At 33.7% G+C, this 57,671-nt stretch carries 48 protein-coding genes, 7 tRNA genes and 1 pseudogene (1 of these 56 running past the window's edge); 49 read left to right on the top strand and 7 right to left on the bottom strand.

What is annotated here, in order from left to right:
* Positions 1–229 carry the 3' portion of an ABC transporter ATP-binding protein gene (locus Q5N69_RS15640; protein ID WP_304370019.1) on the top strand. The gene continues 1,688 nt to the left of window position 1, outside the view, so only the last 229 of its 1,917 coding nucleotides appear in the window; its start codon lies off the left edge, out of view; its stop codon occupies positions 227–229.
* A 24-nt stretch (positions 230–253) separates the two neighbouring features.
* Positions 254–2,053 carry a DUF3466 family protein gene (locus Q5N69_RS15635; protein ID WP_304370018.1) on the top strand — a complete coding sequence of 600 codons (1,800 nt, stop codon included), beginning with the start codon at positions 254–256 and terminating at the stop codon, positions 2,051–2,053.
* Positions 2,054–2,168: 115 nt separating this feature from the next.
* Here Q5N69_RS15635 and fabA read toward each other — a convergent pair whose 3' ends face one another.
* The gene (gene fabA / locus Q5N69_RS15630; RefSeq protein WP_304370017.1) at positions 2,169–2,684 is read right to left on the bottom strand and encodes a bifunctional 3-hydroxydecanoyl-ACP dehydratase/trans-2-decenoyl-ACP isomerase; all 516 of its coding nucleotides are present in this window, start codon (positions 2,682–2,684) and stop codon (positions 2,169–2,171) included.
* Between the two features lie 171 nt (positions 2,685–2,855).
* Here fabA and Q5N69_RS15625 point away from each other — a divergent pair, with 171 nt between their 5' ends.
* From Q5N69_RS15625 to Q5N69_RS15570, 12 genes are all read left to right on the top strand, one after another.
* Positions 2,856–3,113: a hypothetical protein gene (locus tag Q5N69_RS15625; RefSeq protein ID WP_304370016.1), complete on the top strand. Its 258-nt coding sequence runs from the start codon at positions 2,856–2,858 to the stop codon at positions 3,111–3,113.
* Between the two features lie 159 nt (positions 3,114–3,272).
* Complete coding sequence (uvrY, locus tag Q5N69_RS15620) at positions 3,273–3,917, top strand: UvrY/SirA/GacA family response regulator transcription factor (RefSeq protein WP_304370015.1); 645 nt, start codon at positions 3,273–3,275, stop codon at positions 3,915–3,917.
* A 26-nt stretch (positions 3,918–3,943) separates the two neighbouring features.
* On the top strand, positions 3,944–5,767 hold the full coding sequence (gene uvrC / locus Q5N69_RS15615) for an excinuclease ABC subunit UvrC (RefSeq protein WP_304370025.1): 1,824 nt from the start codon (positions 3,944–3,946) through the stop codon (positions 5,765–5,767).
* 54 nt (positions 5,768–5,821) lie between these two features.
* Positions 5,822–6,403 (top strand): CDP-diacylglycerol--glycerol-3-phosphate 3-phosphatidyltransferase, encoded by a 582-nt coding sequence (gene pgsA / locus Q5N69_RS15610; RefSeq protein WP_304370014.1) that lies wholly within the window; start codon positions 5,822–5,824, stop codon positions 6,401–6,403.
* 145 nt (positions 6,404–6,548) lie between these two features.
* Positions 6,549–6,624 (top strand) — tRNA-Gly (locus Q5N69_RS15605).
* 55 nt (positions 6,625–6,679) lie between these two features.
* A tRNA-Cys gene (locus Q5N69_RS15600) sits at positions 6,680–6,753 on the top strand.
* Between the two features lie 4 nt (positions 6,754–6,757).
* Positions 6,758–6,842: transfer RNA gene (locus tag Q5N69_RS15595), tRNA-Leu, on the top strand.
* 79 nt (positions 6,843–6,921) lie between these two features.
* Positions 6,922–6,997, top strand: a tRNA-Gly gene (locus Q5N69_RS15590).
* A 38-nt stretch (positions 6,998–7,035) separates the two neighbouring features.
* Positions 7,036–7,111: transfer RNA gene (locus Q5N69_RS15585), tRNA-Gly, on the top strand.
* A gap of 70 nt (positions 7,112–7,181) precedes the next feature.
* Positions 7,182–7,266, top strand: a tRNA-Leu gene (locus Q5N69_RS15580).
* Positions 7,267–7,386: 120 nt separating this feature from the next.
* Positions 7,387–7,471, top strand: a tRNA-Leu gene (locus Q5N69_RS15575).
* Between the two features lie 196 nt (positions 7,472–7,667).
* On the top strand, positions 7,668–8,903 hold the full coding sequence (locus Q5N69_RS15570; protein ID WP_304370013.1) for a hypothetical protein: 1,236 nt from the start codon (positions 7,668–7,670) through the stop codon (positions 8,901–8,903).
* A gap of 114 nt (positions 8,904–9,017) precedes the next feature.
* Here Q5N69_RS15570 and Q5N69_RS15565 read toward each other — a convergent pair whose 3' ends face one another.
* The gene (locus tag Q5N69_RS15565) at positions 9,018–10,667 is read right to left on the bottom strand and encodes a YdiU family protein (RefSeq protein WP_304370012.1); all 1,650 of its coding nucleotides are present in this window, start codon (positions 10,665–10,667) and stop codon (positions 9,018–9,020) included.
* 157 nt (positions 10,668–10,824) lie between these two features.
* Here Q5N69_RS15565 and Q5N69_RS15560 point away from each other — a divergent pair, with 157 nt between their 5' ends.
* The 19 genes from Q5N69_RS15560 (at position 10,825) to Q5N69_RS15470 (ending at position 32,904) form a co-directional block, all read left to right on the top strand.
* Positions 10,825–11,286, top strand: a complete 462-nt coding sequence (locus Q5N69_RS15560; protein ID WP_304370011.1) for a hypothetical protein — start codon at positions 10,825–10,827, stop codon at positions 11,284–11,286.
* 219 nt (positions 11,287–11,505) lie between these two features.
* Entirely contained in the window at positions 11,506–12,873 is a 1,368-nt protein-coding gene (locus Q5N69_RS15555) for an MFS transporter (RefSeq protein ID WP_304370010.1), read from the top strand.
* Complete coding sequence (locus tag Q5N69_RS15550; protein WP_304370009.1) at positions 12,873–15,263, top strand: NdvB protein; 2,391 nt, start codon at positions 12,873–12,875, stop codon at positions 15,261–15,263. Before Q5N69_RS15555 ends, Q5N69_RS15550 begins: the two co-directional genes overlap by 1 nt.
* 563 nt (positions 15,264–15,826) lie before the next feature.
* Positions 15,827–17,017, top strand: a complete 1,191-nt coding sequence (locus tag Q5N69_RS15545; protein ID WP_304370008.1) for a lipopolysaccharide assembly protein LapB — start codon at positions 15,827–15,829, stop codon at positions 17,015–17,017.
* Between the two features lie 100 nt (positions 17,018–17,117).
* Positions 17,118–17,675, top strand: coding sequence for a phosphoribosyltransferase (locus Q5N69_RS15540; RefSeq protein WP_304370007.1), 558 nt, complete (start codon positions 17,118–17,120; stop codon positions 17,673–17,675).
* Positions 17,676–17,857: 182 nt separating this feature from the next.
* A complete protein-coding gene (locus Q5N69_RS15535; protein ID WP_304370006.1) occupies positions 17,858–19,126 on the top strand; it encodes an ectonucleotide pyrophosphatase/phosphodiesterase in 1,269 nt (422 codons plus the stop codon).
* Between the two features lie 247 nt (positions 19,127–19,373).
* The gene (locus Q5N69_RS15530) at positions 19,374–20,588 is read left to right on the top strand and encodes an EAL and HDOD domain-containing protein (protein ID WP_304370005.1); all 1,215 of its coding nucleotides are present in this window, start codon (positions 19,374–19,376) and stop codon (positions 20,586–20,588) included.
* Positions 20,589–21,006: 418 nt separating this feature from the next.
* Positions 21,007–22,398, top strand: a complete 1,392-nt coding sequence (locus tag Q5N69_RS15525; RefSeq protein WP_304370004.1) for a hypothetical protein — start codon at positions 21,007–21,009, stop codon at positions 22,396–22,398.
* Between the two features lie 198 nt (positions 22,399–22,596).
* Positions 22,597–23,247: a DUF2959 domain-containing protein gene (locus Q5N69_RS15520; protein WP_304370003.1), complete on the top strand. Its 651-nt coding sequence runs from the start codon at positions 22,597–22,599 to the stop codon at positions 23,245–23,247.
* Positions 23,248–23,505: 258 nt separating this feature from the next.
* Positions 23,506–24,186 (top strand): DUF3334 family protein, encoded by a 681-nt coding sequence (locus Q5N69_RS15515; protein ID WP_304370002.1) that lies wholly within the window; start codon positions 23,506–23,508, stop codon positions 24,184–24,186.
* Between the two features lie 72 nt (positions 24,187–24,258).
* A complete protein-coding gene (locus tag Q5N69_RS15510; protein ID WP_304370001.1) occupies positions 24,259–25,080 on the top strand; it encodes an ABC transporter permease subunit in 822 nt (273 codons plus the stop codon).
* Positions 25,077–25,976, top strand: coding sequence for an ABC transporter ATP-binding protein (locus tag Q5N69_RS15505; RefSeq protein WP_304370000.1), 900 nt, complete (start codon positions 25,077–25,079; stop codon positions 25,974–25,976). Before Q5N69_RS15510 ends, Q5N69_RS15505 begins: the two co-directional genes overlap by 4 nt.
* Positions 25,977–26,018: 42 nt before the next feature.
* Complete coding sequence (locus tag Q5N69_RS15500; RefSeq protein WP_304369999.1) at positions 26,019–26,345, top strand: hypothetical protein; 327 nt, start codon at positions 26,019–26,021, stop codon at positions 26,343–26,345.
* 355 nt (positions 26,346–26,700) lie between these two features.
* Complete coding sequence (locus tag Q5N69_RS15495; protein ID WP_304369998.1) at positions 26,701–27,453, top strand: ANTAR domain-containing response regulator; 753 nt, start codon at positions 26,701–26,703, stop codon at positions 27,451–27,453.
* 465 nt (positions 27,454–27,918) lie between these two features.
* Positions 27,919–29,229 (top strand): CmpA/NrtA family ABC transporter substrate-binding protein, encoded by a 1,311-nt coding sequence (locus Q5N69_RS15490; RefSeq protein ID WP_304370024.1) that lies wholly within the window; start codon positions 27,919–27,921, stop codon positions 29,227–29,229.
* Between the two features lie 142 nt (positions 29,230–29,371).
* Entirely contained in the window at positions 29,372–30,319 is a 948-nt protein-coding gene (locus tag Q5N69_RS15485; RefSeq protein ID WP_304370023.1) for an ABC transporter permease, read from the top strand.
* Between the two features lie 84 nt (positions 30,320–30,403).
* Positions 30,404–31,240, top strand: coding sequence for an ABC transporter ATP-binding protein (locus tag Q5N69_RS15480; protein ID WP_304369997.1), 837 nt, complete (start codon positions 30,404–30,406; stop codon positions 31,238–31,240).
* Between the two features lie 80 nt (positions 31,241–31,320).
* Positions 31,321–32,478 carry an alginate export family protein gene (locus Q5N69_RS15475; RefSeq protein WP_304369996.1) on the top strand — a complete coding sequence of 386 codons (1,158 nt, stop codon included), beginning with the start codon at positions 31,321–31,323 and terminating at the stop codon, positions 32,476–32,478.
* Between the two features lie 195 nt (positions 32,479–32,673).
* Positions 32,674–32,904: a hypothetical protein gene (locus tag Q5N69_RS15470; protein WP_304369995.1), complete on the top strand. Its 231-nt coding sequence runs from the start codon at positions 32,674–32,676 to the stop codon at positions 32,902–32,904.
* Positions 32,905–32,917: 13 nt separating this feature from the next.
* Here the strand turns inward: Q5N69_RS15470 and Q5N69_RS15465 are convergent, their stop codons facing one another.
* Positions 32,918–33,145 carry a glutaredoxin family protein gene (locus Q5N69_RS15465; protein ID WP_304369994.1) on the bottom strand — a complete coding sequence of 76 codons (228 nt, stop codon included), beginning with the start codon at positions 33,143–33,145 and terminating at the stop codon, positions 32,918–32,920.
* A 225-nt stretch (positions 33,146–33,370) separates the two neighbouring features.
* Between Q5N69_RS15465 and Q5N69_RS15460 the strand changes: the two genes are divergently transcribed.
* The 3 genes from Q5N69_RS15460 to Q5N69_RS15450 are packed head-to-tail and all read left to right on the top strand — an operon-like array spanning position 33,371 to position 34,895.
* Positions 33,371–33,820: a hypothetical protein gene (locus Q5N69_RS15460; protein WP_304369993.1), complete on the top strand. Its 450-nt coding sequence runs from the start codon at positions 33,371–33,373 to the stop codon at positions 33,818–33,820.
* Positions 33,821–33,824: 4 nt separating this feature from the next.
* On the top strand, positions 33,825–34,349 hold the full coding sequence (locus Q5N69_RS15455; protein ID WP_304369992.1) for a hypothetical protein: 525 nt from the start codon (positions 33,825–33,827) through the stop codon (positions 34,347–34,349).
* A gap of 9 nt (positions 34,350–34,358) precedes the next feature.
* The gene (locus tag Q5N69_RS15450) at positions 34,359–34,895 is read left to right on the top strand and encodes a hypothetical protein (RefSeq protein WP_304369991.1); all 537 of its coding nucleotides are present in this window, start codon (positions 34,359–34,361) and stop codon (positions 34,893–34,895) included.
* Between the two features lie 2 nt (positions 34,896–34,897).
* On the opposite strand, the pseudogene Q5N69_RS15445 reads toward Q5N69_RS15450, so the two are convergent.
* Positions 34,898–35,062, bottom strand: a pseudogene (locus tag Q5N69_RS15445) (tyrosine-type recombinase/integrase); the annotation flags it as partial.
* A gap of 83 nt (positions 35,063–35,145) precedes the next feature.
* Between Q5N69_RS15445 and Q5N69_RS15440 the strand changes: the two are divergent.
* From Q5N69_RS15440 to Q5N69_RS15405, 8 genes are all read left to right on the top strand, one after another.
* Complete coding sequence (locus tag Q5N69_RS15440) at positions 35,146–36,330, top strand: tyrosine-type recombinase/integrase (RefSeq protein ID WP_304369990.1); 1,185 nt, start codon at positions 35,146–35,148, stop codon at positions 36,328–36,330.
* 3 nt (positions 36,331–36,333) lie between these two features.
* The gene (locus tag Q5N69_RS15435; protein ID WP_304369989.1) at positions 36,334–38,001 is read left to right on the top strand and encodes a hypothetical protein; all 1,668 of its coding nucleotides are present in this window, start codon (positions 36,334–36,336) and stop codon (positions 37,999–38,001) included.
* Positions 37,998–39,944, top strand: a complete 1,947-nt coding sequence (locus tag Q5N69_RS15430) for a hypothetical protein (RefSeq protein ID WP_304369988.1) — start codon at positions 37,998–38,000, stop codon at positions 39,942–39,944. Before Q5N69_RS15435 ends, Q5N69_RS15430 begins: the two co-directional genes overlap by 4 nt.
* Positions 39,941–40,381 (top strand): GIY-YIG nuclease family protein, encoded by a 441-nt coding sequence (locus Q5N69_RS15425; RefSeq protein WP_304369987.1) that lies wholly within the window; start codon positions 39,941–39,943, stop codon positions 40,379–40,381. Before Q5N69_RS15430 ends, Q5N69_RS15425 begins: the two co-directional genes overlap by 4 nt.
* A 161-nt stretch (positions 40,382–40,542) precedes the next feature.
* On the top strand, positions 40,543–44,832 hold the full coding sequence (locus tag Q5N69_RS15420; RefSeq protein ID WP_304369986.1) for a hypothetical protein: 4,290 nt from the start codon (positions 40,543–40,545) through the stop codon (positions 44,830–44,832).
* Between the two features lie 586 nt (positions 44,833–45,418).
* On the top strand, positions 45,419–47,149 hold the full coding sequence (locus Q5N69_RS15415; RefSeq protein WP_304369985.1) for a hypothetical protein: 1,731 nt from the start codon (positions 45,419–45,421) through the stop codon (positions 47,147–47,149).
* A gap of 484 nt (positions 47,150–47,633) precedes the next feature.
* Entirely contained in the window at positions 47,634–49,331 is a 1,698-nt protein-coding gene (locus Q5N69_RS15410) for a hypothetical protein (RefSeq protein ID WP_304369984.1), read from the top strand.
* 25 nt (positions 49,332–49,356) lie between these two features.
* Positions 49,357–50,373 (top strand): Mbeg1-like protein, encoded by a 1,017-nt coding sequence (locus tag Q5N69_RS15405; protein ID WP_304369983.1) that lies wholly within the window; start codon positions 49,357–49,359, stop codon positions 50,371–50,373.
* Between the two features lie 30 nt (positions 50,374–50,403).
* Here the strand turns inward: Q5N69_RS15405 and Q5N69_RS15400 are convergent, their stop codons facing one another.
* Both Q5N69_RS15400 and Q5N69_RS15395 read right to left on the bottom strand, forming a co-directional pair.
* Positions 50,404–51,834, bottom strand: a complete 1,431-nt coding sequence (locus tag Q5N69_RS15400; protein ID WP_304369982.1) for a DEAD/DEAH box helicase — start codon at positions 51,832–51,834, stop codon at positions 50,404–50,406.
* 7 nt (positions 51,835–51,841) lie between these two features.
* Positions 51,842–52,354 (bottom strand): hypothetical protein, encoded by a 513-nt coding sequence (locus Q5N69_RS15395; protein WP_304369981.1) that lies wholly within the window; start codon positions 52,352–52,354, stop codon positions 51,842–51,844.
* 101 nt (positions 52,355–52,455) lie between these two features.
* On the opposite strand from Q5N69_RS15395, the gene Q5N69_RS15390 reads away from it, so the two are divergent.
* The 4 genes from Q5N69_RS15390 (at position 52,456) to Q5N69_RS15375 (ending at position 55,969) form a co-directional block, all read left to right on the top strand.
* A complete protein-coding gene (locus Q5N69_RS15390) occupies positions 52,456–52,692 on the top strand; it encodes a helix-turn-helix domain-containing protein (protein ID WP_304369980.1) in 237 nt (78 codons plus the stop codon).
* 61 nt (positions 52,693–52,753) lie between these two features.
* Entirely contained in the window at positions 52,754–54,409 is a 1,656-nt protein-coding gene (locus Q5N69_RS15385; protein ID WP_304369979.1) for an ATP-dependent endonuclease, read from the top strand.
* On the top strand, positions 54,402–55,544 hold the full coding sequence (locus Q5N69_RS15380) for a UvrD-helicase domain-containing protein (protein ID WP_304369978.1): 1,143 nt from the start codon (positions 54,402–54,404) through the stop codon (positions 55,542–55,544). The genes Q5N69_RS15385 and Q5N69_RS15380 overlap by 8 nt, the downstream gene beginning before the upstream one ends.
* A gap of 23 nt (positions 55,545–55,567) precedes the next feature.
* Positions 55,568–55,969 (top strand): hypothetical protein, encoded by a 402-nt coding sequence (locus tag Q5N69_RS15375; RefSeq protein WP_304369977.1) that lies wholly within the window; start codon positions 55,568–55,570, stop codon positions 55,967–55,969.
* On the opposite strand, the gene Q5N69_RS15370 is transcribed toward Q5N69_RS15375, so the two are convergent.
* Complete coding sequence (locus tag Q5N69_RS15370) at positions 55,956–56,861, bottom strand: integron integrase (RefSeq protein ID WP_304369976.1); 906 nt, start codon at positions 56,859–56,861, stop codon at positions 55,956–55,958. The two genes, Q5N69_RS15375 and Q5N69_RS15370, sit on opposite strands and share 14 nt — an antisense overlap.
* Before the next feature lie 250 nt (positions 56,862–57,111).
* Between Q5N69_RS15370 and Q5N69_RS15365 the strand changes: the two genes are divergently transcribed.
* Positions 57,112–57,588, top strand: a complete 477-nt coding sequence (locus tag Q5N69_RS15365) for a hypothetical protein (protein ID WP_304369975.1) — start codon at positions 57,112–57,114, stop codon at positions 57,586–57,588.
* The last annotated feature ends 83 nt before the right edge of the window (positions 57,589–57,671 follow it).

Below are 57,671 nucleotides of genomic sequence, written 5' to 3'. Positions count from 1 at the left end.
TGAGAAGAAAAAGCTATCTTTTAAAGAAGCTAAAGAGCTTGAAGCGCTGCCTTTAGAAATTGAAGAATTAGAAAATTTAATTGAAACATTACAAGAACAAGTTAACCAATCTGACTTCTTTACCAGTAATGATGAAGTACACACCAAAAAAATATTGAACCAGCTTGAAGAAACAGAGTCCAAGCTCGAAGTAACTTATGCTAGATGGCAACAGTTAGACGAATTGTAATACAAAATTGAGAGTTAGTTATTGATGAAAAAATTTGCAAAAAGAATACTCGCATTAAGTGTTTGTAGTGCGTTAGTTGGCACAACCGTTCACGCTGCTTCTTACGAAGTAATCGATAAAGGTGCCGCAGACACTCACAAATACACTTTTGCTATACAAGAAAATAACTCAGGCGAAATGGTGATCTCGGGCACTCAGGCCTACAACTTTTCTGTTCAATATGAGTTCTTAGATGAAGACGACTTTGACAGTATTGTTTCACTTGCAAGTTTAAGCCACGAATTCACGTTGGTTTATGATGACATTGAAGATGAAGAAGCTTTAAGAGCGGGTACGCCTACTGAAAATGATTCTTTTTGGGCATTAAGTTACATCATTAGCTTAAGTTCAAACCTTGCTTATCAAAAATATGGTGACGTTGCTGCGTTGCTTAATACAGGTGATGCTTCTGAAGAATTTAGTATTTTTGATACTGGTTTTGATGGTGAGCCTACTACGGTTAGCAGTGAACTAACACGTTCAACAGTCGATTTTGTTAATGGTATTACTAACAACAGTTGGATTTATGGTAGTGCAAGCGCCCCTTATCTACCTGTTGAAATTGTTAACGACCAAGACACCGAAGACACTAGTGATGATACAAGTGTAAACTACTGGTTAAGAGAGTTCAGTACTCGTGGTTTCTATTCACTTGACCGTGGTAATACGATTATCCCATTAATCGCACCTGAGTCTACTTACGGTGGCGTTTCTGTTGTATCAGACATTAATGAAAGTGGTGTTGCTATTGGTTACGCAAGTACTAGTATTTCTGAGGATGCTGTTGAATTTATTGAAGAAAACTGTTCAACAGAAGAGCAGTTAGAAGAACTACCATTTGACGTGTGTTTAGATCTTGTTTTAACGAATAACGGTTTAACTTTAGATAACCTGTATTCTACTGAAGCATTTAAATGGACCATTAATAGCAGTGGTGAGATTGAAAACTCAGAAACATTGGGTTACTTAGTAACTCCTCATGAAGATGATACCCGTGAATTACAAAGTGTTGCTCAAGCAATAAACGACTCAGGTGTTGTTGTAGGCTATTCTCATGGTTGGTTCGACAATGATGTACAAACACCTGATGAGTTTGAAACAAGATCAACGTATGCTGTAGTTTTTAACAACAATAGAGTTGTTGATATCAATACAGATCATGAAACTTATTTTAGTTCACGTGCAACTGATATAAACAATAATGATATTGCTGTTGGTTATTTAAGTAAAACTATTAGTGGTTCTACTCGTAGCGTTTTCTATTATGCTGATGTAAGTAACTTAGATAATATTGAAGCTGTATTACCTGATGTGTTTTTTACAGGTAGTTCTACTATTCCAAGATCAATTAACGAAGATGGTTTTGTTGTTGGTTCTGCTGAAGTAGAAACTGATATTACTACAGATGGTAGTTCACGTCGTACCCATGGTTTTATTTACGATATTGGTTCTGATAACTTTATTGATTTAAATAGCTATTTACCATGTGATTCTGAATATACGATTATTGATGCACAGAGTATCAACGACAATAACGAAATTTCAGCAACAGCGTTAATTAGAATTAATGCTCGTGATTACTTTGGTAATGAGTTAATTGACGAAACAGATGGTTCTCCTATTACTGAAGAAGTGGTGAGAGCAGTAAGACTTCAACCAATTCCTAACGGCATAGTTGAAGACTGCTCTGCAGATGAAGAAGTGACAGAACGACAAGGTGCAAGCTTTGGTTTATTCACTCCGTTAGTATTATTGCTTATCGGTTTCAGAAGAAGATTTAAATAAGCGTTTTTTCTAGAGAGTTACTTTAGCTTTATATACTGAAGTAACTTTTTTAGTAAAATTTAAAGCAAAAAAAAACACCTTAATTGGTGTTTTTTTGTATTTGTTTTTAGATTTTTTAGAAAGATGAAGTATCTGTGAATAAGCCTACTTTTAAATCTTTAGCTGTGTAAATTACTTTACCGTCTACAGCAACTGTACCGTCAGCAATACCCATAAATAATTTACGCTTGATAACGCGCTTGAAGGTAATTGTGTAAGTTACTTTTTTAGCTGTAGGTAATACTTGACCCGTAAATTTAACTTCTCCTACACCTAAAGCTCTGCCTCTACCTGGTCCACCAGACCATGCAAGGTAAAAACCAACTAATTGCCACATAGCATCTAAGCCTAAACAACCAGGCATTACTGGGTCGCCTTTAAAATGACAATCAAAAAACCATAAGTCAGGATTGATATCTAATTCAGCAACAATTTCACCTTTACCGTGCTCGCCGCCATCTTCATTTATTTTTAAAATGCGATCCATCATTAACATGTTGTCAGATGGTAATTGGCTGTTACCTTCGCCAAACATTTCACCTGTACCAGCTTTGACTAAATCTTCTTTGCTATAAGCGTTTTTTTGTTCCATGATTTTTGGATCCCAACTTTTGATTACATTATTAAATTTAAAGGCGATACTTTAGCGAACAGTTGTACACTAAACAACTCTGAACAGTTAAATAATACATTTTTATTGCGTTTTTTTTAGTTATGCGTAACCATAATGCGAAGTTATCGTAATTGTTAAGGCTAAAATAATATGGAAGTGACTAAAAAAAAGGCAATGACCAACGCGGAAAAGCAAAAGAAATACCGTGAACGACAAAAAGAGAAAGGTATGCGTGAAATGCGTGGTTATCTATCGCAAGAAGCACTAGAGTGTTACCAACTCATTGCAGAGCAGACACAATGGTCTGACAGTACTATTATGAGTAATGCGGTGCGTTTAACTTATGCCGCATATAAGAACGGCCAAATAGGCTTATTAAATAGCTGGCTCACAAAAAACAAACTTTAAGTTTTGCATGTGAATTACACAGATAACATTTGTGTGATTAAATAATATTAAAATACATAACCTTTTTTATAAGTAATATGTATAGTGTTTTCAATTTTCCTTATTTATATTTTTATTAATAGGGCGTTTATAACCTAATTTAGGTTGAGGTGTATTGCGTTGATTAATGTTTTATTGGTTGATGATCATGAGTTGGTAAGAACGGGTATCCGTAAAATTCTCGATGAAGTGAAAGGCATAAAAGTTATTGGCGAAGCTGCAACAGGCGAAGAAGCCATAAAGTTTTGTCGTAAAACTGAGCCTGATGTTATTTTGATGGATATGCAAATGCCAGGTATGGGCGGCTTAGAAGCGACCAAGAAACTTATTCGATATGCTCCAGATATTAAAATAATCGTTTTAACGGTATACACCGAAGCGACTATTCCAACAAAAGTTATGCAAATTGGTGCGTCAGGTTATTTAACTAAAAGTACGTGTCCGAATGAGATGGTTATCGCAATACGTGCTGTAAATAGTGGCCAGCGTTATATCTCATTAGATATCGCTCAGCAAATGGCGTTAAACCAATCTAAGTCTCCAGATGAAAATCCTTTTAATTTATTATCTGAGAGAGAGTTACAAATCATGTTAATGATAACGCGCGGCGAAAAGGTGCCAGATATATCTGAACGACTTATGCTGAGCAGTAAAACTATTAACAGCTATAGATACCGCATGTTCGAAAAACTTAATGTGAGTAATGATGTAGAGCTTACGCATTTAGCGATAAGACACGGAATGCTACAAACCGAAAAGTTATAAAATTGTCAGATACAAATCCACCTCAAATCTCTAGTTTTGATCATAAGTCCTTTTTGTCTAATGTTAGCGAACAAGCTGGCGTTTATAGGATGTATGATCAAGACCAAACAATTATTTATGTTGGTAAAGCGAAAAATCTTAAAAAAAGATTGTCGAGTTACTTTCGTAAAGATGTTGGTAGCAATAAAACCAAAGCCTTAGTGAGTCGTATCAGTGTTATTGATGTAACGGTTACTCATACTGAAGGCGAAGCGTTAATTCTTGAAAATAACTATATTAAGAAATACCAACCAAAATATAACATTCTATTAAGAGACGATAAGTCTTACCCTTATTTGCTGATAACCGATCACAAGCATCCTAAGTTAGGTTTGCATCGCGGCGGTAGAAAAGTAAAAGGTGAGTATTTTGGCCCTTACCCAACGGTTGGTGCTGTTTGGGAAAGCTTAAGATTAATGCAGAAGCTTTTTCCTTTACGCCAATGTGAAGATAGTTATTATCGTGCACGCACAAGGCCTTGTTTACAACATCAACTAGGACGTTGTTCAGCTCCTTGTGTAGATAAAATATCGAAAGATGATTATTCAGATCAAGTAAAGTTGGCTAAATTGTTTTTAAGAGGCAAGAACTCTGATGTAATCAAAGAGCTTGTCACTAAAATGGAAACAATGAGCCAACAATTAGAGTTTGAAAAGGCGGCTAAATACCGAGATCAAATTTCTACATTAAGAAAAGTACAACAGCAACAGTACGTCAGTGGGTTAGCGGCTGAGTTGGATGTTGTTGGTTTGCATCGAATTAGAAGTTTAGCTTGTGTTCATATTTTATTTATTCGTGATCAAAAAATCTTAGGTAGTAAAAGCTATTTTCCTACGGTTCCTGCAGATACAGATGATAGCGAGATTATTGAAGCATTTATCAGTCAACATTATTTGGGTGATGATCTTAAAGCCGCGCGTATCCCAAAAGAAATTGTTATTCCTACGGCTATTGAATCTGTGAAAGAGCTTAAGCATTTGTTAAGCAAGCAGGCAGAGAGCGATGTTAAAATTTCACATAACGTGAGATCTGAACGTACCCAATATTTAAAGTTGGCGCAAACCAATGCACAGAATGCTTTATTAACTAAAAATAGCGAAAAAGAATCTATTCAAGCGCGTTTTTCTGCATTGAACGAAGTATTTGAGTTAACAGGTGGTATAAACCGCATGGAGTGCTTTGATATTAGCCATACAATGGGACAACAGACTGTCGCTTCTAATGTTGTGTTCGATCAAAATGGACCGCTCAAAAGCGATTACAGAAGATATAACGTCCATGGTATTACACCCGGTGATGATTATGCCGCTATGGCTTTCGCTCTAAATAAACGTTATACCAATGCAAGTTTAGAAAAAATGCCTGATATTGTTTTTATTGATGGTGGTAAAGGGCAGTTAGCTAAAGCAGAAGAATATTTCGCTGAATTAAAGTTAGAAAAAACGCCCTTACTTGTGGGCGTGGCAAAAGGGGAGTCGCGTAAACCTGGTTTAGAAACGTTAATTCTTGCTGGTAGCCATCAGCTAATTTCGTTACCTGCTACTTCTCCTGCTTTACATTTGGTTCAGCATATTCGTGATGAGTCTCATCGATTCGCTATAGCGGGTCATAGAGCTAAACGTCAAAAGGTAAGTAAAAAGTCAGCCCTGGAATCAATTGAAGGCATAGGCGCTAAAAAACGCCAAGCTTTATTAAAGTATTTAGGCGGTATGCAAGAGGTTCTTGCAGCCGATGTTAAAACTTTAACTAAAGTTCCTGGGATTAGTGATGTACTAGCGCAAAATATTTATGATGCGTTACATGACAATTAATCATTAATCTGTGTAAAATAACTATTAATCAAGCGCTGTAAAATTAAGTAGATTATGTGGACTATCCCGAATCAAGTTACCCTTTTTAGAATTGTTTTAATTCCTGTCTTTGTTTTAGTTTTTTATCTTCCAATATCATGGAATCACTTTGGTGCTTTTGTTGTTTTTTGGTTTGCTGCTGTAAGTGATGCAGTAGATGGATATTTAGCACGTAAGTTAAATCAATCATCGGCTTTTGGAGCATTTATTGATCCAGTGGCAGATAAACTCATGGTGGTTTGTGCATTAGCCATGTTAATTGAAAATTATGGCGTGTGGTATATCACTATACCTGCCGCATTAATGATTTCTCGTGAAATATTTATAAGTGCCTTGCGTGAATTTATGTCTTCAAGAGGAAAAAGAGAAGAAGTTGCAGTTTCTAATTCGGGCAAATATAAAACTGCTGCTCAAATGTTAGGCATTATGGGACTTATTTGGCAACCGACTTATGATATACCATTTATTTTCTTTAATATTCCGCAAGAATTTTTTATGTTTCTTACTTATTCTTTCTATTTTATTGCGACAATTTTAACTTTTACCTCAATGTGGACTTATTTTAAAGCTGCTTGGCCAGAGCTAAAAGCTAAATAATAACCAAGTATTGCAGGTAATTAGCTAAAAAAACACCATATAAGCTGCTTTTTAAGCACTTGAAATAAAATTGAAATTAAAGTGTTGACTCACAATAATATCAATGTAAAATGCGTTTCCAGTTGACAGGGAGTCAGCAGATGAAGCGGCTGTAGCTCAGTTGGTAGAGCATCACGTTGCCAACGTGAATGTCACGAGTTCGAGTCTCGTTAGCCGCTCCAATTTCTCTTTATTGAGGATTCTAGGGAATACTACTCAACTCGTAGTGAATGATTTGGCGGGTTGGCAGAATGGCTATGCAGCGGATTGCAAATCCGTGGACCTCGGTTCGACTCCGGGACCCGCCTCCATAATGCCCGGGTGGTGGAATTGGTAGACACAAGGGATTTAAAATCCCTCGCCGAAAAGCGTGCCGGTTCAAGTCCGGCTCCGGGTACCATTTCATTATTGCAGGTTGGGTTTTAGAAAAGTGACTACATATTAGCGTATGTAGGTGGTATAAAGTAAAAGATAGATGCGCGGCTGTAGCTCAGTTGGTAGAGCATCACGTTGCCAACGTGAATGTCACGAGTTCGAGTCTCGTTAGCCGCTCCAATCTTTTATTAAAATAGTAAGTTTACTTACGAAATGAAGCGGCTGTAGCTCAGTTGGTAGAGCATCACGTTGCCAACGTGAATGTCACGAGTTCGAGTCTCGTTAGCCGCTCCAATTTTTCAAAGAATAATTTTGATGTTTAAGTAGGTAACCAATATCTACTATAAAAAATACTTATCTCGATGCCCGGGTGGTGGAATTGGTAGACACAAGGGATTTAAAATCCCTCGCCGAAAAGCGTGCCGGTTCAAGTCCGGCTCCGGGTACCATTAAGTTTTACTAAATATTATCTTCATTCCAAATTACAATTTTATTATTTTGAATTTATCTTTATTTTCGAAATAATTAAGTAGGGAACCAATCTCTACTATAAAAAATAATCTCTCGATGCCCGGGTGGTGGAATTGGTAGACACAAGGGATTTAAAATCCCTCGCCGAAAAGCGTGCCGGTTCAAGTCCGGCTCCGGGTACCATTTTTTATTTTTAAATCTCTTTTTCATCTAATCAGAATAAAACTTCAATTTAATTCTCACTTCGATTTAACTTATACTTCTATCATTTATTTCTATTTAGCTTCTTATTAAACTCTATAAAAGACATCAAGCACGTTATAATCTTTGTTGAACATCAATATGCTTTGTAATAACAATAATAGAATGATCTAATTGAATGAAAAATATATCTAAATATTTAGAGCAATATGCTGAGCAGCACATTGTTGAATGTGGAACTCGGCTCGTTAATTATTTAACTCTGCTCTTAACCGATTCAATAACTAAACCTTTAACTTTTGAACATGTTGTTGTTATTCCTGCTTATAAAGAATCACCTGACTTTATTGAACGTCTTTTATCATCACCTTTAATAGAGCAAAACGTTTTATTTATTATTGTAATTAATCAGCCTGATAGTGATGAAGATAATAACTTGCAACAATCTTTAGCTGATTTTATTAAAAATTCAGGCAACTCTGAATTTAAACATGAAAGCTTAGAGTTAATTTCTACAAATAAATCGAGTTCTTTTTTAATTATTGATGCTTTTACTCAACCGTTAGCCGTTGATCATGGTGTTGGTCTTGCACGTAAAATAGGATCTGATCTTGCACTATTGTTAAAAAGTGAAAATATCATCAAATCTGAATGGATCCATTCGACAGATGCCGATTCTCATTTACCCAATGATTATTTTCTTGCTACTCAATCTTTAAACCAAACTAAAAATATTTCTGCCGTGAGTTATAACTTTACTCATGTGAGTGATGATCTAGATATTCATACTGCTAACAGTTTGTACGAAACCGCACTTAGGTATTATGTTAAGGGGTTAACATTTGCTGGTTCACAATATAATTTCTTTACTATAGGTAGTGTTATTGCTTTTAAAGCTAAAGATTATGCAATGGTACGTGGATTCCCTAAACGTAGTGCAGGTGAAGATTTTTATTTATTAAATAAATTGGCTAAATTAGGCAAGGTTGAGTTTTTAAAAGATACCCTTGTTAAAATTGATGCTAGAACATCAGATCGTGTTCCATTTGGTACGGGACCTTCAGTGGCTAATATTTTGCAGTTAAAAATTAATAACCAAGCTTATTGTTATTATCATCCTCAAATTTTTGCAGAATTAAAAACTTGTTTAGTACATTTTAATTCTTTGTGGGAACACAGGTTAATTTTTGAATCGTGGTTGAGTGAGCTATCTACAGAAACTCAGCAAGCTTTATTAGAAGCTAAGCTTGATGGTTTTGTTAGTAAACAAAAAAATAATAATCAAACCCAATTTAATAAGCAGTTACATGTTTGGTTCGATGCATTTAAAACTTTAAAGTTTATTCATAGTTTACGTGAACAGAAGTACGCTGATATTCCATTAGAGCAGAGCATTGAGCTCGCTAAGTTTTAATTATAAAAAAAATCGATTCATCTTAATTAATGAATCATTTTTCTCAGTTATTAAGCTGTTAAGTTATTAACCAGAAAGCCTGTATGACTTTTATGAGTAATATTTACTAAATTTTTATGAACTGCACGACAACATTGAGCAACCAACTTTGTTTTTAGCCCAATCCGGGCGTTTAGCCGCATATTTATCATATTTTTTTTGTTCATCGTAAGGGTTTTTAAGTAATTCATGTAAACGATGTATTTCGCTAAAGTCGCCATTTTCAGCTTTATCTATAGCTTGTTGAGATAAATAATTTCTTAATACGTATTTAGGATTTACCTTATTCATTTTTAAGGCACGATCTGAGTCGTTATATGTTTCAAGGGTAAATCTTTCATGATATTTACTCATCCATAGAGTTAGCTTTTCTATATAAGCATCATCTAGTTGTTCAAGGTTGTAATAACAAGGTTTAAAATGTTGAATTAATATTTTTGATATTTGAGTCGAATTCATTTCGTTTTCACTAAAGTCAAAGGTAGCTAACAAGCGGAAGAAAATAGTCATGTCTGTTTCAGCTTCTTCAAGCAGCACTTCAAGGTTTTTAGCGAGTAAAGTTTCTTCTTTCTCATCAGCTAAGTTAGCAGTTAAGCCAAGCTTGCTCATCATCATTTTATGCCACTTTTGTTCATACATTTTGGTATAACTTTCAACTTTAGCTTGTAACTCTTCAACACTGCCAATTAATGGTACCAGTGAGTTAGCTAATTGGCACAAATTCCATAAGCTGATAACTGATTGCCCGCCAAAACGATAACGTTTATTTTGACTGTCGGTAGTATTCGGTGTCCATCCTAAATCAAAATTATCAATCCAACCGTAAGGTCCAAAGTCGATTGTTTCACCAATAATCGACATGTTGTCTGTGTTCATAACACCATGAACAAAGCCTACTCGCATCCAATGAATAATAAGGTCGCTTGTTGTCTCACAAATTTCGTTAAACCAAGCTAAGTAAGTTTCTTTGCTGATCAATGCCGCTTTACTTTCAGTATCACTTCCTTTGCCATTTTGTGGTAGTAGGTGAGGGAAGTCGTGAGTAATGCTGTAATTCACCATTTGAGTTAATAGCTTTAGATCTCTGCGCATTGCGGGTAATTGAATAGAGCCAAATCTCATGAATGATGAGGATACACGACAAACAACAGCGCCTAATTCTGGAGCTGCATTTCCGTTATACATAATATCTCTAATAATATGTTCGCCAGTTAAGCATAAACTTAATGCTCGTGTTGTTGGTACACCTAAATGATACATAGCTTCAGAGCACAAAAACTCTCTTACCGAAGAACGCAAAACTGCACAACCATCTGCTGTTCTTGAATAAGGTGTTGGACCTGCACCTTTTAATTGAAGAGTTTGAGAACCGTGTTTATCAGTTATAACTTCTCCCAAATTAATCGCTCGACCATCACCTAATTGTCCTGCCCAATTACCAAACTGGAAACCGCCATAACACATAGCATATGGTTGCATGCCTTCAATTAATTTATTACCCGTAAATATTTGTGCAAAATCGTCTGAGCTAATAAATTCTTCAGTAAAATTAAACATCTGTGCAACTTCACTAGCCACAATTATGGTTTTAGGTTGTTGTACTTTAATTGGCATAGCTTCTGAATAGGCTGCGTGCTGAACTTGTCGTGGATAGCTTTCTACAATCGGATCTGCGCTAAGTTCTTTTCGGAATGTATTATTGAAGTTTAATTTAAGTTTTTGCACAATATCTCACTGTAGTGTTACATCGGGCCAAGTTATGATTAAACTTGGTTTAATGCTGAGTATTTACTTATAGATTCAGTATTAGGTGTGATATTAATGATACCTTATTTCAGATTATGAGATAATAACCGTATAACTTATTTTAGGGATTAACTCGGTGCTTAAATATATTCAAAAAAGCTTATTAACAACTGTTTATTTCGGGCCTCAAGGTTTTCAGCTATTTAGTGCTGAAGATGAGCAAAAAAGTATACAAGACAAATTTTCTGCTGAACCTGGCTGGAATGATGACTGGTTTGTAATAGGTGTTGATACTGAGTTGGGCGACCCGTACTTAATTGTTAAAAACAGTGATGATGCAGATGTTTATACTGCTATTTTTGAGGGTGAGAGTTGGAGTTTAATCCCTGTAGCCGTTAGCATTGATGCTTTTATTAAATGTTTAACTCTACTGAAAAAATCTAATGTTCAAACTGCTGAAGTTTATGTGCCAGATGCAACAACATTAACAGACGAAGAACTTTTAAAATATTTAGAAGAAGAGTTAATTGAAACGTCTAAATGTAAAGAGTTTTGGCAACAATTTTTTGTTTGTTATATCGATTGGTTAGAAGAATAATCCATTTCAAGAAACGCTATTTAAATATTCAAGAGTAATCCATTATTGACTTGGTTCTAGAAGAATTATATCGTATATGTAAATGTAAGCGCTTTCATTTGTTTTTGTCATAATTAGTTTTATGACTTTATCTAACATTTTAAGGGCTTTATTTCGGGGAAGTGACAACTTATTTCCACTAAATATAAAAAATATAATATAACTATTTTAGGAAAGATGATGAATTCAACAGCTTTAGCCGAGCAAAAGTTATCCATAAAAGAAAAACTTGGTTATGCATGTGGAGACGTTGCTAGTAATTTTTATTGGCGCGTTTTTGATGTGTTTTTATTTATATTCTACACCGATGTTTTTGGTATTCCTGCAGCTGCTGTAGGTACTATGATGTTAGTGACACGTTTAGTGGATGCCTTTTCAGATCCTCTAATGGGAGCATTGGCTGATAGAACAAAAACTAAATATGGTAAGTTTCGTCCTTATTTGTTGTGGGGAATATTACCGCTAGCAGCAGCTGGAGTTTTAACCTTTACCGTACCAGACCTTGATGAAAGCGGTAAGATTGTTTGGGCTTATGCTACTTATATCTTCATGATGTTGGCTTATACATTCATTAACGTACCTTACGGTGCTTTATTAGGTGTTGTAACGGGTAATACGCAAGAGCGAACAACCTTAACAAGTTTCAGATTTATTGGTGCTTTCTCTGGCGGTAGTTTAGTGGCTTTTTTAACGCCTGAACTTGTTAGTTATTTGGGTAATGGTGATGAAGTTACTGGCTGGCAATTGACTATGGGGTTGTATGGTATTGTTGCTGCTATGTTGTTTAGCTTTTCGTTTTACTCCACTAAAGAAAGAATCTCTCCTCCAGCCAATCAAAAAACACCTGTATTACAAGATTTAAAAGACTTAACCAATAATAAACCTTGGATCGTTTTATTTTGTCTTGCTCTAATTATTATGATGACAATCTCCTTGCGAGGCAGTACCGGTACTTTTTACTTCAAGTATTTTGTTGGGCGTGAAGATTTAATAGGCAGTTTTTCTTTAGCTTACATGCTTTCATTAGCTGTTGGTGCTGCTTCTACCCCCTTATTAACTAAATTTTTCGATAAGAAAACCTTGTTAACAATTCTTATGCTTATTGTGGCTGTATTTTCTATCGCTTTTTATTTTGTTCCACAAGATCAAATTGCTTTGATGTTTACCCTGCAAGTATTGATTGGTTTGGCTCTGGGACCTAAATCACCTTTAGTGTTTTCTATGTACGCAGATACAGCTGATTATTCTCAGTGGAAAACAGGTAGACGGGCAACAGCGATGATTTTCTCAGCCGCTGCATTTGCTCAAAAACTGGGTGGAGCTATTGCTGGGGCTATGATCGGTTGGATTTTGGCTTCAATGGGTTATATCGCTAATCAAGCTCAAACGGGTGCATCAGAGCACGGTATTGTTTTATTAATGACCTTAATACCCGGCATTATTGCGATTGTTGCTGTTGTTGCCATTCGCTTTTATCCATTAACTGATGAGCAGCAAAAACAAATTCAAGATGATTTATCCAAACCTATATCTCAGGAAAACATTTAATGTCAGAAAGTAAAACTTATTCATTTGCAGATGATGGACAAACCATCACTTTACATAGTCCAACTAAATTGCCTAATGCGAGTGGATTTTTGTGGAACAGCCAAATGATGATAAACATGAACTGCCGAGGTTATGCTATTGCGCAGTTTATGCAGCCTGAGCCGGCTAAGTACTCTTACGCACCTAACATGGAAGCTAAAACTTTCATGCAGCCGGAGCATGCCTATTTTTCACATCATCCAGGACGCTTCTTTTATATTAAAGATGAAGATACTGGCGAGATATTTTCAGCTCCATATGAACCTTTAAGAACTCAGTTAGATCGTTTCGACTTTGTTTTAAATAAACATAATATAAATTGGGTTGTTGAAAAGTTAGGTATTGAAATACAGCTATCTTTGAGTTTAACAGTCGATAAGCCTATCGAGTTATGGAATGTGACGATTAGAAATCTTACAGATGAAACACGTAATATTAGTGTATACCCGTATTTTTCTATTGGTTATATGTCATGGTTAAATCAATCTGCTGTATTTGATCAATATTTAAACGCTGTTGTAGCGACATGTGTAACGCCGTATCAAAAAGTTGAAGATTATCCTAAACAAAAAGAATTTAAAGATAAGACTTTTTTATTAGCTGACCGAGAGCCTGTGAGCTGGACCTCTAATCAAAAAACGTTTGAAGGAGAAGGTGGTTTACATAATCCAAGTGCGCTAACTCATGAGTATTTAGATAAGGCTGATGCGATATATGAAACGCCGGTGGCTGTATTGCAATATCAAATGAGTTTGGCTGGTAAAGCGAATGAGTCGATAAAGCTTGTTTTTGGTGCGGCTAAAACTAATGATGAAATAGCGGTAATTAAAAAAGATTTATTTACGGTTTCAGATACGAGCAATAAAACTTTTGATAAAGAATTGGTTCAATATCAAGCCTATGTAAATAGTGGTAAAAGTAATATTACAATTGAATCACCAGATGTAGAGTTTAATCACTTTATTAATCATTGGTTGCCAAGACAAGTTTTTTATCATGGCGATGTAAATCGATTATCGACAGATCCACAAACGCGTAATTACCTGCAAGACAACATGGGCATGAGTTATATCAACTCTGCGTTAACTAAAGAGTCATTTTTAACGTCTTTATCTCAGCAATTATCCTCAGGTGTTATGCCTGATGGTGTGCTTTTACATCCTGATGCTGAATTAAAATATATTAATCAGGTACCACATGCTGATCATAGCGTTTGGCTACCTATTTGTTTGTCAGTGTATCTGTCAGAAACAAATGATGCATTGTTGCTCAATCAAGAGCTTGCTTTTGCTGACTCTCAACAAACTAAAAGTGTAAAACAACATATAGATTTAGCGATGGAGGCTTTAATAGCTGCAAGAGATCACCGGGGTTTAAGTTTTATTGAACAAGGTGATTGGTGTGATCCTATGAATATGGTGGGTTATAAAGGTAAAGGTGTTTCAGCATGGCTTTCGTTGGCGACAGCTTACGCTTTAAATACTTGGGCTGATTTATGTGAAACATATGCTGATGAACTAGATAAAATTACTTACTTTAGAAAAACGGCTGAAGAAATTAATGAAGCCGTTAACCTTAACTTATGGGATGGTCAATGGTACGGACGCGGTATTACTGATGATAACGTGGTTTTCGGTATTAAAGAGGATATTGAAGGACGTATTTATCTAAATCCGCAATCTTGGTCCATTTTAAGTGGTGCAGCAGATAAAGCTAAAACTATCAGCATGATGAATGAAGTTGAACAGCAGTTATCAACGCCTTTTGGCGACATGATGTTAGCACCTAGCTATACAAAAATGCGAGACGATGTTGGCCGTTTAACGCAAAAGCATCCAGGGGTTTCAGAGAATGGCGCTGTATATAATCATGCGGCTATTTTTTATGCTTACAGCCTTTATAGTATTAATAAGGGTGACGAAGCCTTTAATATACTAAAGAAAATGTTGCCGACATTAGACGATGTTGAAAAGCGTGGTCAACTTCCAAATTATATTCCAAATTATTATCGTGGTGCATATAAACAATTTCCTGAGCAAGCAGGGCGTTCGAGTCAGTTATTTAATACTGGAACAGTTGCTTGGTTTCAACGCTGTATTGTAGAAGGTTTATGTGGTTTAAAAGGAGTGAAAGGCGAACTTATTGTTGATCCACAGTTACCTTCGCACTGGAATGAAATGACTGTTTCACGTTCGTATTTAGGTGCAACCTTTAATGTCGAAATCTTCAGAAATGATATTACTGAGAAACTAATAATGCTTAATGAGAACATTTTAATTGGCAACAAGATAAGCAATATTGAACACGGAAAAACTTATAACATTACAGTTATTTTACCTTTAGGTAATTAGATTTAGTGATAACCTGTATTATTAAATCATAATTTTTATCGCTATTTTTGCATTATTAACCTTAATAAAAGAGTGTTTTTAAGGTTAATAAGCAACGATTATTTGATAAAATCCATTCAATAAATTTTATCAGGATTAAGTATGAAAATACTCATACTTAATCCTATAACCTTACCCAGATTTTTATCTTCTTTTATTCCTAGTGGCTTAAATTAAACTCGATGTAATTGACGATTTTTTTAAAATTCATTGTTAAAGAAACCGAGTTAAAACTCTAGAATATTATTGTATACAATATCTATTTTTAAAAACTTTAATAGAGCAAAAGCTCTTATTTATAAAGGTTTTTTAACCATGGCTTAGTATGTTTTAAATTTGAGTATCATTTTATTAAGTTGTTATTAATTAAGGTGGTAGTGGTAACGCGTACCTTTGTGGTTGGTGCGTTCTTATGATCGATTTCGTGATTTTTAGTAAAGCCTGAATTTGTAGAGATGAAATATACAATGTTAGGTGTTTAGGATATAATTACAAACCGTTTTTTATTATCGTGAGTAAATGTCATGAAAAGTATCAACGCACATTTTATTTTTTTAGCTCTTGTTATTTCACTCCTGTCTGGTTGTGGAAATCTTGTAAATTCTTATCGCCAAAATACATCCAACATTAACGATTTATATCTTGATAATGCATTTCCAACAGCAAATGAAATTGTTATTGAAACAGAAAAGGAAATATTTGCATTAGATGAAGAAATGGAAAATATGGTTAAACATATTTTGAAGCCAGAAAAAGATCATGAAAGGAAAGCCCGACTGTTATTAAATTATATTTTTTCATCTAACCACATTGCTATGTCTTACGACAGTGGAACTAATGTAACAGCGATTGATGCTTTTCATGGCAGCAAAGCAAATTGTATGTCGTTAACCATTATGGCTTATGCATTAGCAAACGAAGCAGGGATGAAATTGAAGTTTCAAGATATTGAAGTTCCTGAGTATTGGGTAAGACAGGGAGGTCACCAATTATTGATGGGGCATGTAAATTTATTGATTAGTAAACCAAGTTCTCTTTATAAAGATAAAATGTGGTCTAAAGAAATAATGCAGATTGACTTTGATCCTAATGCTTCAAAAGATCATTTTCCACGTAGAGTTGTTAGTAAAAAAACTATGGTAGCAATGTTCTACAATAACAAAGGCGCTGAAGCTCTAGTAAAATCTCAATATGATCAAGCATATGCCTATTTTAAAGCGGCAACAAAAATGGATCCTAATTACTTTAGCGCTTGGGGCAATTTAGGTGTGTTGTATAAAATTAATCATCATTATGATTTAGCAATCCAGAGTTACCAACATGCTTTAGATTTGAATCCGGAAGACTTGAGTGCTTTAGAAAATCTAGCTTTATTATTTGATAAGTTAGATCGTAAAGATGAAGCTGCTATAATAACTAATAAATTACATAACAAACGTTTGAGTAATCCTCATTATCATGCGTTACTCGCGAGTGAAGCTAAGTATAAAAATGAATACGATTCAGCCATTCGTCATTTAAAAGATGCAATTAAGCTAGAATCTAAGTTTCATGAATTTCATTATGATTTAGCTAAACTGTATTTGAAAACCGAACAGTTTACTTTAGCTAAATCTTCTATCGAAAAAGCGATTAAGTTCAACGATAACATTCAAGTTGAACGTATATATAACAAAAAGCTAAACTTTCTAAACCAAGCATCAGTAAGATATTAGTTAAATATTTATGATCTTTTAATTCAAAACCTAACCATTTGGTAAAGAAATGGTTATAATGTTCGCATAATTATCTAGATACCAAGAGGCACTCATACCAATGGAAAAAAAATTTATAACCGCACAAGAACTTTTAGAAGATTCTTTCAGACTTGCAGCTAAAGTTTACGAAGACGGTTTTAGACCTCAGTTTATTGTTGGTATATGGCGTGGTGGGGCTCCGATCGGTATCGCAGTTCAAGAATATTTTGATTTCAAAAAAGTTGAAACAGATCACATAGCTGTTCGTACTTCTTCTTACTATGGTATTAATCAGCAGAGTAAAGAAATTAAAGTGCATGGTTTGCATTACATCATTGAAAACGCAAACGCTGATGATGGATTATTGATCGTTGATGACGTGTTTGATTCAGGTCGTAGTATCGATGCTTTAATTAAACAACTTAAAAAACTAAGCCGTAACAACATGCCTACAGACGTACGTGTTGCTTGCCCTTGGTTTAAGCCTCAAAACAACAAAGTAGATATTGTGCCTGATTACTATGTTCACGAATCTGATGAATGGTTAGTGTTCCCACACGAGCTTTCTGGTTTAACAGAAGAAGAGCTTGTTAATGGAAAAAGTGATTTAGCAAATATTGTGCATCTTTTAAAATAAAATATGCATTAATGACGATGGTTAATGCTTTTTAACTGTCGTCAATCTTTATCTTATTATCATAAAATTTTAACTTTCTGCTTTTATACTTTTGCTTATAGCTATTTGAATAATAAGTTCATCACTCGCTATTATTCTAATCCTTGATATTCAACTCTTAACAAGAAGTCATATAATCCTCTATGAAAACTATCGTCTTAGCTTCTATTGCTTGTACACTTATTCTTTTTGGTTGTTCATCTGCTACAGATACAAATAGTGACTTAAATGCAAAAACATTAAAAAAGTCGATCACTCCAACAATTTTAATATCCATCGATGGCTTTGCTAATCATTATTTAGAAACCTATCAACCAAAAAATATATTAAAATTAGCTGAAAGCGGTGTAAAAGCTAAGTCGTTAATTCCTGTGTTCCCAAGTAAAACATTTCCCAATCATATTTCAATCGTTACAGGTAATTACCCTGCTACGCATGGTGTAATACATAATAAATTTTATAACCGAGATTTAGATAAACAGTATAAATTAGGTTTAGGTAAAGAAGATCCTAATTGGTTACGCAGTTCAACTTTATGGTCTATAGCTGAAAAGAATGATATTAAAACAGGTATATATTTTTGGCCAGAATCTGAAATTAACACAACCAAAAATAAACCCACTTATCTAAAACCTTATATACACAATACACCTAATAAAAAACGTTTTAATAAGATTATTGATTGGCTAACTTTACCTGAAGACGAACGCCCGAGTTTAGTTCTTGGTTATTTTTCAACAATTGACACTGCAGGGCATGATTACGGAATTGCTTCAGAGGAAGTTAAGCAGGCAATAACTGACTTAGATTTGTTGCTGGGTGAGTTTTTAGATGACTTAGCTAAGAAAGTTGATTACGACGTTAATATTATTTTAGTGTCCGATCATGGCATGACAGATATTTCGCAAAACACTATTCAATACAACCATTTATTTAAAGGCATTGATGGAGTTAAAGACATTCGTGTGGTGAATGGTCAAACCCAATTGTTTGTTTATTTACCTGAAGATGATGCTACGAAAGAAAAAGCTCTAGTTAATACCATCAAAAGTAAACTCAGTACCGCAGAAAAACAGCAAGTGTCGGTTTACGATTTTGAAAACTATCCAGACGCATGGCATTTCAACACCCGATCATCGGTAATGCCTAATTTAGTATTAGAAGTATTACCTCCTTACGTTTTTGGTAAACCTAGAGATAAAGCTGGCGCTACACACGGTTACGATCCTAAGATGAATTCAGAGCTTAATGCTATTTTTATTGCCAATGGTCCTAGCTTCAAAAAAGGCCTTGTGATTGAACCTTTTGAAAATATTTATGTATTTCCTATGATGCTTTCCCTTTTAGGTTTGGAAACTCCTGCAGGAACTGACGCAGATCAAAATATTTTATTGCCAATCTTAGAAGATTAGATAATTAAACAACCTGAACTTTGGCTTATGAATCCTTTAATCTATTGATTCACTAAATTTAAATAAATCACATTTTGTTATTAGTGACAAAAATTAAGTACCTGCATTCACGCATGCAACATAGAAATAACAATATTAGAGATAATTACTTAAGTAGCTTTCCGGTCAAAGTAAAGTAATTCATTGTTAATCTTAGGCATTTAGCTATAGAATGAAGTAATCAGTATCAACTTTATTTTATTCTATTATGCAAAGTACTTATATAGCCAGACAAGCCATATTCAATCGACAATCTAAAACTGTTGGGTACGAATTACTCTTTAGAGATAGCCCGGACAACAAATTCCCTGAAATTGATCAAGATATAGCTACTTCTAAAATCATTATACAAAACCATATTCATGGCAGTATTAAAGCGATTAGTATGGGCAAGCCAGCTTATATAAACTTTACTGAAAAGAGCTTAATTAACAAATACCCTTTGATGTTTAATCCAAGTGAAATTGTGATTGAATTGGTTAGCCACAAGAAAGTAACTAATAATTTAATTAAAATTCTCAGCTACTATCATGAGAAAGGTTATAAAATTGCGCTAACAGAATATGACACAGATAAACAATGGGATGATTTATTCCCTTATATTTCATATTTAAAAGTTAATTTAGATAACGTTAATCCTAAGCAGTTATCTGCTGTTGTTAAGCGTTTAAAAGCTTTTAATGTAAAAATGGTAGCGGAGCGAGTAGAAACACGTTTTCAGTACCTCTCATTAGTTGAAGTAGGCTTTGATTATTACCAAGGTTTCTTTTATCACGAGCCTGAAATTATCGAAGGTAAAGCATTAACACCGATTAAAGCTCAAATGTTAGAGTTAATCAGTGAAACATTTAATTCTCCTCTAGTTTACGAACGTATTGCCGATATTGTTAGCCATGATGTCAACCTGAGTATTAGTTTACTTAAAATGGTAAACAATGTTGCGACTGGAACACGAGTTGAGATTACCTCTCTTAAGCAAGCTACTGCTTATTTAGGTGAAGATAAGTTGAAGCAATTTGTTTCCATTCTTGCTTTATCAAAACTTACAACTGAACAAACAGATGAAGTATCTAAGCAAGCGCTTATTACCGCTAAGCTTATGGCATCGATTGCTGAACATAATAAGAAATTTTCAAAAGTGGCTGATTTTGCTTTTATTACAGGTTTATTGAGTTCTCTTGAGGTGTTGCTTGGTATGCCAATAAAAGAAATTATTAATACCATGCCATTAGCTAAGCCTATTGAAGATGCGCTTACCGAACATTCAGGTTTGTTAGGTGAGTTACTCGATTTTACTGTTGATTATATTACAGGGCAAGTTCATGGACTTGCAGAACAAATGAAAATATATGAATTGAGTAGTGAAGAACTACATCAAGAGTTTGTTGAAGCAAGTTTATGGTGTCAGCAGTTAGCAGGTTAAATAAAATTGATGTACACAATCATAGGTACAAATAACATGGATAGGGTGGTTGTGTTTTAGCTACCTTATTTGATTCAGTGGATATTGAAAAATTGATCTATGACGATAAAATAGTTGTATGCAAAGGTGATGGATTATTAGGAGCTACCAGTAAGGTGAACTAGGGAGGATGTCCAAAGCTCTTACTGCTTACATTAGTGACTTAAACTTTGTTTCTTTTGTATCGATTAACTGGTGCTTTTTTCAATTGCTCTTTGGCTTTAGGTGGATTCATTTTATATTCATTTAATACTGGATTATTTTACTAGATTTACTATTTTTATTTGAGAACTTAACAACACACTTCGAGCTATTTAAATAATATCAATTAGACGTTAAGCATCATTTTTCATTTTCTATCACGTTAAAGGAATGCTACTTGCAAAAAATCAAGCTATCACAAGATGAAAACCTTTCCATAAAAACTAGCTACAGACTTCTGCCTCAAGAGTTTCAGCAGTTAGATTTATATATTTCGATCCCAGAAGAAATGGGGATAAGTTCAAGTACGTTATCAGAAGAAAACTTCTTTTACAGCAGTATTTCTTTTAGTAGCGCTTATTATTCCGAAAACTTACATTTACCTTTAGTTAGAAGTCGTTTTGTCAGCCAACAAAAAGGTGAGCAAAGTGATTATCGCACTAACTTAAACCTTTTCTCTTATCAATTACGTATGGCGTTAGAAACCGACGTAAAGCAAACCATCAAAATTAAAGATGTAGAAGAATACTACGAAAAAGCGATAGAAATTGCTGAGCAGACTGAAGGCTTATTGAAGAAGTTAAGACGTTACACACCGCCAGATAAAAAACTCAGCTCTTATTTTGAAAATATAGATAACTTTTTAAGTTGGAAAACAGAACAGGCTTTCTTAAATATTTTATCTAAAGGCCCAAAATCTAGCGAGTTCACTGAACACAAAAATAGATTGCTCGATTTATGTAGGGCTGAGTCTGCTTATCGAATTGAGAAGAAATACAACTCTGCAGTCACACTAGAAGACCCGAACAGAATCACCAATAAAATGCAGTTACTGCAAAGGTTAGGGGAATACGGTGTTGTATTTTCTAAAAAAACTACCCACCTAAATGTTAATTTAAAGCGTTTTGTAAGAGGTGCTATTACCGCTATTATTATGGCCTTTGTAATGTATATTGTACTTAATGCACGTACTGCTTTTACAGAAGTTACGGTTGTATTAATCGCCTTTTTAGGTTTTATCTATGGAGTTCGTGAAACGTTCAAAGATGAGTTAACTCGAGTTATTTGGCGGCGAATTCAAAGAGGCAGGCCTAAATGGAGACATACTTTCTTAAACAGCTTAACTAAAAGTCGAGTTTCTTTTCAAACGGTTTGGCTTGAATACATGAGAAACAAAGACCTTCCTAAAGAAGTTGATGAGCTTTTTCAAAAACGTAGGCATCAAAATAAATTAGCTGCGCATTTACTGCATTTTAGATGTGACTCTAAAGTTACCGTTAAAAACTTTTTACCTGGATATGAAGAGATACAGAATCAGATAAATTTTAATTTAACCCCTTTTGTTCGTTATCTTAGGCGTGGTGAAGGGCGACTTTATACCTTAGATGGCAACAAAATTAGTAGTGAAGGTGTTGAAAAACGTTACCAGCTAAACATGGTGTTAGTGCAGAAGAATAACAAAGAGCGTTATATGCAACGTATTAAAATAACCATGAATCGTTCAAAAATTATTAATATTGAAACAATCGAAACAATCGAGTCGGGTACTGAATCTACCAAAACAGAATAGAACCGAAGTATTGTTAATGCATTGAATCTGATTAATTTAATATAGCGAAACAATAGTTTTTTACAAAAAATTAACACAATGACATAAATAAAGTTATAATTGATAAATCTAATTGGTTTAACTATTAATTTTTTAATTTGTTTCTCCATTACTTATTTAAATTAAATCACTAAAAACAACAAGAATTAGGCGGCTTTCATGAAAACCCTATATAAAAATATAGCTTTAGTCTTTGTATTAATAAGCTTATCGGCATGTCAGTCGGCATATTATTCAGCAATGGAAAAAGTTGGCGTACATAAACGTGACATTATGTTAGATAGAGTTGAAGGTGCACAAACAGCTCAAGAAGAAGCTCAAGAGCAATTCAAATCAGCGCTTGAACAACTTAGTTCGCTTATTGAATTCGAAGGTGGCGATTTAGCTGAGCAATATGAAATTACAGAAGAGCAATATGAAGCAAGTAAAGCTGCTGCTGATCAAGTAACGGGTAAAATCGAGTCGATCGAAAGTGTTTCGGAAGCTTTGTTTGAAGAATGGCAAACTGAGATTGAACAGTACAGTAGTGCAAGTTTGAAAAGACAAAGTCAGTCTAAGCTCAATAGCACACAACGCCAATACAACACGCTAATTAAGTCTATGTATAAAGCAAAAAGCAAAATGGATCCTGTATTAGCGACACTTAAAGATAACACGTTATATTTAAAGCATAATTTAAATGCTCGTGCGATTGGTGCATTGCAAGGCGAATACAAAACCTTGCAAAAAGATGTTGCCGTATTGGTTGATGAAATGAGTAAGTCTATTAGTCAGTCTCAGAAGTTTATTGATTTATTACAAGAAAATTAATCAATACCCATTTATTTGTTAAATTATCTTAGCGGATCCTAAAAGCATTAATCATAGATTAATGCTTTTTTTTGCGTTCTTTTCCCTAACTAATATAAATAACATTAAGTTTAAGGTTAAATTAAGCCTGAAAACTTAACTACAGGCTAGGTTTATCTATAATTTTAAAAAAAATGTTGTTGTTTTATACGATTTTTCATAAAAATCTCAATTAGCTGTTATAGTTTAAGTAGTTATATTCAACAGAGTCATATTAAAGTGAGAAAAAACAAAATAGTTACTACTGAAGATATCTTAATCACCCTTTGTAAATCTGTTTCAGAAATTCTATCAAAGGCAACTGGTAGTAAAGTTACTTATTCGGCTATGGTACAAAAAATTACTCGTACTTGTTTGAAACCAGATGTCGCTTGCTTTGTTTTATTTGATGGCGGCTTTAATGGAATTGTTGTTAATAATTTTACTTCTGATGCGGCTATTGAGATATACCGAGATTACATGAAGAATATGGGAATGCCTGAATCTGAAATTTCTCAATCTTATATGGCTGATGATGTTGCCAATGTTTTGGGCGAATTAATGAACCAATGTGTTGGTGGTTTTACCCATAAAATTAAGAACGAATTACAAACGAATATTACCCAAAGTCAGCCAAAGATGTTGGTGATAAGCAAGTCAGTTAATATATCTATTGATACTGTAATGGAAAGACCTCAAGCTCGACGAGTGAGTTTTAGTACTTCAGAAAACAATATCTTTTACCTTGAACTTGCTATGGACAAAACAGAGTTTATTAAATTACATGACTTTGAATTAGAAGACGAGTTTGATCCTGACGACATTATTGCTTCTTCTCAAAGTGAAAAAAATACAAAAGATAAAACTCAAACCTTAACTGATAATGCCGATGATGACTTTATGGCTGAACTTGGTCTTTAACCGTCTGATATAGTAACGTTTTAATAATCTATATGTTAACATCCAAATCTAATAGATTAACTAAGGGTTTGGATGTCTTCTCATTTTAATATTTCCCGTATCTGGGCTATCACAGCCTTTGAATTAGCTCGGCTTTTTGCTTCTAAACGCGGTTTGGTTGTTCTTTCTAGTTTTTCTCTTATTTGGTTTTTGATTTTCTATTATATTATTGGTTCAGCCAGTGATTTTATATCAACAGAAACTTTCAAAAGTATTGCCAAACAGGCTTTCGGACAACTTAATTTATCTGCTTTATTAGAATGGGAACTCCCCGAGTTAACTATCTACTGGATAGTTTCAGCCTACATTTTACCTTTCTTTGCTCTAATGTTTACTTGTGATCAAACTTGTTCAGACAGAGAACGAGGTACATTACGCTTTATATTATTAAGAACAAGTCGAACCGAATTACTTTACGGTCGATTTTTAGGTCAGTTACTCATTATCTCAATTTTAGTTTTAGTTACTTTAATTGCTAGCTTGTTATTCTCAGCTTTTAATCAACAAGACGTTTCTATTGCTTCAATGGGCTTGTCATTTGTTATTCTGTTAAAACTTATTGCGATTAGTTTGCCATTTATCGCCAGTATGTCGCTTATTAATGTATTTGTTAGCTCGGCTAAAATGTCGTTGATCGCGTATTCATTAATATATATAGGTTTAGGCATAGTTATTAGTTTATTGAATAACTTTGTATTTGATGTGTCTTTCTTATTTTATGTTTTCCCTGGAGGTCAGATTGAAAATATTATTGGCTTCCAAAGTAGTGCTTTTACTAGTTATGGAATTCCTCTTCTTCAAAGCTTAGGTTATCTGCTTTTGGCACAATTTGTTTTTAAAAGGGCTTCATTATGAGTTCATTAATTAAAGTAGATAATCTGAATAAAAGCTTTGGTAGTAAACAGGTTTTAAAGGATATTAACTTTGAAGTTGTAAAGGGTGAACCTGTTGCTTTAGTTGGGCCCAATGGTGCAGGTAAAACCACACTGTTTAGTATCTTATGTGGTTACATTCCATATAACAGTGGCAGTGTTTCTATACTCGGTGAAAACCCAAGTACTGCTGCGGTAAAAAATCACTTCAGTGCATTACCTCAAGATGCTCAATTAGATCCAAAATATTCAATTGAGAAGCAGCTTCAGTTTTATGCTCAGTTGCAAGGCTTTACAAGTAAACAAAGTATTATAGAAGCCCATCGCGTTTTAAGTTTGGTGGGGCTTGCTGATAGTTATAAAGTTAAACCGTTAGAGTTATCACATGGTATGCGTAAGCGTGCATCTATAGCTCAGTCGTTAATGGGATCTCCACAACTTATTATATTAGACGAAGCCACAGCAGGGCTTGATCCTAAACACGCTAAAGATATTCGAGAAATTATTTCTAATTTGTCTGGCGATATTACCTTTGTGCTTAGCTCTCATGATTTAAGCGAGCTTGAGCGCTTATGTGATCAAGTTTTATATTTAGAAAACGGTAAGTTACAAAATCATCAAGTACAAACAAGTGATGACGACTTACAGTATTTAACTCTACGTATGAAACAACATTCAGATAATTTTGTGCAAGAAATATCAAATATACCTGGCGTACAAAATGTGTCATTACTACAAGGTAAAGAATATCTTATTAGTTATAAAGTCATAGAGAATTCAGCACCTTTAGATATTACCTTTTTAACCTTATGTTATAAGAATAACTGGACTTATTCGCAGCTTGTTAAAGGTAAAACTTTAGAAAACCAACTTTTCTAACCGATGAGTTAAACCTTAAATAACGAATTTGGCATATTAAACATGATGAAAGAAAATACCCAAAAGCTTTATGAACTTACTGTAGAAGCAAACGATATATTTATTGAAAAATCCCCAAGCATTAGCACTTCAGTAGGGTTAATGGATAAAGTATTGAGAAAGAAGGGCATCAATGCAGACGCTGTTACAGTAGATGCAATAGTAAGTAAAAATCGTTTAATTTTCATTTTATTAGATAGCGATACATCAACCGTTGGCATTGGTTTAGGTAACATAGCACAAGACCAAATTAACTTAGTGGAACAAATTGCACTGAGCAGTTTAAACGCTAAAATCATTGCGGATAAATTAATTACTTATTTAACCTAAGTCTACCTTGTAGATTTAAGCCATTTTTAATCCGCCAATCTTGTTATATTAAGTGGCTTTTTTAGTGATATTTATATCTTCAAACTTCTTAAAACATTCAATGGGCTACAGCCTTTAATTATTCTATATGCTAGTTATATAAGCGGTAAACTGAATAATATATCTTACCTACGTAAAACTTCGTAAAATCCCACATTAGCGCAAGGTTGCATCATTTCAGCACATACATTTTTAACTCGTTTTTAGTAATAATTTAAGTTGCTGATATTTAATAAATATTTATGCTTCTAGTGTTGGTCTAATTTTTGAATAGTGTTTAGTAAACAAAATTCTTTTATTACTATTGAGAATTGATATGAACACTGTGAAAAAGCATTCTTCACAAAGTAATGCTAAAAGTAAGCCCAAAATATTATTAATCGAAGACACACACTATAAACATAAAAATATAATGAGTGTGCTTGACGATGCTCAATATGAAGTGTGTTGTGTGCTCGATGTTGCAAGCTTATATGTAGATAAATCTTGTAGCATTGAAATATCCGATCAAAAAGATAAGACTCAACAAACCGTAAAACTTAAATCAGATAATAATGGATTGGTTAATTTATTTAACGATGCAGATAAAAATTCAAAGAGCTCTTCTTTGATTAAAAAAATTGAACAACATAATCCAGATATCATTCTTATTGGTATCGAACTTCCTCATGAGAAGATGCTTATTAGCTTGCAAACTATTTCAGACTTCATACCTACACCTATTGTCATGTTTTCTGAGCAGGAGGGCGTAGATCTGATCCAACCGTTAATTAAAGCAGGTGTCACTTCTTATATTGCAGGCGTGTCAGATTTCACCCGGATAAAATCTATTTTAGAAACAGCCTCTGCACGTTTCAACGAAGAACAAAAGTTAAAGCAAGAATTGAGTAATACTAAAAACAAGTTGTTTCATCATCGCACTGTTGAACAAGCCAAATTATTATTAATGAAAAACAAAAACTGCACAGAGCAAGAGGCGTATCACAACATGCGCAAAATGGCGATGGACAATGGCCAGAAGGTTGAAGATGTTGCTAAAAACATTCTGTCCTTATCAGCAATAATATAAGTAACCAAGATGAACAGTAGCGCACCAAATGATTGTTTACATGTTCGATATAAGTGCAAGAATTTTTAAGTTGTTACATTTTGAAATCTTTGGTTTGTTATTAAGTTGCTGATTAATATATTTATTTGCAACTTGGCACAGTAATGGCTGTGTACAAGATTAGAAGATTTATATTTTTATCATAGAAAATAAGTAAAAAAGAATACCATGTTTATTATTACAAAAGCGAAATAGTAAACCTTAAGAGTAAAACTCTTACACACATTAAACTAATGTTACTGCAACGGCGTAGTTATTTATTAGTTTGGCATCGTAGCCCACTACAACTGAATTGTTATCCGGTGTTGTAGTGGGCTTTTTTATTTGGAGAAAAGTATGTTTGCTAAACCCTTAAAGAAATTTAACAAAACACTATGTAGCGTAATAGTTACGAGTTGTTGTTTATTAACTGGCGCGATAACGAGTATGTCTGTACAAGCTGAAGAAATAGGCTTTGCAGAGAAAGAAGAGCTTAAGTTTGGTTTTATTAAATTAACCGATATGGCGCCTATCGCTATCGCTTATGAGAAAGGCTATTTTGAAGATGAAGGCTTATACGTAACGATTGAAGCACAAGCTAACTGGAAGGTGTTACTTGATGGCGTAATTGATGGTCGTTTAGATGGCGCGCATATGTTAGCAGGCCAACCTATTGCAGCAACTATTGGTTATGGCACTAAAGCTGAAATTGTTACACCGTTTTCAATGGACTTAAACGGTAATGCAATTACTGTATCAAATACAATATGGGAACAAATGAAGCCTAACATTCCAAAAATGGCAGATGGACGTCCAGTACACCCAATAAAAGCAGATGCTTTAAAACCTGTTGTACAAAGCTATATTGATCAAGGTAAGCCATTCAAAATGGGTATGGTATTCCCTGTATCTACACATAACTACGAGTTACGTTATTGGTTAGCCGCTGGTGGTATTCACCCAGGCTTTTATGCACCACATAAAGGTGATACATCAGGAACTATTGATGCACAAGCACTTCTTTCTGTAACGCCACCACCACAAATGCCAGCGACAATGGAAGCCGGAACTATCTACGGATATTGTGTAGGTGAACCTTGGAATCAACAAGCTGTATTTAAAGGTATTGGTGTTCCAGTTGTTACTGATTATGAAATATGGAAAGACAATCCAGAAAAAGTATTTGGTTTATCTAAGTCTTTCACAGAAAAATACCCAAACACTACCTTACGTTTAACACGTGCTTTAATTCGTGCCGCTAAATGGTTAGATGACAACAACAACGCTAACCGTCCTGAAGCTGTAAAAATATTATCGCAATCTAACTACGTAGGTGCTGATTACAATGTTATTGCTAATTCAATGACAGGTACTTTTGAATACGAGAAAGGCGATAAACGCGCTGTACCTGACTTCAACGTTTTCTTCCGTCATAACGCAACTTACCCTTATTACTCTGATGCTATTTGGTATTTAACACAAATGCGTCGTTGGGGACAAATCAGCGATAGTAAGCCTGATAGCTGGTACAAAGATATTGCTAAAAAAGTTTACCGTCCTGACATCTATATTGCTGCTGCAAAGTCTTTAATTGCTGACAAACTAATTAGTGCAAGTGAATTCCCTGATTTTGAAACTGAAACAGGTTTCCGTAAACCACAAACACACTTTATTGATGATTTAGTTTACGACGGTACTCAACCGAATGCTTACATCAACAAGTTTAAAATTGGTTTGAAAGCAGACGATAAGATTTAATTTGGTATTAATTATCATTTTAGCCACGTTTTTAGCTTAATTGATGAATGATGTAGGCCGGTAAAATGGCCTACATACAAAGGAAATAAAAGTGAACACCTTAATTAGTAAATTTGTAGCAAGTAACTCAGCACTTAATGTAATAACAAAGAAAGTGACGCGCTTTAGTGACTTTTCAAAGCCCGTATTATTACCTGTAATTGGTATGCTGATTTTTCTCTTTTTATGGACTATTGCCGCTAGCAGTATCAATACATCGCTAGGTAAATTTCCAGGACCAGCAGAAGTCGGTACGCAAATGGTAAACCTTTATCAAGAGCATGTTGCAGAACGTGAAAAAGCTGATGCCTTTTATAAAAGACAAGATGATCGAAACGCCAAACGAATTGCTCAAGATCCAAACTATGAAGCCAAAATCCGTTCATACACGGGTAAGGAAACGTTTTTAGATCAAATATTCACCAGTTTAATTACCGTGATGAGTGGTTTTATATTGGCTGCATTTATTGCTGTACCTTTAGGTATAGCCATAGGATTAAGCAAGAATTTGAATATGGCAATTAATCCAATTATTCAAGTGTTTAAGCCTGTTTCCCCATTAGCTTGGTTACCTTTAGTAACTATGGCTGTGAGTGCACTGTATGTATCGGATGATCCTTATTTTGCTAAATCTTTTGTTAACTCACTAATTACAGTAACTCTTTGTTGTATATGGCCAATGGTTATTAATACTTCAGTTGGTGTTGCCAGTATTAACCAAGATTGGGACAACGTAAGTAAAGTATTACGTTTACCAAAATTAAAACATATTCAAAAAATTGTTATACCAGCTGCCATTCCATCAATTTTCACAGGTATGAGAATGTCTTTAGGTGTTGCTTGGATGGTACTTATTGCCGCTGAAATGTTGGCGCAGAATCCAGGTTTAGGAAAGTTTGTTTGGGATGAATTTCAAAACGGTAGCTCAGACTCTTTAAGTAGAATTATGACCGCGGTTGTTGTTATTGGTTTGATTGGTTTTTTATTAGACCGAACCATGCAAAAAATTCAATATCACGTGTCTTGGAACAAAGAAAGCGCGAAGCTTTAATCAACATTTATAAACAAATCATCACAAATTATACATTGACCAGATCGCACAGCTATACATAGCGTGCGATAAGGAAGAAAAATTATGACTACGTTATTAAACATAAGCAAAATTGACATGGTATTCCCAACACCAAAGGGCGACTTTACCGCGTTAAAAGATGTAGATTTACAAATAAAAAAGGGCGAGTTTATTTCACTTATCGGCCATTCAGGCTGTGGTAAATCAACGGTTCTAAATGTAGTAGCTGGTTTATACCAAGCTACTAAAGGTGGCGTTCTGCTTAACAATAAAGAAGTAACTGAACCAGGACCAGAGCGTGCAGTTGTTTTTCAAAATCATTCATTATTACCTTGGCTAACCTGTTATCAGAATGTTGAGTTAGCTGTAAAGGAAGTGTTTAAAGGCAAAATGTCTGCGCAAGAAATGAAAGATTGGATTAACCACAACATAAACTTAGTACATATGGATCATGCCGCTCACAAATTACCTGATGAGATATCGGGTGGTATGAAACAACGTATAGGTATCGCCCGTGCATTAGCTATGCAACCAGAAGTGCTATTAATGGATGAACCTTTTGGTGCTCTAGATGCATTAACGCGAGCACATATGCAAGATTCATTGATGGAAATTCAAGACGAGTTAAACAACACCGTTATTATGATCACTCATGATGTTGATGAGGCTGTTTTGTTATCTGACCGTATTGTCATGATGACGAATGGACCTGCTGCAACAGTTGGCGAAATTCTTGATGTAAATCTTCCTAGACCAAGAGATAGATTGGCACTGGCTAAAGACCCTGAATACAACAATTTACGTTCTGCTGTACTGACTTTCTTATACGAAAAGCAACGTAAAGTTGAGACTATCGCTCCGAGCAAAACAAGTGATAAAACGAAGAAAGACGTAGCTTAAAATAATTAAAAAAATTAAAAAAATCTTTAAAAATTAACTGAAATACAAAAAATAATTAAATAAAAATTATAGGACCAAACATGAAACTTAATAAAATATCTTTACTTGTTACTGCTGCATTAGCATCAACAACATTGTCTACATTAGCTGCAGATGAATCTAAAACCACATTAGATTTTAACTTACGTTACGAGTCAGTTGACCAAGATAACGCACTAAAAGATGCAAGTGCATTAACATTAAGAACTCGTTTAACTCACGCTACTGCAAGTTATAATGGTTTTTCAGCTGTTGTAGAATTTGAAGATTCACGCGTTATTGCTGGCGTAGATAATTATAACGATACAACGGGTAACAATGCTGGTATTTACTCTGTAGTTGCAGATCCAGAAACCACTGAATTAGATCAAGCTTATGTACAATACAAGACGGATAAATTTACAGCAAAAGTTGGTAGACAAGTTGTAACTCTAGATGGACATCGTTTTGTTGGTCATGTTGGTTGGAGACAAGACAGACAAACATTTGATGCAGCTAACTTTATGTATCAAGCTTCTGAAAAGTTATCAGGTAGCTATACCTATATCTCAAAAAGAAATCGCATCTTTGCTGAGGCAAATGATCTTGATTCAAAAGATCATTTATTAAATGTAGCTTACAAAACTTCTTTAGGTAAGGTTGTAGGTTATGCGTATTTACTTGAAGTAGATAACGGCACAGATAATGGTTTAGATACTTACGGTATAAGCTTTACAGGTAAAAAAGACGGATTTTTATACGCAGCGGAAATTGCGACTCAATCTGACGATGCGTCTGATGCGGATACAAGTTACTTAATGTTAGAAGGTGGATACAACTTCGGTAAAGTTACGGCTAAATTAGGTTACGAATCATTAGGAAGTGACAAAGGTGTAGGTTTTTCAACTCCTTTAGCTACAGCACATAAATTTAATGGTTGGGCTGATCAATTCTTAGGCACACCAGGTGTAGGTTTAGAAGATATTTACGCTACTGTTTCAACTAAGGTATTAGGTGGTAATTTGTCTGTTACTTATCATGACTTTTCATCTGACGTAGATAGCGTTGATTTAGGTTCTGAAATAGATGCGGTATATGCAAAAGGTTTTGCTAAAAACTATAAAGCAGGTGTTAAATTAGCGTCTTACTCTGCTGGTGATGCCGGTTCAGGAAAAGTAGATACTGATAAAATTTGGGTATTTGTAACCGCTAAGTTTTAATCATTAATTGATTAGGTTTTACAAAAACGCACTTAATTGAGTTAAGTGCGTTTTTTATTTATTTGAAATTAGCTGAGATTGTTCACAGATCAAAAACAATCAGCTTCAAACATTAAATTTTAATTAACACGCGCCTTTAAATAGATTACATTAGCGCCTTATTTTCCCAAGTACGAAAAATATCCCGAGAAGTTGATGATCAACAAGTTAATCACCGTATTATTATTTGCCGCATGGTTTAAGCTATTTAACGTATTTTTTTATTCTTTTTTAGAAATACCCGTAGAATTTGTAACAGGAGAAGGTGTGAACTTATATAAAGTATACTGGATAGTATTTTTTATTCTTACCACCTTGCTTGCTTATAAAGCCTTACACTTTGTATTTAATTTAAATAGTAAGGTAGTTGATACGGCTGAGCGTTAAGATTTAGTTTACGCTAATCTTTTACCATATTCTGAAAGCCTTTAATTGAAAAACCATTTAAGAATTGCTCTCCAATTTTTAAAACCGGAACACTTCTATAGCCTGTTTTATAAAACTCTTTTTGACCAACAGGCGTTTTAACATTACATAATCGATAGGTAATGTTATTTTTATCTAAATATTGTTTAGCTACATTGCAATGCGGGCAATTAGCCATTGTATATAAAACAATCTTTTTCATGGTGAACCTACAGTAAGTATCTTTTCAGTAACATTAAGATTAATAGGCTAATTATACCTAATCTTAATTCAAATTTATTAAATTAAAGTCAGTTTTTAAATTTTACTGTGTTTTCTTATTTTAATTGTGATTGTTTACTTGAAATCTTAAAAAGCAACTTGTATTAACTTACAAGGTAAAATAGTATTTTCGGGCTATTTTTCCACTCTATGAAAAGGACCTTCAGTGCAGCAATATTGTAATAACGAAGAATTAAAAGAACCTAGCTTTTTAGACATCAAACTTCCTGTTTTACTTTTAATTATTAACCTATTTGTTTTTCAAATTATATTTCATCTATCTACAGCAACACTGATCTCTGTTGCAGCTAAGCAAAACCTATTTTCATTTAATGGTTTAAGTCAATTCACATTTGATATGTGGTTTGTTGTTATTTTATTTTCGGTTGGCTTGTTCTGTTATTCAAAAGTTAAAAAGCAAACAGAATGTTTGTTAGTATTATTACTGATTGTACCTACACTTATTATATTGTTGTCGCTAGTAAGAGATGTTTCTAGCCTAATTGTTATAGCTCTTGCTGGCGTTATCTCTTTTTTGATTTGTCGATTTAATTATCAAAAATTGTCTGCTAAATATTTAGAAGATGCAGCCAACTCAAATAAAGGTGTTAAGTAATAAAATGAAGCACTTTATTTATCTTATAGTGTGTTTGTTAACCCTCAGTATTGGTAGCCTGTTTGTACTTAAAAGCCCTAAAGGCGAAGCTTGGCTAAGTGTTTCAGACTTTTACGATCATAATGTATTTGCTCAAAAATTTATAAATTTCAAAAATAGCATCTTAGACAATACAGATTCACTTTTAAATGATTCAAAATCTTTGATTAGTGATTCGTTAAATAGTGAGAGCCAAGATGCTCCTATTTATAAATGGAAAGATGAAAAGGGCACTTGGTATTATTCAGACAAACCCCAAGAGAATAGTGAAGCTTGGATAAAACCAGAAAACTTAACCGTGATACCTGCGATTAAACCATTAGTAGCAGAAGAGTTACATCCAGTAAAAGTTAATAAAAGTAGTCAACCTTCAGGTAGTAAAGGCACTAACCCCAATAAAATTACCGAGCTTATGAATGATGTAAGTAATGTTCAGCAGTTAATGGATAACAGAACTAAAGTTATTGATGAACAACTTAAAAAACACTAAGCAATTATGATGATTGTTATTTTACGACTTGCTTTAGTCGCTGTGTTGTCTGTTTTTGTGATCAACTTTATTTTCTCATCTTTAATTGGCTACTTTTACCAATCGGAAACAGAAGCCGCTATTCAAAAATCTACATTGTATCTTGAGCAAGCAAAAAATAATCAAGAAGCTTATTTAGAAGCCAAATATAAAGCTAATAATAATATGCTCATAAGGCAGCTTGAACTAGAGCAGAAAATGAACTTACAAATACAACACAGTCAGCACCGTTACGACTTTAAAACTATTGAACAGATTCAAGAAGAACGATTTCGACAAGAAATTTACGACAAAATCAAACAAGAAAACCTAAAAGAAAGAAAGCAAAAACAACAAAGAGTAGAAGAAATAGCTAAACGTAAAAGACAAATAGAACGAGAGAATAGGGCACATATTAGAAACGAAAATATAAAAACCTGCACTTACTGGACACAACAATATAAAGAAATATCGACTGCTAAAAATAAAGTATTTAAAGAAGCTGCTTGTAGTCGTGCTTATTTATAAAGTTAAAGATCAGATAAAGGACTTCTTACGCCATTCGCCCCATGCTCCATAACATGAGTGTATATTTGGGTTGTTCTAATATCAGTATGTCCCAACTGCTCTTGCACTGTACGAATGTCAGCTCCACGTTGCAATAAATGAGTCGCGAAAGAATGACGCAACGTATGTAAGATGATCTTATATTTGTTACATACATAATACTATTATTATTCTATTCTAATAGTAGATTGGTATTTTAAGGTCATTAGATTTGCAATTAATTTATACAGATTCTCACTTCACTATTTCGGGTCAGAGTTACTCTAATATACCCATCCTAATTGATAAAAACTGTGAGATTGTTCGCCCAGTTTATCAGTTCATTATTTATTTGGTCGTACAAGACTCTAGAATTCAAAGCTTAAGAACTGTTAAAAGTTATGCCACCTCACTACTCGACTATTTTTCTTTTTTAGCTGCAAATAATATTGATTGGAATGAAGCCTATTTAAACGATACCGATAATTTCTCTTTAAGCGCTTTGGCTTTATATAGAAATTGGTCTAGAAGCTTAGTAAAGAAAAATGGTAAACGATGGGTATCTGATTCATCTATAAATCTACGATTATCTGTTTTAAAACGTTTTTACAATTATTGTTATAAAAATGGCTTAATTGATTTTGAACCATGGGAAACACTATATAAAGTTATGCCCGAAAGTATGCCTAGCTTTTTAAGACATACGCATGGCCAGAACCAAATAAAAAGTAATGACCTCGTTTTAAAGACGTTTAAAAAGTTGCCTAAACTTTTATCATTAGATCAATGTAAAGAGCTAATAAGCGCTATTGATAGCACCACGTTTAAATTGATTACTAAATTAATTTTATCTACTGGTTTAAGAAAAGATGAAGTTATCTCTTTTATTTCTGATCATATTTATGAACCTAATTTAACTAATCTAAATAAGCGGATTTCAATAGATTTAGAGCCTACAGCGAATGGGCAACGAACTAAAGGTAGTAAACCTAGGAGAGTATACTTGTCAGTAATGTTGATGAAGGAATTATGGGATTATATTAATTTCGGTGAACGAGTAATTAGGTTTCGTAAATATAAAGCAAAGTATGGTCATGAATCACCTTTTATTTTTTTGAATCGTTTCGGCTCTCCTTTTAGTGAAACTGCACTTAATACTGTATATGCTAAATTAAACAAGGATAAAGGAGGAGTATTAAATTTTAAAGTTCACCCTCATATGTTGAGACACACTTACGCTACAATTGAATTATATGCGGAGTCTAAGAGAGTTGGCACTACAAAAGCACTTGCTTGGGTAAAAGAAAGAATGGGCCATTCGTCTATATCCACCACAAGCATTTATCTTCATTGCATTGAAAGTCTTGAAGAAAAAGAATTATCAACTTATCAAATAGAATTAGATGAGATGGAGTAAGTTATGAAAGATAAGAAAAACTTCACACTGCAAAACAGTAATTTAATTCCAATAAGATTAGATGATGAGAAAACTAATTCTAATATGTTATTTAAAACGAATAAGGTACTAGTTGACTTTAATAGATGGAAATATTACGGGAGGCCTAAGTGTGACGATTTTGTTAACGCTAAGTATGCTAATAGAACTCAATTAGTTGTTGATTTATATAATGCAACAAATCAATTATCCCATGAACTCAGACCTTCAACTGTTGGGGTTTTTGCTTCTGATGGTTGTGGCCATATTTTTGCTTTTTTAGATGAACAGCACCTAAAAGGAATTAATATTAATCAAATAGAGCTATTCACGAGCGAAACGATAAATGATTTCTTAATTTGGATTAAGAATAAACCATCTAAAACGTTAACAGGGAAGTTATCTAAAGTAAGTGCTAGAAAGCAATATAATAATGTGAAAAGTGTTTTGATGTATTTTACTAGAGAAGGAAGAATTTCTAAGGATATTTTTCCTTATGCCCCATTTGTTAATGTAAATAAAGCTGGAAAAGGGGCGTTAGCTTATTCAAAATCAGAAATGACGAGAATCATGCGCTATTTATGGAGCCAATTAGAATTGATTCGACAAGATAAATTTATTGGTAGTTTTAGACAAAAGCTGTCGATTTATACTTTAATTATTGCAGCTAAAACAGGAAGGAATACTTCAACAATTTTAAATATGAAAACAGATTGTATTTCTCCCCATCCTTTAGCACCTGAAACTCATATTTTATTAACTAGTTATAAACATAGAGGAATGAATACTAATGTTCAGGCTATGAAAAGTGAAATCAAATTTGATGAGATCTTTAGTACCCATAAAGATATTGGGCTACTTATAAATGAAGTATTAGTACATACACTTCATCTTCGTGAAAAATGTGATAATTTATTTCTTGTTGAGAATAGTGAAAAACAGCCAACAAGCTTAACTGATATGTATTTTTGGAAAGCAGTTAACGGTATAGGTAAACGAGCAAATTTATTAAAGGATAATGCAACCCCCTTACATTTTCAAATTAAAAGGTTGAGAAAGACTTTTGCTACACGAGTTTGGCAATTAACTAATGGGGATCCAATTAAAACCTCTAAATTATTAGGTAATACCACTCCCGTAATGAATCAGAGTTATTTGGAAGTTACTCCTGAGATGGAGAAAAACCATAAATACTTTGGTTACGTTTTAACGGACTCACTTCTTGGCGAGTCTGAAAAAGACATTACCGATAAAATATCTCATCTATTAAATATAAATATCGATAAAGCTAAGAGTGTTCTTATTGGTGACTTTAATACAGGTGTAGGTCGTTGCTCTGATCCTTATGAAGGCGCATATTCAAAAGGTAATGGTAAAGCTTGCACGCGGTTTGTAGCATGCTTTAAATGCCCTAATCAGGTAATAATAGAGTCTGATTTACATAGGTTGTTTTCTTTTTATTGGTTAATTAGAAAAGAGAGAGGGTTCATTGGTCGTAAGCAATGGAAGAAATTATATTCTTGGGTGATAAAAGTTATTGAGAATGAAATAGAGCCTGCTTTTGATAAGTTGGTTGTAGATAAGGCTAAAGAAAGTGCTTTTAATGTTCCAAATCCAATGCGGTCGTCAAGAAACTCTTTGGAGGCAATATGATAGCTATTAAGCCTGAGTACCTTCCAATAAAAAGTCTTATGTTTGATGATCAAGTAGTAACACTAAACTTTAATGGTGAGGTTTGTTCAAGGTTTTCTGATGCTTTGTGGAATTTTAGACATTATATCCATAACAAAAATGTATCTAATTCGAGAGCATTAATTAATTTTGATACTGTATTATCAGACGGTTCTAATTTTTTAGATGAGAAAAACTCAACCCTTTTACTTTCAACAAAACAATATCTTTACACACGATTTAATACTCCAAATCCTAGATCAGGGAAGGTACTCGGTCCACAATCATTAATAGGTCATTTTTATTCTATAAAAACATTTATAAATTATTTAATTAGTCAAAAAAAATACAATTTTTCATTGTTTAATAAAGATGATACTAATAGATTTCAAGACTATATATTTGAACGTAATCCAAAATTAGGAACTAATACTAACGCGAAATATTTAGGTGTAATTGAAGATCTTTATCATTTTAGATATCTTTTACCTGATGGATTAGCTGAACATCCGTGGCCAGACTCTTCAGTTGTACATCTATCTAATGATCGAAAAAATAACGGTGGGAGAAATTTACGTCAAACACCGTGTATTCCCGATTATTTATGTAGTCAGTTATTTACTAATTCAGTTAAATTTCTTGAAGATAATAGCCATAGAATTATTAAATCATTTTCGTTACTTACAAAATTAGCTCTTAAAATTGCTTACAAAGAACTAAAAAATGAAAGAAAAACAAACGATATAAAAACAACTAGACCAGACAAGCTCGCTTTGTATCATGCAAAAAGGTCTAGGGAGTATATTAAATATAAAAATAAAATATTAAAACGTTATAATTTTTCTTCGAAAATAGAACTAACAAAATTTATGCATAAGGCAAGAGCATGTTGCTATGTTATTATTGCCCTAACTACAGGTATGAGAAACTCCGAAATTGCATCTTTAAATTTTAGTAGCTTCATTAAATCTGAAGGTTGGGATGGTGAAGAATATTTTTGGCTAGAAGACTTAACTTATAAGTTAGAAGAAGAGCCTACAGAAGCAAAATGGATGGTTCCAGAAATAGTTAGGATAGCAATAGATCACCTAACATCTGTAAATTTCCCCTTAATCGACGTAATAAGGTTTTCACTTCCTTATTTAAATGATAGTGATAAAGAAAACCAAAATAATTTAATTCCTTTCCTTTTTAAGGGTAATGATAACAAAACTAATCTATTAAATGGGGTTTCTAATGATCATTGGAATCAAACCCTTAAACTTTTATCAAAAGAGTTTGATCTTTGTATTACAGAGCATAATAACGATCTAAAACTTCCTCCAGGCTCTATTTGGCCTTTAGCAACACATCATTTTAGACGTACATTCGCATGCTTAGCAGCAAGAAGCTCATTAGGAGATTTACGCTACCTGAGAGAGCATTATAAGCATTGGTCACTCGATATGACGCTTTATTATGCTAATACCGATGTATTCGATGATTCACTATTTGATGAAGTACTTACTGAACGCAACGATTTACAAAGCACTTTGGTTTCTGATTGGATCGTAAAGGATGTGCCCCTTGCAGGAGGGCGAGGTGAAGCTATAGCTACTTTTAGGCAAAGAGGGGGGCTTAAAAAATCAAAAGATATGCCTAGTTTAGTTAAACAAATTAGTGATAGCGTATTTGTTCGAGGGACAGGGCATAGCTGGTGTTTAGCCTCTGGTGATGGTTGTGGAGGCGAAGGATTATATGATGAATTGCTATGTCCTGATTGCGATAGTTCAGTTATTGATAAAAGCCACGTACCCGTATGGAAAGGTCTTAAAGAGCAACATGAATTACTATTAAACATGCCAGATTCTGGAGTTGGTACTAAAGAACGTGCTCGTGAATATATTAAAAAATCTGAAGAACTAATTGATAGGCTGATTGTATGATTTATTTCGTTAAGGCTGAAATAACTAAAAGAATAAAAATTGGTTACACCGCACAATGGATTGATACTCGTTTATCTTCTATGCAATCAAACTCACCGGATAAACTTACTTTCTTGGGAGGCTTTGTCGGTAACAAAGAGCTCGAAATAAACATTCAGAACTCATTTAGAGAAAATTTATCTCATGGTGAGTGGTACAACGAGAGTAAAGACCTTTATAGTTATATTGAAGTTAATTGTTTGAAAGATAAGTTTAGTTTTGATTGGATATGTGACGCTATTTCAGACAATAGTATTTCTTTTGAATATGCGAAGCTATTGGATGATATAAAAATTAGAGAACTATCTCAGGCTAGGATTAAATATGCATTTGATAATTCATTTAAAAACATAGTTATTCCTGATTTTGGACCGCAATTAATAGCTAAAAAAGGCTGATTTTGTCTATGCTACACAATCCTTGAAATAGCAAGTGACTATATTATATCGAAAATTAGCTAAACTAGTTGCCAAGAAAGCTCATATCAGCATTAGTGATTTTGATAATTTGTAACCTTGTTCTGTATTGGCATTCCATAATAAAAGGACCTAATAAATACATGGAAAATTACATACAATTAAATAGAGCTTTCTCAATAGTAGCTAAAAACCAAGGAAGTGAATATCAAGAAAATTGGTTATCATCACTAGGTAGTTCTGAGAATTTATATTGGGATGATATTTTAAAAAAATTTCGTTGCGTTATTTTGGCGGAAGCAGGAGCAGGAAAAACCGAGGAGCTCAAACAACAAGCGATTTATCTTGAATCTAAAGGCCTTTTTGCATTTTTTATTCGTATTGAAGATATCGATAGTGAATTTGAAGAATCATTCGAAGTCGGTTCTGAAGATAAGTTTAACCAATGGTTAGATAGTACTGATGAAGCTTGGTTCTTTTTAGACTCTGTCGACGAATCTAGATTAACTAGTCCAGGTGCTTTTAAGAAAGCAGTTAATAAGTTCGCTAATCGGATATCTAATGCAAAGCCAAGAGCTCATGTTTTTGTATCTAGCCGACCTTATTCTTGGAGGCCATCAGAAGATAGAAAGCTTATGGATGATAAGCTGCACTTACCAATGTTGGTTGGAAATGAGCAAGTCCAAAATGATATTGAACAGAATAATAACGATAGTTCTTTAGAAGTTTTTACGCTTAGGCCATTAGATAGCGACAGAATTAAGCATTATTGTTTAGCACGTGATATTGATAATGTAGATCAACTTTTGGAAGAAATTGATAGGTTAAGCTTATGGAGTTTGGCTGAGAGACCTTTTGATCTTGATAGCATAACTGATAAATGGAAAAAAGATAAAGATCTTGGGAGCCGCATAGACCTTTTAAGGCATAATATAAAGGTAAAATTAACAGACCAACACTCTGCTGACAGGTCCTATACCCAAACATTCACGCTTGAACGTGCTTTCGATGGTGCTCGCCGACTAGCAGCCTCAGTCGTATTGACTGGTCATGCAGGTATAAAAATTCCAGGAACAACTAACGCAAAAGGTATAAATGCAGTTGAAGTTTTAAGTGATTGGCTTCCAAGTGACGTCAGAACACTTTTAGAATTAGGTGTATTTAACGACATTGTTTACGATACGGTTAGGTTTCGCCACAGGGAAGTAAGGGAATTATTAGCAGCTGAGTGGTTTGATTCATTGCTCAAATCTGGCGCTGACATCAATTCAATCAAGGCTCTGTTTTTCCGAGATCAATATGGTGAACAGATTATTACCCCAAAACTTCGATCAATACTTAGTTGGCTTATTTTATTTGATAATGATTTTTATCGACAAGCTATATCTATTGCACCTGAAGTAGCTGTAGAAGGCGGAGATCCAGCGATATTGTCTCTACATATTAGAGAGCAGCTACTCAATGAAATAGTACAAAAAATTGTGTCCAATGAGGATGAACGTGGTGCTAGAGACAATTCTGCAATTGCTAAAATAGCTGCTCCTGACTTAACAGCAAAAGCAATACAACTGATTAACCAGAATATAGACAGTGACGACGCGATATTTTTCCTTGGGCGCTTAGCGTGGCAAGGTAAAATGATTGATACATTACCTCTATTTGAGGGGGTTGTACTAAATATCCAACGAGATATTTACTCGAGAATTGCTGCTCTTCGGGCAATTGTAACATTAGGAGAACAAGACTATTGTACAGAACTATGGGGGAGATTGAATACGCTAGAGGAGGACATTGAACCACAGCTTTTTTCTGAGTTCTTAAATGAGCTTCCTATAAGTATTTTTAACACTCAACAGTTACTTATTTCAATAGCAAAACTTAAACTAAATAAGGGAAAAGGCGATTCATATAGCGCACGTCACTCATTGACTGAATTTATTGAAAACCTTTCAGTCGCAAATGATTTTGATGTATTAAACTGCTTGCTTGATGGGGTAATAAGTTTATTAGACCAAGAACCATTTGGAGATTCAAACTATTGTCGAATATCTCAAAAATATGCTTGGCTAATAAATTACACAACACAAATACTAGAAAAAATTATTATAGCTCGTTCTGAGATAACTTTATCATCAAGAGTAATATCCATACTAATTTCTATACCTAGAGCTAAAAACTGGATAAGTTCTGAATATGATGATTACAAAGACAATCTGCAACAATTAATACCTAAGTGGCCTGAACTAAATGATGCTTTATATTGGGCGAGTATTAAACAGGTACAATCTAAATCTGAAATAAAAGGTGAGCTAGTATTAGATGATTGGGAAGCACATTGTCATGGATGTTTCTGGTTATTCGATGAATACTCTTATATTAGGCTACTAAACTACATTGGAAATACTATAGATAAAGCTGAACAATTGATTGCTCTTAGTACTGTAATTCGTCTTTACCAACAAATGGGAAAACCTCTTAATATTTTAATTGATTTAAAAGAAGTTGTTGCAAGTAACACTGCGCTAAGTGAAGCTTTACAAACTCGTTTGGGTCCTAGAGTTAGAATTTTAAGTGAGAGTGAAAAAAAACTTAATTCGATGCAAAAGGAACGCGATGTTAAAAAGCTACAAGATGATATACAACGACTTGAATGGATTGAGTCTTTAAAGGCCAACCCGAAAAGGATTAACGCTACTCCAGTTTTAAAGTCAGGACTAATTACAAATGAGATATGGTGGCTGTATTCTGAAATAGAAGGCGATTCCTTAAAGCAAACCAGAGCCAGAGGAGCACAATGGGAGGAACTAGTTCCTGTTTTTGGGACAGATGTTGCAAAAGAGTATAAAACGGCCATTAAGAGCTTGTGGAGGAGTTTTGATGTTGAGCTGCAATCAGAACATGAGGAGTACAATAATAAGGTTCCAGGAGAACTTTCAATTGCTATGGCTGGCTTAGAAATAGAGTTGCGTGAAGTTACTGATTTTTATAAAAACCTTTCTTCAAAAGACTTAAAACAAGCCCTGAGATTCTTGGCAAAAGAACTTAATGGATTCCCAAATTGGTTAGAAACTATATACAAACACTTTCCAACACAAACGTTAGAAGCTATAAAAAACGAATTAATCTGGGAGTTAGAGCATGCAGAACCAGAGAGTCAACTTCATTATGTTTTACATAATTTAACTTACTACGCTCCATGGATACATAAAGACTTAGCAACGCTCATATTGAATTGGCTAATCAGTAAACCAGAAAAAATTTATATATATCCAGAATATTGTATAAAAATAATGCTTGGAGGAAATTTAGCTCCTGAACATTTAATTAAACTAATTAAAAGGGAGGTTTCTAGAGAACAACCTATTGCTAATAAGGCTCGTTGGTTTGCTTTATGGGTTGATTGTAAAGCAGATGAGGCCATTTCAATTGTAGAAGGTTGGCTTAATAAAATGAGCTATGAAGAGGCAAAACTCAGTGCTGAAATCTTTATAACTGAGTTAGTCGGTGATCGACGTGGCAGCCGAGGAAAGATAAGTTTTGAAACATATATCACACCGACTTTTTTGAAGGAACTTTATATACTCGCACACAAATATGTTAAGTCGGAAGATGACATTACTAGAGAAAACGATGGTGTTTATTCCCCCGAACTTCGTGATGACGCACAAAGTGCTCGAAATCGTTTGTTCTCATTACTCTGTGACTTACCAGGCAAAGAGGCTTACATCGCTATAAAAGAATTAGCGCTAGAACATCCTGAACCTAGTTATAGGTTATGGATGACTAAAAAAGCGTTAAATAAAGCCGAATGTGATGGTGATTTAGAAACCTGGACCAGCGAACAGGTTATGCAGTTTGAACATCTACAATTAATAACACCTAAAACACATACTCAACTATATGAATTAGGTATTAATCGATTGAATAATATGAAAGCTTGGATTGAGAATGGAAATGATAGCCCTTGGAAAACATGGCAAAGGGCAGATCAAGAAAACGAAATTCGTAATTTAATAGCTGGATGGCTTAATCAAAACTGTCGAGAACAATACATTACAGCGCAAGAACCAGAATTAGCTAATGCCCAGAGAATGGATATTTGGCTGGATAGTATTCATGTTAAATCACCAGTTCCCATCGAACTTAAAATGTTAGATAAAAGCTGGTCAGGTAATAAATTGTGTGAACGATTACGAAACCAATTAGTAGGTGATTATATTAGAGAAAGTGGAGCCTCATGTGGGATTATGCTTTTAGTTTCAGCTAAAACTGATAGAAAATGGGAGATAGATAGTAAGCTTGTAACGTTACAACAATTACGTGGAGCACTTATGAACTATTGGAACTCTATTTCAAAAGATTTTCCTAAAGTAGATGCAGTTGAGGTAATTGTTATCGATCTTAATTTGAGAAGTAAAGTTAGCGCTACTTAAATCATCTGTCATTCATTGCTTTGTGATGAATGATTATGATCTTGATGAACGTATGGAAACCATCACCCATCAGTGCATCTAATCGCATTTACCTTAGCCAGCCAATTACATTTAACTGTGCCAACAATATCTAATCTTATTAGATATCTTGTTTTTGGATATATTGAACACTCCTAAAACACACTATTGCAACATTGATGCGATTATTTTTGTGTCAATTATCGCCAATGGTATATTCATTATTTCCATAAGTAGCGGATATAAATATTATATTTCTATTTCGTTTTCGCGTAAAAGCGAGTTATAACGGCATCATTGTCCAAAGTAATTAATTTAATTTGCAGTACCGTTTATAATGCATTATCAGCCGGTCATATTCATTGATTTATGATTAAAACTAAACATTTTATGTTTATTGCGAAGCTACTTTATTGGTGTTAAATTACCATATAAAAGACACTGGATATCTAAATTTTTTAAATATCATTAATACTTCTTATTTTCCTATCTTTAATTTTCGTTTTAAAGAAATTCAAACAGGCTATCTGCACCTAACTGATGCTATTGATTAACCGGTGATATAAACATGATGTTAGCAACACTATTGAAGAATATGTTTTTGGGGGATGATTCTTCAGGTCCTGCAAGTGATTTTGCCAAAGTAAAGAGGTCCTTAGAAGGATCTTTTTTCACCTTAGACTTAGATAATCCTGACAATCAATTATTGCAATACTTGATGTGGCCGATGAATACGTTTCATCTTATCGCTCGGATTTTTGATACATATGATGTGTACCAAAAAATCGTATCTATAGAGAATGGAACTAATTATCTAAAACAGCTGAAAACAGGTAATCACCAAAGTAACTGGTCCCAAGGATTACTCGATGCTCAGACGCGTAATGAAATTAAAGTAAGTTCGAGATTTTATGAACTATTGTATAATTTGTTTAGCAGCAGTAAAACACGAGTACAGATTGAAACATTGCTAAAGGATCCTGATTATCTGAAGTTACTTTTTGAATTGTATGTTGCAAGCGATGTATGTGCTTACCGAATACAAAATGAAATATATCGAACTCATAATGCGCTGATAAATAGGTATGTTGAGACATTGATTGCGAAAAAAGATCGTTCAATCATTTCTAGCTTATCTCAATGTGATAAAAATTATGGTGTAATTCAGTTTAAGAGCCATACTCCTCAAACTGGCATCTCACTCAATAGCTTAAGCCATGATTTAGCATACATTAAACCAGGGGTTGAAGTAGCCGCACTTGTTGGGAAGTCAACTCAGAAAACCAAAGCTAATCAATACATCGAAGCTAATCGATACAATGTATTGGTTCTTCCTTGGCCGCTAGAGGTTAAGGATGATTTTTTTAAGCAAGACAATAAACCAACTTTACAAATGGATGATAAATTTGGTTTTTTTTCATATGAGAATCATCAGATAATTACCCATCAGATGATTGTATACGCGATTGAATCCTCAGGAGAACTAAGCTTACCAGATCTCGTTGTTATTCCTGAAAGTGCGGTGAATTCAAACGATAAAACTAAACTGTTAAGCGGTATCAGAGACTATTTTTCAGAAAGAAACATTGAACCTCCTGTTATCATATTTGGTGTTTTTGGAGTCGGTGATAGTGTTGAAAGTTATGGTGAAAATAGTTTGGAGCTTTTTTATCAGAACTATTTTGTTAATAATTATGTTGGTGAGAGCCAGAGAAAACATCATCGATGGGCTCTTGATGCTACTCAGTTAAATACATATGGGTTAGGTAATGTACTTAGTACAGACAAAGTAAAGTGGTGGGAAAACTGTGTAACTGGAGATAGAAAGTTGATTTCTTATCGTGATGAACATGTTCATATATGCCCGCTTATCTGTGAAGACTTGGCAAGACAAGATCCCATAGCTCCTGTTGTACGGGCACTAGGCCCTGACCTTGTCGTTGCACTTTTGCTTGACGGCCCTCAAATGAAAGGGCGATGGTCTCATAGATATTCATCGGCTTTAGTTGATGAACCTGGCTGTAGTGTTTTATCTATCTCACCATATGGTATGACACAGCGGTCAACGAATAACAGTGAGTATCTTCCAAGTTCAATTGTAGCTCTCTGGTGTGATACTGAATCTTCGTACGAACTTGAATTAGAACAAGGTAAGATTGGTATTCTGTTAAAATTAAAGCTTAAAGAACAGGAACAATGGTCAGCAGATGGTCGATGTGAAAAGAAAAATAGATTGTTTTACTTAAGTCATGATTCAGTAGGTAATACTTCTGAACTACTTAAATTAGTAAATTTTTAGTCTGATTGAATTATTGGAATTAGATAAAGTTAATTAGCCTTCACATAATTTTCCTCCATAAATGACCAATCTTACACGATAAACCCTATGGTGCTTTGTGCCCTAGTGCCATAGAAGTATTAAAATTAAGTCGCTATATAATTAGAAAGTTGACCTGAATATTAGGGGAGGCTTTATTTTTTAAGCACAAAGTGATCATATTTATCAGTGGCAGAGTCTAATAAATCTGAGAGGATGTAATAAGCTCACAATTACTTTTAATTTTCTGCAAATTTAATTATTTAGTGCTACTCATGCAACTGATTTTTAGAATAAATATATATTGATTTAACAGCCTCAAAAAACGTATCTCTGTTTGAAAAATTAACTACTGAGCAGGTTAATCTAAGAGATTCTGGAAAGTCGATGTATTTCCATACTTGGCTCTTGAAGTTTATAATATATACATATATTGTATATTATAAATACAAAAAGGGATTTTAAAATGAAATTAGCGTTAATTGTAATTTGTTATTTATTTCTATCCTCATGTACATCAACAACAGGTGAAGTATCAATTTTTTCGGTTAATTCAAATAAAAAATTAGATTCGCCTTTAGTTTCAGCATCTGAACTACATAATTCCGACGGTATTATATATAAGACGAACAAAACGACTGCATCTAAAGGAGATGACACATTCTCAGTATATTTAACGGATAGTTATCTTAGATATTTGCCAGATATAGGTGGAGTGAATGAGGTTATAATTGTTGTTCAGTTTGAAGAGGTGGTTACTGGAACTGCTAGTGATACTGTTACTAAAATACTTGGACCATATGATTCAATAGCTGATGCTACAAAAACACCATATTTTCACAAGGCTTTATATGGGCCTAAGCGGATGGAAAGCGACATTTTGAGTATGTCATTAAAAATTTATGAATATGATTTAGAGGAAAATGGAAAAGTCGGGAGTATGCTCGATTTTATTGCAACAGCAAGTGAAGCCTTAAGTTTATCAAACCCTGTGACGTCTCAAGAAATCAAGGTAGCGAAGGAGGTCGCAAAATCTATCACAAACACCAATGATAACGACTTGATCTTACAACTTGATGTTGATTTTGTCGCAGGAAATTCTTTATACAACCATTCTGGAAATAATGGTGTTAATGTTTTGCCTTTAAAGGCAGGTGAAATGGTATTAATTAAAAAAGAATCGTGTGGAGTAGGACAATGCTATGATTATTTTAGTCAAGATGAGGGCTTTAGTAATCCTATAGGCTATTTAGCTGACTGGTTACTTTTCCCTGTTAATGCTATCGCAATAGGGCTAACTGATTCGCCTGCTAGTAAGTCTCTAACAAATGTTGATTCAACTGATTTTACTATAAGAGATGAGGGTTTATCTCACAATAACGGCGATGGTAAGCCCAAGTTGTACCGAGATAAAACATGGTTGAGACTTTCTATCCTGAAAGGTGGCGACCCGTCTCTATGGGATAAGCGGAAGCTTCTTTACCCTGTTGAAGCTGATATATCTAAATTACTTAGAACTTCAAATGGCATAAATAGCGATAATCTAATTGACCCCATTGAGTCTTTAAATAAAGTAAGGAAACAGTTAAAAGTATTAAATGAAGGGGGTATAAAACTCGTATCTAAACATAGGGATAATAACATTCAGTATATTCTCTCAGGAGCGACAAACGCGGATTTGTGCATAGACGTACCTGAAAGTTTTTCTTTAATACCTTCTTCTCAATTATATGATGGCCGGCCAGCAACAATTATAGCACCAAATACTAATTATCAATGTTTTAGTTTACTACCACCTAGTGTTATTCCTCCTGCAGTAGCCAGTTTTACTCCTGGAACGCGATATTTTCAGGTTAATTATAAAAAAGATGGTCAACTCCAGTCTTATATACAGAATGTTAAAGTAATTGATAAACATACTTTAAATAATACTACTGTATGTCAATTAACAAATAATGAATTACGTATAACAACAACATTAAACCATACTGACGGTATTATGGGGGTTGATATATCAGGAACCGTTAAAGTGCCTAGTATTGATAAGAATATCCTTAGTATTGATGTTAGAGCATTAAGTGATAAGCCAAGTGTTAAAACGATATTTGGAAAAACGGCTATTCCCTTAAATGGAATAAATGCGCCTCATGCAACATGTACCTAAATATAACCTACAAGGAGTTCATATTATGGTAAAGCTTATTTTGATGGGTTTTATAATTTTGTTATTTGGCTGTGCAAGTTCCATAAAATCAATTAATTGCCCAGCAAATCTATATTGTTTAGATCTTCAAGATAATTGGTTAAAGTCTGATAAAGGTTATCCAAGGGCTAGGGCATTTGCCAATAAAACAGCTATTTATGCAGTGTACTCAGCAAATGTTTATGATAAGTCAGCCTCAATTTACCCTGAAATATTTTTACCAGCTAATGAGTTTCACGACCCAATCTTTCATGATGAGGGGATAGATACTATCACTAATTTCAGAGGAAAAGCTTGGTTACGTTATCGTTATGGTGTGGGGCAAAAACAAGATCCCATTTTAGTTATAGCCTTCAGAGGAACGGACAGTTGGGGGGATACGTTTTCGGGAAATTTGAAGTTGATAGAGACGGACAGCCTTGATCAATTTAAATCTGCAAAAAACTACACTAATAAAGTGATGTCGAGCTTGAAAGCTCGGGGAGTTAATTATTCAAAAATAGTATTTACGGGACATTCTTTGGGTGGTGGGTTAGCTGAATATATGCAATTAATTACTGATAAGTCAGAAGCTATTGTATTCATGACTTCGCCAAACAATGGCTATATATATTCTTTATTTTCTGGTGATGATAGAAAGAATATGAATACTATTAGAGTCTATGAAAAAGGGGAGATACTTAATGCATTTAGATTGATTTCAACACCAGATATAAAATACGATAATTGGCCTAATAGTAATGATGATATCAAAACTGCATGGTTGGATTTTTTCACCTGGAGTTTAATTGATGATCATTCTATTCGCGACTTTACTATGCAGCTTCTTCAAGCTGCTGCAATAGAAGGGAACTGTTCTGCTCATAATGTTATAATGCAGATTAACAATAATTATGGAACCAAGATACAATCTCATATATCTCCAAAGCAATCTTTAGATTGTAAAAACGGAAATAATGAAGTTGAGAACCAAACGTATCCCATTAAAAGTCATTCTAATTAGCTGAAGCTCTAGTGGGATAGTTGAAAACTTTCACTTAAAATAACTAAAGCCTATAGTTAAGACCTCATTTTGAAAACGGTCTGAAATATTGATTAATCGTTTATAAGAGTTATTTAAAAAATTATCTTGAGAAAATTCGTTATTTTTTAATTGTTTTGGTTGTTCAACAATAGTGTCCAATTGATTGCACTTATATTCAATTAGAAGTTTGTTTTCTATCTTATTATCGAAAGTCATGGTATTTAATTCGTTAATTTGGATATTGTTTTGAACGGCTATGTTCATTTTATCAAAATTAACAACATCAGCTTCAAAGGGTACATCTTGCTTAACTCGATAAGCGTATTCCAATAGCTTAGGCTCAGCAGGCATATACATTATTGCTTCTTGATTTTTTGAATTTGTCATCCTAAGTATTCGCCCCAAAATCTGTCTGAAGTGCATCTCTGTTTTAATATTGGTAAGATGACAGCATATTTGTAAACGAGGAATGTTTGTTCCTTCACTGATCATGCCTACGGAAATGATCCATTTAGTTTTTGCATTTCTAAACTGTTGAATGATGCTTGTTGGCTCATTCTCTTTGTAGGTAACAACTATAGATTCCTCATTAAGATATTCTTTCATTAACTTAGAAATCTGCTGTGCATGTTCAACTGATGACGCAATAATTAATCCTGCTGCATCAGTGTTTTTCTCTCTAATAGCGTTTAGTTTCTTTTGTGCAGATGAAATTATGTACTTAATAACTTTTTCATTTTCAATAATTTCCTGGTATGGAATTATTGATTCTGATAATAAACATTTAAAGCTGCTAAATGTTTTTGTTTCTTCATTATCAATTACAGAAATATTATCATTATCAATTGCTGTTATTTGAGGGATACGACAAACATTGTCTCTAATAGCCTCTGAAAGGCCATAAACGTAATTACAGGATATTTTATTACTAGGGTGTGAATAGTTTGAAAGAACGATAGGAGCTGTGTCTGAGCGCCAAGGAGTGCCTGTTAATGCTAATGTATATTTAGCTTTGTTTTGAATGTGAAGTATTATCTGTTCACCCCATGCATTTGAATTATCAACATTTGAACCGGCACAATGGTGGATTTCATCAAAAATTACAAAAATCCTATATTGATCGAATAATTGCCAGAAGTTAGCATCTAGGTATTGCATACTTTGATACGTGAGAGATTTCCCTTTTGCACCGATAAGTCCATCAAACCGTTCTTTAGTTTTTAGCTGTAATACTTCACTGAAATCTTGTGACACAATAGATGAAGGTGAAAAACAAATAATTAAATCAATCAGATTGCTTTTTAATAGCTGATTAGCTAATTCAGATGCCATTAAAGTCTTACCTGAACCTGGGGTGGCTAATACTAAAAAATGACTATTATTTTGGTACTCGTTTAACGCTAATGTTATGCACTCATTTTGCCATTGTCTAAGTTTCATATTTTACCTAAAGGCTGTCATTATTCATTAGGCCTTCAATGGCTCTTATCTTCCCTAATATCTTTGTATTATTGTCTCTAGCTTTATTGTATTTTGGTTGTATTTCTTCAATCAACTCTGGGAACTCAGAATAAAGCTCTTTATAAGCTTCTGACTCGCCCATATTTAATAACAGTTCAGATTTATAAATATTTAATTTATCAAATAGTTGTTCCTTTTTATGATCTATACGTGTAATTGAACTTTTAGATTCATGTTCAGTATTTAACTGGAGTTTTTTAACATCAAAAAGTGTTGTTTTACTAAAACGAGTGAATCCTTTTTTATTAGGAATTACTTTATTTAACCAATTCTTTTTAACTAACTTTAAAAGTTCAGCGTATACCTTCCGCCTAACACTTGTCGGCTCAAGTGATACATCATTCTTTAAAGCTAAGTAAGCTGTTCGAACATCAGCGGTTGTGAAGTTGTCAAAACTTTCTACCACAATAATTTGAGCTACTACAGGGTCTAATTTCAAAATAAAGCCTAGTCAAATTTAAATAATAATGGGTATTATAGGGCGTGGTGCCTTACCCCTCAACATGAAATTCTAATCATTTTACCTAAAGGAAAACTTTGGTGAGTGATTTAGTTAAAGAATTTGGTGAAATGTTGAGATTAAAACGTAAAGCTGCTGGCTATTCTCAAGAGAATTTTGCAGCATATGTTGGTATCGAAAGAGGCAACTACGGCAAGATGGAAAGAGGCCTGGTTAATATAAAATTAGAAACATTATACAAACTTACTAATGCTTTAAACTGCGAATTTGAAGAAATAATGCCTTTAAGAGTGAAATATAAAGTTAAACTAGATTGATCTAAATAGAGACTTAAGAACAAATCATTATTCAATGGACAATAACTGGTATGGAAACAAAATGCATATAACTCAAATATATATTAGTGGTTTTAAAAAGTTTTCTAGCGAAACCTTTAGCTTTAATGAAGATCTAAATATTATCGTTGGTGATAATGATTCTGGTAAATCTACGCTCCTTGAAGCGATTGAACTAGTTGTAAATGGACGTTATCGTGGAAAGTCAGTTACTTCAGAAATAACTCCAGAATTATTTAACGTACTTTCTAAAATAGACTATTTTAAAAGTGATTACGCCTCAGGAAATTTACCAGCTATTAAAATTGAGGTATACCTTGAAGGATGCCCTAATTACCGAGGTATTAATAATACTCAAAATATTGACGCCGAAGGTATAACATTAGATATCCTATTTGATTGTGAATTACAGGCTGCATATAACGATTTTATAAAAGATAATAATGACATAAGTACTATTCCTACTGAATTTTATAAAGTTAATTGGCAAGATTTTTCTTGGAATAATATTAAATATTTAAATCGTGAAGCTAAGTCACTCTTAATCGACCCTTCAAGATTGCACCCGACTTATGGGAAAAGCCAATATATAGGGAATATTATTGATGCTTCTCTAGATAAAAAAGAAAAAGCGCTACTTAGTTTGAATTATCGTCAATTACGACAATCATTTAATGAACAACCTCAAGTTAAAGGCATTAACGATAAACTTGATGCTGATAATATGGTGACAGAGCAATGTTTATCAATTGTAGCTGATATTTCTAATAACCAAAATATTGAGTCAGGATTACAGTTAGCTGTAGATGATATCAATTTTCCCTTAATAGGTAAGGGAGAGCAGAATCAAATACAAATCAAATTAGCTATTGCCAACAAAGCAGCCAATATTGATTTTGTTATGGTGGAAGAACCAGAAAACCATTTATCTCATATGAATCTCAGTAGACTAATATCTAAAATAGCTGAACAACACGAAAAACAATTATTTATTACAACGCATAGTTCTTATGTTCTTAATAAATTAAATATTAAAAACTTATGTTTAATCGGACGTGAATATAAACAGCTGAAAGACATTGATAAAAAAGTTGCTAAAATACTTAAAAGATTACCTGGTTATGACACTCTTAGGATAGCACTAGCGAGTAGGGTTGTTTTGGTTGAAGGTCCTTCAGATGAACTTATACTAAAAAAAATATATTTCCAAAATCATAACAAGTTACCAGAAGAAGATGGTATAGATATTATTGTTGTGCGTGGAATCGGTTTTAAAAGCTATTTAGAGATAGCTAAACATATAGGGACAACTGTTCATGTTGTTAAAGACAATGATGGTAATTACCAGAAAAATATAATCGATTATGGGAATGATTATGCAGAGTATGATTTTATTTCATTCTATTCACATATAAATGATTCTCTGAATTCTTTGGAGCCAACATTAATTGCAGAAAATAACAAAGATGATGAGACATTAGATTCGTTTGCACGAATTGTGTTATCAACTCAAACATATCGAAAGTATAATAGAACATGTAAGAACTTAACTGATAAACAGTCGTTTTTAAAAGAGTGGTACGGAAGTGAAGGAGAAAACTTCGGTGGTAAAAAGGTAGATACAGCGATTAGAGTTTTTGACTCTGAAGGAATTATTGCATTCCCTGATTATTTAGTTGAGGCATTGTATTTTGGCTAAAAAATTACTTATAGCTAGCGCAGGGGCAGGTAAAACACATAAAATTGCAGAAGAGTGTTGTCAACTAGCTAATAATAATAATCGAGTATTGATAATAACTTATACCGAAAACAATCAAAAAGAAATTATATCTAAATATAATAGTATGGATATTACCAATCCAAATAATATTATTGTAAAAGGTTGGTACACATTTCTATTGGAAGATTTAATTCGCCCTTATCAAGCATCTATTTTTTCAGAACGCATTAATAATATTAATTTTACGACTATTAATCCACACTTCAGAAATGGAAGAACAATACCAGGAACAGCTGAAAAAATTAATGGAAAATTTAATTCTCGTCACTTTTTAACTTCATGCAAAACAAAAGCACATACAGAGTTCTTAGCAAAATTAGCAACACGAATATGTGCGACTAGCAGTAAGAAATCTATATCCAGACTAGAATCAATATATCAACATGTTTTTATTGATGAAGTACAAGATCTCGCTGGTTGGGATTTTAATGTCTTAAAGGATATGGTGAAGATGAAAATACCTATAACTTGTGTAGGAGACTTTCGCCAAACGATTTATTCCACTACATCCAACCCTAAAATCCCTAGTACTAGTCAACAAAAGTTAGATGCGTTTTCACGATTAAAATTTACAACTGAGTATATGTCTATTAGTCGCCGTTGTATTCAAAGTATTTGTAAATTCTCTGACACTATTCATAAAGGTGAAGGCTATGATGAAACCAAATCTTTAGTGGATAATATTCCTCTAGAGTTTCAAGAGCATCAAGGAGTATTTATTATTCCTTCATCCAAACAACAAGAATATATTGATACATATTCTCCTGTTATTTTGAGAAATAGTATAAATAGTGCTAAGGATTTAAACTTAATTCCAATAAAAAAAGTTAATTTTGGCGTATCAAAAGGGTTAGGTTTTAATCGGACATTAGTTGTTCCGACACAAAATATTTTAAATTTTTTATATGGAGATCTAAATGCTTTTGATAAAGGCTCTTCTGATAAGGCAAAAAATAATTTTTATGTTGCTAGTACTAGATCTAGATATAGTTTAGCTTTTTTAGTTGAAGATAATGATATTGAAAAGTGTAGACTACCAATTTGGGGAGGGTAAATGGAAATACAGAGAATTTACTTATGTTGAATAAAACTAGAGAAAAACTAGAGAAAAATTTAAAAATTTTGCTTGAGAAACCAGAAAAAAACAAAATATCAGTTACAGCTTTAGCTGAAACTGTTGGGATATCACATTCAACCATTTATAATCGTTACTCTGACATTGCTACAAAAATTCAGACCCACAATATGTCTGTACTTATTGCTAATGATAACTCATTTAAAGATAAGTTAACTCAAACTAAAGTTGATAAAGGTAAACTTAAAAATGAAAATATTCGTCTTAAAGAAGATGTTCAAAAGTTAGTATCTTTGAATGCTAAATATGAAATGGATAATCAAAAATTGAAACGAGAAGTTGAATTACTTGAGAAAAGAGTTTCAGATTTAAATATAAAATATGGGGATATTAAGCTGCTTTAAGGTCGAAAAACTCCATTTTTGTTACATACTCAATAGGTGCTGTTTTTATTACCTTTAATGGAATGTAACATTTGACAAGATCATCTTTAGAATGACAAGTCACATTTTTTTCAATATCAGCTTCTTTTGCGGATATTTTTAAACTTTTTCGTAATGCAGTGTGATCAACATGATGTCGTCTTAAAGACTGCGACTCAGGATCTATACTTAATTTATTAGCAGGGAAAATATAATGCCAGTTAATATCTTTATTTGCTTGCGGGTATTTTCTCTCTAAAGCGTAAGGCAACCAAACACCAGAATACTGTTTATTTTGAATGTCTTTTTCCGCAATAGCTTTGGCAAGCTTTATTTGTAATTTAAGTGGCTCAATCAACTCTTTAGCTAAAGTTACACGTCTGTTTTTAGCTCCTTTCCCTTGCCACACCTGAATTGAATAGTAATCGCAATCTATATCTTTAATACGTAACTTTACAGATTCCGTAACGCGTAACCCACTTACATACATCAGTTTTATTGGTAATTCGTGCTTTTTATTTAAATGAGATAAAAGTTTCTTAGTTTCTTCAGGTGTTAAGACAACAGGTAATTTAGTTTGAATTTTACTCTTATTAAACTCGAGTTCGAAGGTTAGTTGCTTATTAATAATATGACGATATAAAAATACCAGAGAATTTAAAGCGAGACTTTGTGTGCGAGGTGCAACATTCATTTGGTTTGTTAGATAGGACAGAAAGGCTTCTACTTCAACATCATGGCAGGTTTTCGGATGAACTTTATTGGTAAAGTTTATAAAAGCTTTAATCCAATACGTGTACGATTCAATCGTTCTTTTAGCACAACGTTTTAAGCGCATCTGCTCTATAATGTAATTTATGTAGGGTGAAGACATTTATAAATCCTTTTATAATAAGTGCTGTTTTTATATACAGCTTATCATGAATCCTCCTTTCTACAACTATGTGGTTAACATTTGTTGTTAAATTGAGCGGTGGATCGAGGTGGGGTAATTATAATTAATTGATTTTTATTCAGAATTAAATTATTGTCGATAATAATTATTAAGTAACAAGGATATTAAAACCTTTGTAGAAAGGCGGATTGTATCCTCATAATAAACTGTTATATTTTCGGAGAATTCATTGGCAATCTGGCAATTTTCAATTGTGTTTATTCCTGCTCAATGGGCAGAGGACAATAAGTTTAAAACTGATTCACTGTATGGTGAGGATGGTTTTGAAACTTCACATGTTTGGTCTAGGAATGCAGGAAAAAAGGATTTCGAAACATCTTTCAATTCTATTTTACCTAAAGCTGAGTCTTGGAGTGATGAAATAGATATTTGGGGAAATGCTAAAACCAATGATCTAACTATTTTTCGCGAAGGCAACAAAATTCAATGTATCCAATTCAGATTAGACTTACGCGATAAGGTATTGGGTTTAACTAAATCAATAATTAATTCAGCAATATCATTGAATTGTGTTTTGTTTATTCCTTCTAAAAAAGTCATAATTAAGCCGAATATATTTGAGTTAAAAAAATATATAACACAATCTAGTGCAGCAAAATATATTGAAAATCCTGAAGCTTTCTTACGTGGGCTAGCTTTTGAGTAATGAAAATATAACAACACGCCCTGAGGTGGACAACAAGTCTAATTCAGCTTTTAATTGCAAATGTTAATAGCGGCGAACCTCTT

Source organism: Pseudocolwellia sp. AS88 (genome assembly GCF_030551755.1).
Taxonomy (GTDB): Bacteria; Pseudomonadota; Gammaproteobacteria; order Enterobacterales; family Alteromonadaceae; genus Pseudocolwellia.
This window is presented reverse-complemented; position numbering and strand designations above follow the sequence as displayed.

Coding starts and splice junctions, on each gene's coding strand:
- Q5N69_RS15455 (WP_304369992.1), top strand. CDS start 33,825: ATGAAGCACTTTATTTATCTTATAGTGTGTTTGTTAACCCTCAGTATT.
- Q5N69_RS15470 (WP_304369995.1), top strand. CDS start 32,674: ATGATCAACAAGTTAATCACCGTATTATTATTTGCCGCATGGTTTAAG.
- Q5N69_RS15570 (WP_304370013.1), top strand. CDS start 7,668: ATGAAAAATATATCTAAATATTTAGAGCAATATGCTGAGCAGCACATT.
- Q5N69_RS15535 (WP_304370006.1), top strand. CDS start 17,858: ATGAAAACTATCGTCTTAGCTTCTATTGCTTGTACACTTATTCTTTTT.
- Q5N69_RS15420 (WP_304369986.1), top strand. CDS start 40,543: ATGGAAAATTACATACAATTAAATAGAGCTTTCTCAATAGTAGCTAAA.
- Q5N69_RS15500 (WP_304369999.1), top strand. CDS start 26,019: ATGATGAAAGAAAATACCCAAAAGCTTTATGAACTTACTGTAGAAGCA.
- Q5N69_RS15425 (WP_304369987.1), top strand. CDS start 39,941: ATGATTTATTTCGTTAAGGCTGAAATAACTAAAAGAATAAAAATTGGT.
- pgsA (WP_304370014.1), top strand. CDS start 5,822: ATGTGGACTATCCCGAATCAAGTTACCCTTTTTAGAATTGTTTTAATT.
- Q5N69_RS15635 (WP_304370018.1), top strand. CDS start 254: ATGAAAAAATTTGCAAAAAGAATACTCGCATTAAGTGTTTGTAGTGCG.
- Q5N69_RS15505 (WP_304370000.1), top strand. CDS start 25,077: ATGAGTTCATTAATTAAAGTAGATAATCTGAATAAAAGCTTTGGTAGT.
- Q5N69_RS15370 (WP_304369976.1), bottom strand. CDS start 56,861: ATGTCTTCACCCTACATAAATTACATTATAGAGCAGATGCGCTTAAAA.
- Q5N69_RS15405 (WP_304369983.1), top strand. CDS start 49,357: ATGGTAAAGCTTATTTTGATGGGTTTTATAATTTTGTTATTTGGCTGT.
- Q5N69_RS15450 (WP_304369991.1), top strand. CDS start 34,359: ATGATTGTTATTTTACGACTTGCTTTAGTCGCTGTGTTGTCTGTTTTT.
- Q5N69_RS15545 (WP_304370008.1), top strand. CDS start 15,827: ATGAAAAGTATCAACGCACATTTTATTTTTTTAGCTCTTGTTATTTCA.
- Q5N69_RS15520 (WP_304370003.1), top strand. CDS start 22,597: ATGAAAACCCTATATAAAAATATAGCTTTAGTCTTTGTATTAATAAGC.
- Q5N69_RS15555 (WP_304370010.1), top strand. CDS start 11,506: ATGAATTCAACAGCTTTAGCCGAGCAAAAGTTATCCATAAAAGAAAAA.
- Q5N69_RS15465 (WP_304369994.1), bottom strand. CDS start 33,145: ATGAAAAAGATTGTTTTATATACAATGGCTAATTGCCCGCATTGCAAT.
- Q5N69_RS15540 (WP_304370007.1), top strand. CDS start 17,118: ATGGAAAAAAAATTTATAACCGCACAAGAACTTTTAGAAGATTCTTTC.
- fabA (WP_304370017.1), bottom strand. CDS start 2,684: ATGGAACAAAAAAACGCTTATAGCAAAGAAGATTTAGTCAAAGCTGGT.
- Q5N69_RS15550 (WP_304370009.1), top strand. CDS start 12,873: ATGTCAGAAAGTAAAACTTATTCATTTGCAGATGATGGACAAACCATC.
- Q5N69_RS15480 (WP_304369997.1), top strand. CDS start 30,404: ATGACTACGTTATTAAACATAAGCAAAATTGACATGGTATTCCCAACA.
- Q5N69_RS15430 (WP_304369988.1), top strand. CDS start 37,998: ATGATAGCTATTAAGCCTGAGTACCTTCCAATAAAAAGTCTTATGTTT.
- Q5N69_RS15490 (WP_304370024.1), top strand. CDS start 27,919: ATGTCTGTACAAGCTGAAGAAATAGGCTTTGCAGAGAAAGAAGAGCTT.
- Q5N69_RS15510 (WP_304370001.1), top strand. CDS start 24,259: ATGTCTTCTCATTTTAATATTTCCCGTATCTGGGCTATCACAGCCTTT.
- Q5N69_RS15375 (WP_304369977.1), top strand. CDS start 55,568: ATGTTGAATAAAACTAGAGAAAAACTAGAGAAAAATTTAAAAATTTTG.
- Q5N69_RS15435 (WP_304369989.1), top strand. CDS start 36,334: ATGAAAGATAAGAAAAACTTCACACTGCAAAACAGTAATTTAATTCCA.
- Q5N69_RS15475 (WP_304369996.1), top strand. CDS start 31,321: ATGAAACTTAATAAAATATCTTTACTTGTTACTGCTGCATTAGCATCA.
- Q5N69_RS15530 (WP_304370005.1), top strand. CDS start 19,374: ATGCAAAGTACTTATATAGCCAGACAAGCCATATTCAATCGACAATCT.
- Q5N69_RS15495 (WP_304369998.1), top strand. CDS start 26,701: ATGAACACTGTGAAAAAGCATTCTTCACAAAGTAATGCTAAAAGTAAG.
- Q5N69_RS15415 (WP_304369985.1), top strand. CDS start 45,419: ATGATGTTAGCAACACTATTGAAGAATATGTTTTTGGGGGATGATTCT.
- Q5N69_RS15400 (WP_304369982.1), bottom strand. CDS start 51,834: ATGAAACTTAGACAATGGCAAAATGAGTGCATAACATTAGCGTTAAAC.
- Q5N69_RS15625 (WP_304370016.1), top strand. CDS start 2,856: ATGGAAGTGACTAAAAAAAAGGCAATGACCAACGCGGAAAAGCAAAAG.
- Q5N69_RS15385 (WP_304369979.1), top strand. CDS start 52,754: ATGCATATAACTCAAATATATATTAGTGGTTTTAAAAAGTTTTCTAGC.
- Q5N69_RS15410 (WP_304369984.1), top strand. CDS start 47,634: ATGAAATTAGCGTTAATTGTAATTTGTTATTTATTTCTATCCTCATGT.